55 protein-coding genes (2 of these 55 only partly in view) are annotated in these 56,667 nt (G+C 71.3%); 26 read left to right on the top strand and 29 right to left on the bottom strand.

The window, feature by feature from the left end; all coding sequences use genetic code 11:
* On the bottom strand, positions 1–660 hold the 5' portion of the coding sequence (locus tag FDA94_RS17520) for a LacI family DNA-binding transcriptional regulator (RefSeq protein WP_137248138.1). The gene continues 351 nt to the left of window position 1, outside the view; only the first 660 of its 1,011 coding nucleotides appear in the window; the start codon lies at positions 658–660; its stop codon lies off the left edge, out of view.
* 127 nt (positions 661–787) lie between these two features.
* Between FDA94_RS17520 and FDA94_RS17515 the strand changes: the two genes are divergently transcribed.
* Genes FDA94_RS17515 through FDA94_RS17500 form a run of 4 tightly spaced genes read left to right on the top strand, consistent with a single transcriptional unit; the run spans position 788 to position 5,462 of the window.
* The gene (locus FDA94_RS17515; protein ID WP_137248137.1) at positions 788–2,029 is read left to right on the top strand and encodes a sugar ABC transporter substrate-binding protein; all 1,242 of its coding nucleotides are present in this window, start codon (positions 788–790) and stop codon (positions 2,027–2,029) included.
* Between the two features lie 10 nt (positions 2,030–2,039).
* Positions 2,040–2,990 (top strand): carbohydrate ABC transporter permease, encoded by a 951-nt coding sequence (locus FDA94_RS17510; protein WP_137248136.1) that lies wholly within the window; start codon positions 2,040–2,042, stop codon positions 2,988–2,990.
* Positions 2,990–3,796 carry a carbohydrate ABC transporter permease gene (locus FDA94_RS17505; protein WP_137248149.1) on the top strand — a complete coding sequence of 269 codons (807 nt, stop codon included), beginning with the start codon at positions 2,990–2,992 and terminating at the stop codon, positions 3,794–3,796. Before FDA94_RS17510 ends, FDA94_RS17505 begins: the two co-directional genes overlap by 1 nt.
* 25 nt (positions 3,797–3,821) lie before the next feature.
* Positions 3,822–5,462, top strand: a complete 1,641-nt coding sequence (locus tag FDA94_RS17500; protein ID WP_137248135.1) for an amylo-alpha-1,6-glucosidase — start codon at positions 3,822–3,824, stop codon at positions 5,460–5,462.
* 3 nt (positions 5,463–5,465) lie between these two features.
* Here FDA94_RS17500 and larC read toward each other — a convergent pair whose 3' ends face one another.
* From larC to FDA94_RS17475, 5 genes are read right to left on the bottom strand one after another with little or no spacing between them, the layout of a single operon-like run.
* Positions 5,466–6,581 carry a nickel pincer cofactor biosynthesis protein LarC gene (larC, locus tag FDA94_RS17495; protein ID WP_137248134.1) on the bottom strand — a complete coding sequence of 372 codons (1,116 nt, stop codon included), beginning with the start codon at positions 6,579–6,581 and terminating at the stop codon, positions 5,466–5,468.
* Positions 6,578–7,231, bottom strand: a complete 654-nt coding sequence (gene larB, locus FDA94_RS17490; protein WP_137248133.1) for a nickel pincer cofactor biosynthesis protein LarB — start codon at positions 7,229–7,231, stop codon at positions 6,578–6,580. Before larB ends, larC begins: the two co-directional genes overlap by 4 nt.
* 2 nt (positions 7,232–7,233) lie before the next feature.
* Positions 7,234–8,499 (bottom strand): nickel-dependent lactate racemase, encoded by a 1,266-nt coding sequence (gene larA, locus FDA94_RS17485; protein ID WP_137248132.1) that lies wholly within the window; start codon positions 8,497–8,499, stop codon positions 7,234–7,236.
* A complete protein-coding gene (locus tag FDA94_RS17480; protein WP_137248131.1) occupies positions 8,496–9,233 on the bottom strand; it encodes an SDR family NAD(P)-dependent oxidoreductase in 738 nt (245 codons plus the stop codon). Before FDA94_RS17480 ends, larA begins: the two co-directional genes overlap by 4 nt.
* Positions 9,230–10,078 (bottom strand): fumarylacetoacetate hydrolase family protein, encoded by an 849-nt coding sequence (locus FDA94_RS17475; RefSeq protein WP_137248130.1) that lies wholly within the window; start codon positions 10,076–10,078, stop codon positions 9,230–9,232. The genes FDA94_RS17480 and FDA94_RS17475 overlap by 4 nt, the downstream gene beginning before the upstream one ends.
* 140 nt (positions 10,079–10,218) lie before the next feature.
* Between FDA94_RS17475 and FDA94_RS17470 the strand changes: the two genes are divergently transcribed.
* The 3 genes from FDA94_RS17470 to FDA94_RS17460 are packed head-to-tail and all read left to right on the top strand — an operon-like array spanning position 10,219 to position 13,120.
* On the top strand, positions 10,219–11,307 hold the full coding sequence (locus FDA94_RS17470; RefSeq protein WP_137248129.1) for an L-dopachrome tautomerase-related protein: 1,089 nt from the start codon (positions 10,219–10,221) through the stop codon (positions 11,305–11,307).
* Complete coding sequence (locus tag FDA94_RS17465) at positions 11,304–12,134, top strand: universal stress protein (RefSeq protein ID WP_137248128.1); 831 nt, start codon at positions 11,304–11,306, stop codon at positions 12,132–12,134. Before FDA94_RS17470 ends, FDA94_RS17465 begins: the two co-directional genes overlap by 4 nt.
* A gap of 53 nt (positions 12,135–12,187) precedes the next feature.
* Positions 12,188–13,120, top strand: coding sequence for a glutathione S-transferase C-terminal domain-containing protein (locus FDA94_RS17460; RefSeq protein WP_137248127.1), 933 nt, complete (start codon positions 12,188–12,190; stop codon positions 13,118–13,120).
* On the opposite strand, the gene FDA94_RS17455 is transcribed toward FDA94_RS17460, so the two are convergent.
* The 3 genes from FDA94_RS17455 to thpR all read right to left on the bottom strand — a co-directional run bounded on the left by FDA94_RS17455 (position 13,110) and on the right by thpR (position 16,860).
* Complete coding sequence (locus FDA94_RS17455; protein WP_137248148.1) at positions 13,110–13,691, bottom strand: DedA family protein; 582 nt, start codon at positions 13,689–13,691, stop codon at positions 13,110–13,112. The two genes, FDA94_RS17460 and FDA94_RS17455, sit on opposite strands and share 11 nt — an antisense overlap.
* 114 nt (positions 13,692–13,805) lie before the next feature.
* A complete protein-coding gene (locus FDA94_RS17450) occupies positions 13,806–15,320 on the bottom strand; it encodes a condensation domain-containing protein (RefSeq protein WP_137248126.1) in 1,515 nt (504 codons plus the stop codon).
* Positions 15,321–16,281: 961 nt separating this feature from the next.
* On the bottom strand, positions 16,282–16,860 hold the full coding sequence (gene thpR, locus FDA94_RS17445; RefSeq protein ID WP_137248125.1) for an RNA 2',3'-cyclic phosphodiesterase: 579 nt from the start codon (positions 16,858–16,860) through the stop codon (positions 16,282–16,284).
* Between the two features lie 299 nt (positions 16,861–17,159).
* Here thpR and FDA94_RS17440 point away from each other — a divergent pair, with 299 nt between their 5' ends.
* Positions 17,160–17,888, top strand: a complete 729-nt coding sequence (locus tag FDA94_RS17440; RefSeq protein WP_170990991.1) for a carbonic anhydrase family protein — start codon at positions 17,160–17,162, stop codon at positions 17,886–17,888.
* A gap of 65 nt (positions 17,889–17,953) precedes the next feature.
* Here the strand turns inward: FDA94_RS17440 and FDA94_RS17435 are convergent, their stop codons facing one another.
* From FDA94_RS17435 to FDA94_RS17365, 15 genes are all read right to left on the bottom strand, one after another.
* Complete coding sequence (locus FDA94_RS17435; protein ID WP_137248123.1) at positions 17,954–18,178, bottom strand: hypothetical protein; 225 nt, start codon at positions 18,176–18,178, stop codon at positions 17,954–17,956.
* Between the two features lie 104 nt (positions 18,179–18,282).
* A complete protein-coding gene (locus tag FDA94_RS17430) occupies positions 18,283–20,784 on the bottom strand; it encodes an ABC transporter permease (protein WP_137248122.1) in 2,502 nt (833 codons plus the stop codon).
* Positions 20,781–21,473, bottom strand: coding sequence for an ABC transporter ATP-binding protein (locus tag FDA94_RS17425; RefSeq protein WP_137248121.1), 693 nt, complete (start codon positions 21,471–21,473; stop codon positions 20,781–20,783). Before FDA94_RS17425 ends, FDA94_RS17430 begins: the two co-directional genes overlap by 4 nt.
* Positions 21,470–21,979: a PadR family transcriptional regulator gene (locus FDA94_RS17420; RefSeq protein WP_137248120.1), complete on the bottom strand. Its 510-nt coding sequence runs from the start codon at positions 21,977–21,979 to the stop codon at positions 21,470–21,472. The genes FDA94_RS17425 and FDA94_RS17420 overlap by 4 nt, the downstream gene beginning before the upstream one ends.
* Before the next feature lie 39 nt (positions 21,980–22,018).
* Positions 22,019–23,074, bottom strand: coding sequence for a serine hydrolase domain-containing protein (locus tag FDA94_RS17415; protein WP_137248119.1), 1,056 nt, complete (start codon positions 23,072–23,074; stop codon positions 22,019–22,021).
* Positions 23,067–23,960 carry an N-acetylmuramic acid 6-phosphate etherase gene (murQ, locus tag FDA94_RS17410; RefSeq protein ID WP_137248118.1) on the bottom strand — a complete coding sequence of 298 codons (894 nt, stop codon included), beginning with the start codon at positions 23,958–23,960 and terminating at the stop codon, positions 23,067–23,069. The genes FDA94_RS17415 and murQ overlap by 8 nt, the downstream gene beginning before the upstream one ends.
* Positions 23,957–24,736 (bottom strand): GNAT family N-acetyltransferase, encoded by a 780-nt coding sequence (locus tag FDA94_RS17405; protein WP_246059986.1) that lies wholly within the window; start codon positions 24,734–24,736, stop codon positions 23,957–23,959. Before FDA94_RS17405 ends, murQ begins: the two co-directional genes overlap by 4 nt.
* Positions 24,733–25,734, bottom strand: a complete 1,002-nt coding sequence (locus FDA94_RS17400) for an ABC transporter ATP-binding protein (protein ID WP_137248117.1) — start codon at positions 25,732–25,734, stop codon at positions 24,733–24,735. Before FDA94_RS17400 ends, FDA94_RS17405 begins: the two co-directional genes overlap by 4 nt.
* The gene (locus tag FDA94_RS17395) at positions 25,731–26,741 is read right to left on the bottom strand and encodes an ABC transporter ATP-binding protein (RefSeq protein ID WP_137248116.1); all 1,011 of its coding nucleotides are present in this window, start codon (positions 26,739–26,741) and stop codon (positions 25,731–25,733) included. The genes FDA94_RS17400 and FDA94_RS17395 overlap by 4 nt, the downstream gene beginning before the upstream one ends.
* Positions 26,742–26,748: 7 nt before the next feature.
* Complete coding sequence (locus FDA94_RS17390) at positions 26,749–27,648, bottom strand: ABC transporter permease (protein ID WP_137248115.1); 900 nt, start codon at positions 27,646–27,648, stop codon at positions 26,749–26,751.
* Positions 27,645–28,649: an ABC transporter permease gene (locus tag FDA94_RS17385; protein WP_137248114.1), complete on the bottom strand. Its 1,005-nt coding sequence runs from the start codon at positions 28,647–28,649 to the stop codon at positions 27,645–27,647. Before FDA94_RS17385 ends, FDA94_RS17390 begins: the two co-directional genes overlap by 4 nt.
* Positions 28,646–30,436, bottom strand: a complete 1,791-nt coding sequence (locus FDA94_RS17380; RefSeq protein ID WP_137248113.1) for an ABC transporter substrate-binding protein — start codon at positions 30,434–30,436, stop codon at positions 28,646–28,648. The genes FDA94_RS17385 and FDA94_RS17380 overlap by 4 nt, the downstream gene beginning before the upstream one ends.
* A gap of 109 nt (positions 30,437–30,545) precedes the next feature.
* The gene (locus tag FDA94_RS17375) at positions 30,546–31,436 is read right to left on the bottom strand and encodes a MurR/RpiR family transcriptional regulator (protein ID WP_137248112.1); all 891 of its coding nucleotides are present in this window, start codon (positions 31,434–31,436) and stop codon (positions 30,546–30,548) included.
* Positions 31,433–32,908 carry a glycoside hydrolase family 3 protein gene (locus FDA94_RS17370; protein ID WP_137248111.1) on the bottom strand — a complete coding sequence of 492 codons (1,476 nt, stop codon included), beginning with the start codon at positions 32,906–32,908 and terminating at the stop codon, positions 31,433–31,435. Before FDA94_RS17370 ends, FDA94_RS17375 begins: the two co-directional genes overlap by 4 nt.
* Complete coding sequence (locus FDA94_RS17365) at positions 32,898–33,821, bottom strand: N-acetylglucosamine kinase (RefSeq protein WP_246059984.1); 924 nt, start codon at positions 33,819–33,821, stop codon at positions 32,898–32,900. Before FDA94_RS17365 ends, FDA94_RS17370 begins: the two co-directional genes overlap by 11 nt.
* Before the next feature lie 154 nt (positions 33,822–33,975).
* Between FDA94_RS17365 and FDA94_RS17360 the strand changes: the two genes are divergently transcribed.
* The 6 genes from FDA94_RS17360 to FDA94_RS17335 all read left to right on the top strand — a co-directional run bounded on the left by FDA94_RS17360 (position 33,976) and on the right by FDA94_RS17335 (position 37,955).
* Positions 33,976–34,935, top strand: a complete 960-nt coding sequence (locus FDA94_RS17360; protein ID WP_137248110.1) for an iron-containing redox enzyme family protein — start codon at positions 33,976–33,978, stop codon at positions 34,933–34,935.
* Positions 34,925–35,125 (top strand): CDGSH iron-sulfur domain-containing protein, encoded by a 201-nt coding sequence (locus tag FDA94_RS17355; RefSeq protein ID WP_137248109.1) that lies wholly within the window; start codon positions 34,925–34,927, stop codon positions 35,123–35,125. The genes FDA94_RS17360 and FDA94_RS17355 overlap by 11 nt, the downstream gene beginning before the upstream one ends.
* A complete protein-coding gene (locus FDA94_RS17350; protein WP_137248108.1) occupies positions 35,122–35,895 on the top strand; it encodes an SDR family NAD(P)-dependent oxidoreductase in 774 nt (257 codons plus the stop codon). Before FDA94_RS17355 ends, FDA94_RS17350 begins: the two co-directional genes overlap by 4 nt.
* A gap of 95 nt (positions 35,896–35,990) precedes the next feature.
* Positions 35,991–36,650 carry a LysE family translocator gene (locus FDA94_RS17345; protein ID WP_246059982.1) on the top strand — a complete coding sequence of 220 codons (660 nt, stop codon included), beginning with the start codon at positions 35,991–35,993 and terminating at the stop codon, positions 36,648–36,650.
* Positions 36,651–36,989: 339 nt separating this feature from the next.
* On the top strand, positions 36,990–37,292 hold the full coding sequence (locus tag FDA94_RS17340) for a NucA/NucB deoxyribonuclease domain-containing protein (RefSeq protein ID WP_137248107.1): 303 nt from the start codon (positions 36,990–36,992) through the stop codon (positions 37,290–37,292).
* A 78-nt stretch (positions 37,293–37,370) separates the two neighbouring features.
* Positions 37,371–37,955 carry a hypothetical protein gene (locus FDA94_RS17335; RefSeq protein WP_137248106.1) on the top strand — a complete coding sequence of 195 codons (585 nt, stop codon included), beginning with the start codon at positions 37,371–37,373 and terminating at the stop codon, positions 37,953–37,955.
* Here the strand turns inward: FDA94_RS17335 and FDA94_RS17330 are convergent.
* Both FDA94_RS17330 and FDA94_RS17325 read right to left on the bottom strand, forming a co-directional pair.
* Positions 37,952–39,679, bottom strand: a complete 1,728-nt coding sequence (locus FDA94_RS17330; RefSeq protein WP_137248105.1) for a VanW family protein — start codon at positions 39,677–39,679, stop codon at positions 37,952–37,954. The genes FDA94_RS17335 and FDA94_RS17330 overlap by 4 nt on opposite strands.
* A 56-nt stretch (positions 39,680–39,735) precedes the next feature.
* Positions 39,736–40,209, bottom strand: a complete 474-nt coding sequence (locus FDA94_RS17325; protein ID WP_137248104.1) for a low molecular weight protein-tyrosine-phosphatase — start codon at positions 40,207–40,209, stop codon at positions 39,736–39,738.
* A gap of 229 nt (positions 40,210–40,438) precedes the next feature.
* Between FDA94_RS17325 and FDA94_RS17320 the strand changes: the two genes are divergently transcribed.
* From FDA94_RS17320 to FDA94_RS17265, 12 genes are all read left to right on the top strand, one after another.
* On the top strand, positions 40,439–42,844 hold the full coding sequence (locus FDA94_RS17320) for a M14 family zinc carboxypeptidase (protein ID WP_137248103.1): 2,406 nt from the start codon (positions 40,439–40,441) through the stop codon (positions 42,842–42,844).
* A gap of 152 nt (positions 42,845–42,996) precedes the next feature.
* Positions 42,997–44,601, top strand: a complete 1,605-nt coding sequence (locus FDA94_RS17315; protein WP_137248102.1) for an arylsulfatase — start codon at positions 42,997–42,999, stop codon at positions 44,599–44,601.
* A complete protein-coding gene (locus FDA94_RS17310) occupies positions 44,601–44,930 on the top strand; it encodes a cupin domain-containing protein (protein ID WP_137248101.1) in 330 nt (109 codons plus the stop codon). The genes FDA94_RS17315 and FDA94_RS17310 overlap by 1 nt, the downstream gene beginning before the upstream one ends.
* Before the next feature lie 134 nt (positions 44,931–45,064).
* Complete coding sequence (locus tag FDA94_RS17305) at positions 45,065–46,285, top strand: glycoside hydrolase family 16 protein (protein ID WP_137248100.1); 1,221 nt, start codon at positions 45,065–45,067, stop codon at positions 46,283–46,285.
* A gap of 195 nt (positions 46,286–46,480) precedes the next feature.
* A complete protein-coding gene (locus tag FDA94_RS17300; protein WP_137248099.1) occupies positions 46,481–47,629 on the top strand; it encodes an ROK family transcriptional regulator in 1,149 nt (382 codons plus the stop codon).
* An 86-nt stretch (positions 47,630–47,715) separates the two neighbouring features.
* A complete protein-coding gene (locus FDA94_RS41130; RefSeq protein ID WP_137248098.1) occupies positions 47,716–48,135 on the top strand; it encodes a substrate-binding domain-containing protein in 420 nt (139 codons plus the stop codon).
* Positions 48,105–48,797, top strand: coding sequence for a substrate-binding domain-containing protein (locus tag FDA94_RS17290; RefSeq protein ID WP_170990990.1), 693 nt, complete (start codon positions 48,105–48,107; stop codon positions 48,795–48,797). The genes FDA94_RS41130 and FDA94_RS17290 overlap by 31 nt, the downstream gene beginning before the upstream one ends.
* A gap of 5 nt (positions 48,798–48,802) precedes the next feature.
* Positions 48,803–50,365: a sugar ABC transporter ATP-binding protein gene (locus FDA94_RS17285; RefSeq protein ID WP_212735368.1), complete on the top strand. Its 1,563-nt coding sequence runs from the start codon at positions 48,803–48,805 to the stop codon at positions 50,363–50,365.
* 38 nt (positions 50,366–50,403) lie between these two features.
* The gene (locus FDA94_RS17280) at positions 50,404–51,330 is read left to right on the top strand and encodes an ABC transporter permease (RefSeq protein WP_137248095.1); all 927 of its coding nucleotides are present in this window, start codon (positions 50,404–50,406) and stop codon (positions 51,328–51,330) included.
* Complete coding sequence (locus tag FDA94_RS17275) at positions 51,327–52,253, top strand: ABC transporter permease (RefSeq protein WP_212735367.1); 927 nt, start codon at positions 51,327–51,329, stop codon at positions 52,251–52,253. Before FDA94_RS17280 ends, FDA94_RS17275 begins: the two co-directional genes overlap by 4 nt.
* Complete coding sequence (locus tag FDA94_RS17270) at positions 52,246–53,049, top strand: SMP-30/gluconolactonase/LRE family protein (RefSeq protein WP_137248094.1); 804 nt, start codon at positions 52,246–52,248, stop codon at positions 53,047–53,049. The genes FDA94_RS17275 and FDA94_RS17270 overlap by 8 nt, the downstream gene beginning before the upstream one ends.
* 282 nt (positions 53,050–53,331) lie before the next feature.
* Positions 53,332–53,688, top strand: coding sequence for a hypothetical protein (locus FDA94_RS17265; protein WP_137248093.1), 357 nt, complete (start codon positions 53,332–53,334; stop codon positions 53,686–53,688).
* Here FDA94_RS17265 and FDA94_RS17260 read toward each other — a convergent pair.
* The 3 genes in view from FDA94_RS17260 to FDA94_RS17250 are tightly spaced (at most 34 nt apart) and all read right to left on the bottom strand, a layout consistent with a single transcriptional unit that may run on beyond the window.
* Positions 53,606–54,556 carry a YhjD/YihY/BrkB family envelope integrity protein gene (locus tag FDA94_RS17260; RefSeq protein WP_246059981.1) on the bottom strand — a complete coding sequence of 317 codons (951 nt, stop codon included), beginning with the start codon at positions 54,554–54,556 and terminating at the stop codon, positions 53,606–53,608. The genes FDA94_RS17265 and FDA94_RS17260 overlap by 83 nt on opposite strands.
* 34 nt (positions 54,557–54,590) lie before the next feature.
* Positions 54,591–54,860, bottom strand: coding sequence for a DUF2087 domain-containing protein (locus FDA94_RS17255; RefSeq protein ID WP_137248091.1), 270 nt, complete (start codon positions 54,858–54,860; stop codon positions 54,591–54,593).
* Positions 54,861–54,885: 25 nt separating this feature from the next.
* Positions 54,886–56,667: the 3' portion of an RHS repeat-associated core domain-containing protein gene (locus FDA94_RS17250; RefSeq protein ID WP_137248090.1), read on the bottom strand. It continues 4,317 nt past the right edge of the window; 1,782 of the gene's 6,099 nt are visible here — the last part of the coding sequence; its start codon lies off the right edge, out of view — the gene reads right to left on this strand; it ends in the stop codon at positions 54,886–54,888.

Below are 56,667 nucleotides of genomic sequence, written 5' to 3'. Positions count from 1 at the left end.
GGCGCAGCAGACGGCCACGCCGCGCAGGCCGCGCTCGGCGACCGCCCGGTCGAAGCCGGCCCGCGCGCGGTGTCCCGGGCCGTATCCGGCGGCCACCAGTTCGGCGCTGCGGTTGACCAGGGCGACGTCGCGGTGGCCGAGGTCGGCGAGGTGGTGGACGCACCGGGCGATGAGCGTCTCGTAGTCGATGTCGACCCATGACATGCCCTGGGGGTCGCGGGTGCGGCCGATGCCGACGAACGGCAGGCCGCTGGCCATCAGCCGGGCGACCCGGTCGTCTTCGAGCCGTATCTCCATGACGATCACGCCGTCGACCCGCTGACCGGTGACGACGCGCTCGAAGGAGCGGTCGTGCTCGCCCCCTGAGGGCGACAGCAGCACGTCGAGGTCGGCGCGCGCGGCGGCGTCGACGACGCTGGCCACGAAGCCGAGCTGCATGTCGGTCAGGCGGGTGCTCGCGGGCGGGATGACGAGGCCGATGGTGCGGGTGCGGCCCTCCTTGAGGGCGCGCGCCGCCGCGTTGGGGCGGTATCCCAGCTCGTCGATCACCGCCTGGATGCGCTGTTTGGTCTCCGGCGAGACCGGACGCCGGCCGGTGAGCGCGTAGGACACGGTGCTGCGGGACACTCCCGCCCTCTTGGCGATCTCCCCGATGTTCACCCGAGCATCGTAGTCGAATCGTTCCACAATCCACCTGGAGGCCTCCCATTGACGTCCATGAGGAACGCGCCTATGTTCGGTCGAACCGATTCGTCGAATCGGTTCGACCGAGGGAGGTCACCCCCCGATGAGATCTGCCGCGCCCGGCCGGCTCGCCGCCGGCCTCGGACTGGCCCTGCTGGCCGCCTGCTCCACCCCCTCCGAAGTGGTCGACGCCCCGGCCACGGCCGCGTCGGCCTACACGATCTGGGATCCCTATCCGCAGTACGACGCGACCTCCGAGTGGGTGCGCCTGCTGGAGGCGTGCGGCGCCCAGGCCGGCGTCAAGGTCGAACGCACCGGCTACGACACCAGCGACCTGACCAACAAGGCGCTGCTGGCCGCGCAGCAGGGCGGCTCGCCCGACGTGCTGATCGTCGACAACCCGGTCGTCTCCACGCTGGCCGAGGCCGGCGTGCTGACGACGACCGCCGAGAACCGGCTCGACGTCTCGGCCGTCTCGCCCAACCTGCTGGGGGCCGGCCAGAGCGGCGGCGAGACGTTCGGCGTCCCGATCGGCGCCAACACCCTGGCGCTCTACTACAACAAGGACGTGCTGGACAAGGCGGGGGTCGACCCGGCCACGGTCACCGACTGGGCCGCGCTCACGGCGGCGCTGGAGAAGGTGACGAAGTCCGGCGGCAAGGGCATCACCTTCTCCGCGATCGGCACCGAGGAGGGCAGCTTCCAGTTCCTCCCCTGGTTCTGGGGCTCGGGCGCGAACCTCACCAAGCTCGACTCCCCCGAGGGCGTCGCGGCGGTCACGCTGTGGACCGACTGGCTGAAGAAGGGGTACGCCCCCAACTCCGTCATCAACAACACCCAGACCACGAGCTGGCAGGAGTTCGCCACCGGCGAGTACGCCTTCGCCGAGAACGGCACCTGGCAGCTGGCCAACGCCGAGAAGGCCGGCTTCCCCTACGGCGTCATCCCGATCCCGGCCAAGAGCGGCGGCCCGGCGCCCGCGCCCACCGGCGGGGAGTTCGTCGCCATCCCCGTCCAGGAGGACACGAGCCGGTACGCCACCTCGCAGCGGCTCGTGGCCTGCCTGACCAACGGCGAGAACTCGCTGAAGACGACCACCACGCTGTCCTACATCGCCCCGACCGAGGCCGTGCAGCAGCAGCAGGTCGCGGCCGACGCGAAGCTCGGCGTGTGGGTGGAGGCCGTCAAGGTGGCCAAGGGGCGCACCGGCGACGATCTCGGCACCAAGTACCCGAAGATCTCCGAGCCGATGTGGGGGGCCGTGCAGGCGGCGCTGAGCGGGTCCACCCCGCCGCAGGAGGCGATGACGCAGGCGCAACGCGCCGCCGCGAGCGCCACGCAGTGACGGCCGGCACATGGCCCTGACCACTCAGGCCCGGAGCCGCGGTCGCACCGGCGAGCCGACCCCGCCCCGCCGGGCGCCGCGGCTCCGCTCGGGACAGTGGGCGGCCTGGGCGTTCCTCGCCCCGGTCGGCCTCTACCTGCTGCTCTTCTACGCCTACCCGCTCTACCGCAACGTCGAGCTGAGCCTGCGCGACTACACCGTGCGGTCGTTCGTACGGGGAGACGCGCCCTTCGCCGGGTTCGACAACTACCTGAAGGTGTTCGCCGACCCGACGTTCGGCCCGGCGCTCTGGCACACCGTCGTCTTCACGGTGGTCTCGCTGGCCTTCCAGTTCACGATCGGGCTCGCCCTGGCGCTGTTCTTCGTGCAGAACTTCCCGCTGTCGGCGACGCTGCGGGCGCTGTTCCTGGTGCCCTGGCTGCTGCCGCTGATCGTGTCCGCCTCGACGTGGTCGTGGCTGCTGAACAGCGAGTCGGGCGTGGTCAACGCGGCGCTCGGCGCGCTGGGGCTGGGGCCGGTGAACTGGCTGACCTCCCCCGACTGGTCGCTCTGGTCGGTGACGATCGCCAACATCTGGATCGGCGTCCCGTTCAACCTGGTGGTGCTCTACTCCGGCCTCCAGGCGATCCCGGCCGGCGTGTACGAGGCCGCCGCGCTCGACGGGGCCAACGCCCGCCAGCGGTTCTGGCGGATCACCTTCCCGCTCCTGCGGCCGGTGTCGGCGATCACGCTGCTCCTCGGACTGGTCTACACGCTGAAGGTGTTCGACATCATCTGGATCATGACCCGGGGCGGCCCGAGCGGGGCGTCGACCACCTTCGCCACGTGGTCGTACCGGCTGGGCTTCGGCAACCTCGTCCCCTCGTTCGGGCCGGGCGCGGCGGTGGGCAACCTGCTCATCGTGGCGGCGCTGGTCTTCGGGCTGGTCTACGTCCGCACGCTGCACCGGAGGGTGCCGTGATGCGGCGGGTGAAGACGGCGATCGGGCTGGTGCTGACCGCCGTGATGCTGTTCCCGGTCTACTGGATGGTCAACGTCTCGTTCACCCGGGACGCCGACATGCGCCGCGACCCGCCGAACTGGTTCCCGGTCGACGGCACGCTGGAGGGCTACCAGGCGGTGCTCGACCGGCAGCTGCCCTACCTGGCGACCAGCCTCGTCGTCGGGCTCGGCACCGTCGCGCTGACCCTCGTCGTCGCGGCTCCGGCGGCGTACGCCCTGGCCAAGCTCCGGCCGAGGGGCGGCGGGGTGCTGAGCTTCCTGCTGCTGATCGCGCAGATGATCCCCGGGATCATCATGGCGATGGGGTTCTACGCCGTCTTCCTGTCGGCCGGCGTGCTCAACACGGTGCCGGGCCTCATCGTGGCCGACTCCACGCTGGCCGTGCCGTTCGCGGTGCTCGTCCTGACCGCGTTCATGTCCGGCCTGCCGGAGGAGCTGCTGCAGGCGGCCCGGGTCGACGGGGCCGGGACGGTGCGGACCTTCCGGTCGATCGTCCTGCCGCTCAGCCGCAACGCCCTCGTCACCGTCTCGCTGTTCGCCTTCCTGTGGGCCTGGTCGGACTTCGTCTTCGCCTCGACCCTCGACCAGGGCGGCGACCACCAGCCGATCACGCTCGGCATCTACCACTACATCGGCAACAACAACCAGGAGTGGAACGCCATCATGGCCACCGCCGTGGTCGCGTCGATCCCGGCGGCCCTCCTGCTCGTCATCGCCCAGCGTTACGTCGCCGCCGGGGTCACCGCCGGCGCCGTGAAGGACTGACCTCTAGGAGAAGGGCCTCCCCTCCGTGTTCTCCCTACGGGACATCCCGTTCAGCCATCGCGGCTCCTGGTTCGGCTTCTCCCCGGTGATCGCCGAGAAGACGTACGCCGACGAGGTGCACCTGGTCTCGCACCAGACCGGGATGCACGCCGTCCTGCGGCTCGTGGTCGACCCGGAGGCGGCCCTGACCGCCACGCCGCAGCAGCTCCTCTGGGAGCGCGGCGACGACCGGATCGAACTCGCCTACGAGAGCCCCGACACGGTGCGGATCAGGGGCCGGGGCCTGGACCTGGGCCTGCTGGCGGCCGATCCGGTGCTCACCCCGTTCAGCGGCCCCTACTTCTACCAGGAGCCGTCGGACGGGTCGTACGTCTTCACGCTCTACCAGACCGGCCGCCGCTACCGGGTCACCGTGCTGCGCGGCACGGCCGGCGCGGTGGGCGCGCAGTCGCTCGGCGGCGCGGAGCGCGGGGTCGTCCTGACGGGCGACTGGGAGATCGCCGTCGAGGAGTACGAGACCGCCCGCGCCCCCTACGCCGAGGCCGACACGTTCGAGCAGGTGGTCAAGGCGGCCCGCGCGGAGTTCGAGGCGTTCGCCGCGGCGGTCGCCCCCTGGCGCGACGACGCGACCCCGGCCGCCGAGCTCGCGGTCTACGTGCTGTGGTCGGCGACGGTCCGCCCGGCGGGGTTCGTCACGCGTCCCGGGGTGCTGATGTCCAAGCACTGGATGGACAAGGTGTGGAGCTGGGACCACTGCTTCAACGCCATCGCCCTGGGCGAGGGGCTGCCGGAACTGGCGTGGCACCAGTTCCGGCTGCCCTTCGACCACCAGGACGGCGCGGGCGCGCTGCCCGACTCCGTGACGCACTCCGAGATCCTCTACAACTTCGTCAAACCGCCCATCCACGGCTGGGCGCTGGGCCGCCTCCAATGGCGGCCCGAACCCGAGGAGACCTACCGGCTGCTGGAACGGTGGACGGACTTCTGGCTGACCGCCCGGCGGATACCCGGCCACGAACTGGCCTACTACCAGCACGGCAACGACAGCGGGTGGGACAACGCCACCACCTTCGACCCCGAACGCGTCGTCGAGACCGCCGACCTGGCCGCCTTTCTCGTGCTCCAGATGCGCGAACTGGCCCGCGAAGCCCCCGGCCCCGCCGAGGCGGCCCGCTGGAGCGCCGCCGCCGACCGCATGAAGAGCGCCCTGCTGGCCGAGCTGTGGACGGGCGACCGGTTCGTCGCCCGGGGCGCGCTCACCGGCCGGACCTGGTCGAGCGACAGCCTGCTCGACCTGATGCCCATCGTCCTGGGCGAGGAGCTGCCCGCCGAGGTGAGCGCGGTGCTCGCCGGCCGGATCGAACGGCACCTCACCGAGTTCGGACCGGCCACCGAGCTGCCCTCGTCGCCCCACTACCAGGACGACGGCTACTGGCGCGGCCCCATCTGGGCGCCCTCGACGATCCTGATCGAGGACGGGCTGCGCCGCGCCGGGCACGTCGCACTGGCCGACGAGATCAGCGACCGGTTCCGCCGCCTGTGCGAGAGGTCGGGGTTCGCGGAGAACTTCGACGCGCGGACCGGCGAAGGACTGCGCGACCGCGCGTACACGTGGACGGCGAGCGCCTACCTCATCCTCGCGGCGGCGCGGCGGAACCGTGGCTGAGCGTCACAGGGCGTCGAGGGCCTCCCTGGTCAGCGCGCCCAGCGACTTGCCGGTCGAGGCGGCCAGGCGGGCGAGGTCGTCGTATTCGGGCTTGACGCCGTACGGGCCCTGCTTCATCCGCACGGTCCGGCCGTACAGCTCGACCGTGCGGACCGTCCGGGGGACGGTGACCTTGTCGACCCAGCTGCGGCGCAGCCCGAGCGTGCCGGTCTCGGAGAACATCAGGTTCTCCAGGTGGTCGGCCAGGTCGGCGGGCGCGAGCACGTGCAGGACGTGCGCCGGCCGGCCCTTCTTCATGACCGCCGGCGTGACCCACGCGTCGGCGGCGCCGGCCCCCAGCATCCGCGTGATGACGTGCCCGAGCAGCTCCCCGGTCACGTCGTCGAGGTTGGTCGACAGGACGACCTGCCGGTCGTGCTCGGCGAGCGGGCGGCCGAGGGTGGCGACGGTGACGTTGGGGCGGTCGGGGAGCCGGCGGGTGCCCGCGCCGTACCCGGTGGCCAGCACCTCCATGGGCGGCACCCCGCCGTAGACGGTCTCGGCGGCGCGCAGCAGGGCGGCCCCGGTGGGGGTGACCGCCTCGTGCTCGCCGCCGCTCCGCACCTGGGCCCCCCGCAGCAGGGCGAGGGTGGCGGGCGCGGGCACCGGCAGCACCCCGTGGCGGGTCTCCACGCTGCCGCTGCCGAGCGGCAGCGGCGCGCAGTGAACGCGCGTCACGCCCAGGTCGGCCAGCGCCGCCGCGCAGCCGACGATGTCGACCAGCGTGTCGTGCCCGCCGAGCTCGTGCAGGTGGACGTCGCCGGGCGGCAGGCCGTGCAGCTCGGCCTCGACCTCGGCGATCGCCTTCAGCGCGCGTTCCGCGACGGTCAGGCCGGTACGGGCCGCCATCTCGATGAGCACCGAGGCGGGGCGCTCGGTCGCGTCGTCGTCGACCTCGACGCGGACGCGGACCGCCATGAGCGCGCCGGTGCGGACGTTCTCGGCCTCCAGCCGCCAGCCGGTCAGGCCGGTCCGGGCGACGGCCTGCCGGACGACGTCCACGGAGGCCCCCGCGGAGAGCAGGGCCCCGAGCAGCATGTCACCGGCCAGGCCGGTGAACGGGTTGAGGTGGAGGATCACGGCCGCCGCCTCGTCAGCCGGTAGGCGGCCAGCGCGGCGCCGAACCCCGAGTCGATGTTGACCACCGTGATGCCCGCGGCGCACGAGGTCATCATGGCCAGCAGCGCCGTCACGCCCTCCAGGGCGGCGCCGTAGCCGACGGAGGTGGGCACGGCGATCACCGGCGTCTCCACCAGCCCGCCGACCACGCTCGCCAGCGCGCCCTCCATGCCCGCGACGACGATCACGCTGTCGGCCTCGCGGAGCTCGTCGGTGACCGCCAGGACCCGGTGGATCCCCGCCACCCCCACGTCCCTGATCACCGCGGTCTCCAGGCCGAGCGCCGTCGCCACCGCCGCCGCCTCGGCCGCGACCGGCCCGTCGGCGGTGCCGGCCGTGACCACGGCCACCCGGTACCCGAGCGGCAGCGCCGGCCGCCACACCAGCAGCCGGGCCGCGTCTTCGTATCGGCCGCCGGGAACGCGGGCGCGGACCTCGGCGGCGGTCTCGGGCCCGACCCGGGTCACCAGGACGGGACCGTCGTTCCGGTCGAGCAGCACCTCCAGGATCCCGGCGATCTCATGGGCCTGCTTGCCCGGCCCGTAGACGATCTCGGGCAGGCCCTGGCGTCTCTCCCGGTCGAGGTCGACCCGCGCGTACCCGATGTCCATCGCTACCTTCCCTCCAGGTAGGGGATCGTCATCGGCCCCTCCGGCAGCACGCACACGCTCCCGGGAAGGCCCCGGACGGTGGCCGCGATGTCGTGGGTCTGCTCCAGATGGGCGGCGGCCAGGTCGGCGTCGCTCAGATGGGAGGTGTGCACGATGACGCGCGCGTGCCGCTGGATGCGCGCCTGGATCTGCACCTGCCACTGGTCGGGAACCGTCCGCGTACGGGCGGAGATCTCCTCGAACAGGGCGTCGGGCGAGGCCGCACCGGTCAGCGTCTCGCGGTAGGAGCCGTGGTCGGGGAAGCCGTCGCGGCACTCGGCCGCGCAGATGACCACGCCGCCCGGCCGCACGATCTGCGCGGCCGCGCTCATGCCCTTCACCGCCTGGTAGAGGTTCTGGTCGAGCGGGAACCCGGCGTTGGTGGTGACCACCACGTCGAAGGCGGCCGGCACGGGCCGCATCGCCGCCGCGCGGGCGGCGGCCATGGCGGCGGCGTGCATCGGCGCGAGGTCGCCGCCGAAGGCCTTGACGATCTTCTGCTCCCGGTTGAGCACGACGTCGAGGGCGAAGGTGACGCCGGTGGCCGCCGCGATGGCCCGGACGTCGTCGTGGACGGGGTTGCCCTCGGTGATCCCCCAGGTCGCGCGGGGGTCGCCGATGCGGGCCGCGTCGTGCAGGGTGAGCACGGTCTCCAGGGCGGCGAGCCCGGGGGCGACGAGCTTGGGGCCGCCGGAGAACCCGGCGAAGAAGTGCGGCTCGACGAACCCGGTGGTGATCCGCACGTCCGCCTCGGCCCACTCGCGGTTGAGCCAGACCGGCACGTCCTTGCCGAACCGGCCCATCCAGCGCAACGACGCGTCGTCGCGGGCGTCGTGGTTGACGATCCGCACGGAGTCGACGACGGCGTCGCCGAACATGGCGCGCAGTTCCTCGGGGGTGTTGCCGCGGTGGGTGCCGGTGGCCACCAGGATCACCACGTCGTCGAGCGGGATCAGCCCGTCGAGTTCGGCCAGGATGGCGGGGATCATCAGGTGCCGGGGCTGCGGCCGGGTGCCGTCGCAGGCCGAGATCGCCACCGTCTGGCCGCGCCGCACGCGGTCGCGCAGCGGCGGGCCCGCGACGGGTTCGCGCAGCGCTCTGAGCACCTCCGCCGCCTCGTCGGCCACCGCCGGCCGAGCGACGGGCGTGATCACGGTGGTCCGCTCGGCGGGCAGGTCCACCAGGAGCCCGTCGGCGCCGTAGGCGAGGTCGACGACCAGCCCGGTCATGACGTCGCCGGCCGCAGGCGGAGCCCGGCCATCCCGCCGTCGACGGGCAGTTCGATGCCGACCGTCGAACCGGACGCCGGTCCGGCCAGATAGGCGACGGCGTGCGCCACCTCCTCGGCGGCGACCAGGCGACCGTGCGGCTGCCTGGCGCACAGTGCGGCCCGCTCCGCCTCGGGGTCGGGGGCGGCGTCCAGCAGCCGGCCGATCCAGGGGGTGTCGACGGTGCCGGGCGTGACGCAGTTGACCCGGACGCCCTCGCGCACATGGTCGGCCGCCATCGCCCGGGTCAGCGCGAGCACCGCGCCCTTGGAGGCCGAGTAGAGGGCGCGCTGGGGCAGCCCGGCCGTCGCCGCGATCGAGCAGACGTTCACGATGGCGGCGCTCGGGGACACGCGCAGATGGGGCAGCGCGGCCCGGCTCAGCCGGACGATGCCCAGCACGTTGAGGTCCAGCACCCGCAGCCACTCGGCGTCGTCGTTGTCGGCGACCGTGCCCTGCGCGCCGATGCCGGCGTTGTTGACCAGCACGTCGATCCGCCCGAAGCGGTCGGCGACCGCGGCGACCGCGCGCCGGACGGCCGCGTCGTCGGTCACGTCGCAGACGAACTCGGTGCCGGCCAGGTCCAGGACGGCCACCTGCGCGCCCCGGGCCGTCAGTTCCTCGGCGACCGCCCGTCCGATGCCGGAGGCGCCGCCGGTGACGATCGCGACGAGGCCGTCGAAGTCGCCGCTCATGCCTGCCCCATCCGCTGACGCTGGCGGCCCAGGCCGTCGATCTCGACCTCGACCACGTCTCCGGCGCGCAGGTAGGCGCCGTCCCCCCGGCCCAGGGCCACGCCCGCCGGGGTGCCGGTGTTCACCACGTCACCCGGTTCGAGGACCATGAACTGGCTGAGGTACCAGACGACGTGATGGACGCCGAAGATCTGGTTCTTGGTGCTGCCGTTCTGGCGCAGTTCGCCGTTGACCCACAGGCGCAGGCCGAGCGCCTGCGGGTCGCCGACCTCGTCCGGCGTGACCAGCCACGGCCCCATCGGGTTGAAGGTCTCGCACGACTTGCCCTTGTCCCACTGGCCGCCGCGCTCAAGCTGGAACTCCCGCTCGGAGACGTCGTTGACGACCGCGTAACCGGCGATGACGCCGGCCGCCTCGTCCGGAGAGGCCAGGTAGCGGGCCGTCGCCCCGATGACGATCGCCAGTTCGACCTCGTAGTCGGTCTTGACGCTGCCGCGCGGCACCAGCACCTCGTCGTCGGGGCCGACCACCGTGTTCGGCGCCTTCATGAATACGACCGGCTCGGCCGGGACGGCCGCCTTCGTCTCCTCGGCGTGGTCGGAGTAGTTCAGCCCGATGCACACGATCTTCCCCGGCCGCGCGACCGGGGCGCCGATCCGCCGGCCGGCTTCCGCGCGCGGGAGGTCCCCCGCCGCGAGGGCGGCCCGAACCCGCTCCACTCCCCCGCCGGCGAGGAACGCGCCGTCGATGTCCGTCGTCAGCGACGACAGGTCGAAGACGTTCCCCTCGGCGTCGACGACACAGGGCCGTTCATCGCCCGGACTCCCCAACCGGCACAACTTCACGCTTCTACCTTCTTCCACTCAGGGTCAGGGGGAAGCTAATTCGTATGACGTCTGACGTCAAGACGGGGGGCGACCTGGCCCGGGGCCTCGAAACGGCCCTTGAGATACTGGAAGGGCTTTCGGCAACGAAGGGGATGACCATGTCTTCCAGGACTTCTGCCGCCGCCTCCCCACTCGGCAGCTGGGTGGGAACCGACTACGAGATCGTCGCCGAATTCGGCGACCTGATGCCGACCGGCGTGACCGTGACCGACGACGGGCGCCTGTTCGTCTCCTTCCCGAGGTGGGGCGACGACGTGCCCTTCACCGTCGCGGAGGTCGTCAAGGGCGAGCCGGTCCCCTACCCCGACCGCGAGTTCAACGCGTGGAGCCCGGGGGCCACCGCGGACACCCTGGTGTCGGTGCAGAGCGTGATCACCGACCCGGCCGGGCATGTGTGGCTGCTCGACACGGGCAGCCTGGCCTTCGAGCCGTGGCTGGAGAACGGGCCGAAGCTGGTCGGGGTCGATCCGGCCACCGACCGGGTGGTCCGGGTCATTCCGCTCGACCCGGCCGCGGCCATCCCGGTGACCTACCTCAACGACGTGCGCTTCGACCTCTCGCGGGGGGCGGGAGGGTACGCGTACGTGACCGACTGCGCCCCCGAGGGCGCGTTGATCGTGGTCGACCTCGCCTCCGGCGAGAGCTGGGCCCGGCTCCGCGGGCACGTGAGCACCTCGGCCGTGCCGGGGTTCCGCGCGATCGTGCAGGGGGTCGTCCGGGAGAACTACCGGGTCGGCGTCGACGGCATCGCGCTCAGCGCCGACGGCTCCCGCCTGTTCTACTGCCCGCTGTCCAGCCGGCGTCTGTACAGCGTGGCGACCGACGCCCTGCTCGACCGGTCGCTCGACGACGCGCAGGTGGCGGCCACGGTCGTCGACCTGGGCGACAAGGGCGCGTCCGACGGCCTGGAGTCCGACGCGGGCGGCGCCGTCTACGCCACCGCCTACGAGCACAGCGCCGTCGTCCGGCGGGACCCGGACGGCCACTGGTCGACGCTCCTGCACGGGCCCGACCTGCTGTGGCCCGACACCCTGGCCCTGGCGGGCGACGGCCACCTGTACGTCAGCGTGAACCAGCTGCCGCGCAGCCCGCTGTTCAACGACGGGACCGACACCCGGGTGCCGCCCTACCAGGTCATCCGGGTCCAGACCGATGCCCGCCCGATCCGTCTGACGGAGGAACGATGATCGTCGCCGGAGTCGACGGATCCCCGTCCGCGCTGGCCGCCGTCGAGTACGCGGCGGCCGACGCCGTCCGCAGAGGCGCGACGCTGCGGCTCGTGCACGTGCGCGAACCCTGGACCGGGATCCGGCTCAGCCAGCTCAACGAGGTCGAGAACACCTACGGCGAGGAGGTCCTGGCCACCGCCGAACGCCGGGCCCGCGCCCGCGCGCCGGGCCTCGGGGTGACCACCGCCCTGGCGACGGGCGGCGTCGTCGCCCGGTTGAAGGAGGAGGCGGCCAAGGCCGACGCGGTCGTGATCGGCAGCCGGGGCACCGGCGGGTTCGCGGGCATGATCCTCGGCTCGGTCGGCCTGGGGCTGGCGGGGCACGCGCCCGGACCGGTGATCGTGGTGCGCGAGCCGTCGTCGTCGGCGTACGGGCGGCTGGTGGCGGGCTACGACGGCGGCGAGGAGGCCGACGTCGCGCTGGAGTACGCCTTCGCCGAGGCGCAGCGGCGCGGGGCCGGGCTCAGGGCGGTCTTCTCCTGGCAGCCGCCGCCGTTCTCGTCGGTGGGCACCATGTACGACAACCTGATCCACTGCGTGTACGAGGAGCGCACCACCTTCGTCGAGGAGCGGTTCGCCGCCTGGCGCGACCGGCACCCCGGCGTGCCGGTGGAGTACGCGAGCGTCTACGGCCACCCGGTGAACGTGCTGGCCGAGGAGTCCCGCGCGGCCGACCTGGTGATCGCCGGCTCGCGGGGGCTCGGCGCCGTCGGCGCGGCCGTGCTCGGCTCGGTCGGCCACGGCCTGCTCCACCACGCCCACTGCCCGGTCGCGATCGTCAGCTGACGGAAACCTACATATTTGGTAGGTTTAGTGGAAATGCTTCGCGAGGAGACGCCATGACCACGCACGCACCCGCCTACGCCGGTCCCGTCGACGTCGCCGCCCACGGCCCCTACGGGCCGGGCCGCCTCGACCGGGTGAGCGATCGCCCCGTCTACCCGTTCCAGGGCCGGATCACCGCCGACGGCTCCAGCGGCTTCCCCGCCGAACCGGGCCGCTACCACCTCTATCTCGCGTACGTCTGCCCGTGGGCCCAGCGCGTGGCGATCATCCGCGACCTGGCCGGGCTGCAGGACGTGGTGTCGCTCTCGTACGTCGACGACGCCCGCGACTCCCGGGGCTGGGCGTTCCGCGAGAACCGCGGCCCCGACCCCGTCAACGGGTTCCGCTTCCTGTCGGAGGCCTACGAGGCCACCGAGCCCGGCTACCCCGGCCACATCTCGGTCCCGACGCTCTGGGACCGGCAGACGGGCACGGTCGTGAGCAACGACTACCCGGAGATCCCGATCGACCTCGGCACCCAGTTCGCCGGCGACGGACTCGACCTCTACCCGGAGGACCGGCGTACCGAGATCATCGCCCTGGACGAGGAGATCGCCCGCGACCTCAGCCATGCCGCCCACGGGGTCGGCCGGGCCACCACCCAGGACGACTACGAGGCACGGCGGGCCGCCGTGGTCGCCGCCCTCGACCGCTTCGACGCCCGCCTGGCCGACCGCCGCTTCCTCTTCGGCGACGACCTCACGGCCTCGGACGTGCAGCTCTTCGTGGCGCTGGTCAGGTACGACCTGCTGACCAACCCCCGCAACGGCATCAGCGAACGCCGTGTGGCCGACTTCCCGAACCTGTGGCGATACACCCGCGACCTCTACGAGATCCCGGCCTTCCGCGAGACGACCGACTTCGCGGCGTTTCGCCCCGCCGGCCCGATCGAGCACCCCGACGACGGCGTGACCCGCCTCGCCGTCGAGCCCCGCCCTATCTGGTGACCTTGTCGCGCCGCCTGATCCGGGAGACGACGAACCAGCCGACGGCCACGACGACCAGCACGATGACCACGTTGGACAGGACGCCCGCGTAGTCTTCGACGATTGTCCAGTTCTCGCCCAGGTAGTAGCCGGCGAGCACGAAGACCGTGTTCCAGATGGCGCTGCCCAGCGTCGTGAACAGCAGGAACGTGGCCACCGGCATGCGGGTGACCCCGGCCGGGATCGAGATGAGGCTACGGAAGATCGGGATCATGCGCCCGAAGAACACGGTCTTGCGGCCATGGCGGGCGAACCAGGCCTGCGTCTTCTCGATGTCCGACAGCTTGATCAGCGGCAGCTTGGCGGCCAGCCGCATCATCCGCTCCTCGCCGAGCATCGCGCCGATGGCGTAGAGGGCGATCGCGCCCACGACCGAGCCGATGGTCGTCCAGATCAGGACGGCCATCAGCGACAGGTCACCCCGCGCGGCGGTGAACCCGGCGAGGGGCAGGATCGCCTCGCTGGGCAGCGGCGGGAAGAGGTTCTCCAGGGCGATGGCGAGCCCGGCGCCGGGCGCCCCGAGCGTCTCCATCAGTCCGATGACCCACCCGGCGATGCCGCCGAGGTCGCTGCTCACGTGATTCCCCCTGGAATTCGGCTCCGTCCACGCTATGGCCGCGAAGATCAGCGCCGGATGAGCGAGGCGTTAACCGTGCGCTAACCAAGAGCCGGGGGCGACCACGCCGTGGCGGGTCTGGCGCACGATCTCGGCCAGCACCTTCTCGGCCGCCACCGACGCGTCGAGTCCGGGCTCGACCCGGGCCACGAGCCGCCCGTCCAGGACCTCGGCCCGGGCCACCCCGTCGCCGAGCGCGAGGTCGGCGACGGCCTGCACCCCGGGAACGTCGACCCAGCACCCCCCGGCCCGCGCCCAGCCCGCTCCCCGCTCCACCGGTTCGACCCCGAAGCCGCCCAGGTCGACCTCACCGTCGGCGGCGGCGATCACGAGCCGTTCGACCCCGCCGAGCAGCGCGGCGGTCTCGTCGGCCGTGGCCAGCCGGGCGTCGAGCCCGAGCCCGCAGCCGAGCTTCCCGTCGAGGCGGTAGACGTCGAACTCGACGGGCGCGTCGAAACTCCGGTCGCCCGCGCCGGGCTCCAGCCCCGACGCGGGGAGGATCGCGCGCGAGTGCCCGGTCGTGTTGTTGACGACGACGTCGCGGTGACAGGGCATGCCCCGGGCCCGTTCGGCGGCGCGCATGGCGGCGTTCAGCCTGGCCGAGTCGTAGCGTCCGTATTTGTACGCGGCCAGCGCCGCCGCGTTCATCCGCGCCACCGCCTCGGGGAACGACGGCGTCGCGGTGAACGGGATCCAGGTCTCCTGCGAGATCGTGCCGACGTAGTCGCGCAGCTCCGGCGAGAACCGGTTGCTGCACAGGCAGTTGAGCAGGCAGCCCGGCTCCCCCGTCCAGCGGGTCAGCAGCGCCGCGAACGCGGCCATCACGACGGCCAGCGGCCGCACCCCCGACGCCCCGGCGATCTCGGCCACCGCCTCGGCCCCCGCCCGCGACCCGAGGAGGACCTGATGGTGCCCCTTCTGGCCGGGGAACCGGTAGGGCAGCCCGAGCGAGCAGAGCGGCCGCTCCTCCAGGAGCCGTCCCCAGTACCGGATCGACCCGTCGAACTGCCGCCGCCCCGCCGTGCTCTGCTCGAAGACGGCCCGGTCGGCCGGATGGTAGTCGGCGGGGGCCACCTCGCGCCCCGCCAGCAGAGCGGTCAGCTCGCCCCGCAGCACGGTGATCGCCGACAGATCGGCCGCGACGTGCGAGACGTGCAGCACGACCAGGAAGGGCACCCCGCCGCGCGTGACCACCCGCACCCTGAGCGGCAGATCGGCGGCGGGATCGAAGGCCCTCGAGTGGGCCCAGTCACGCTCGGTCCCCGTCGCCTCGACGACCTCGGCGACCAACGTCCCCTCGGCCTGGACGACCTGCTCACCGTCGCGCAGCAGCGTCCGCAGCGCCTCGTGCCGGCCGATGAGCTCCGCGAGGGCCGCGCCGACGGTGTCGATCGTGCTCGCCTTTGGGGCGCGCACGACCGCCGACAGGATGTCGGCCGGGCCGGGGACGTCGGGCCTGATCCACTCCAGGACGTTCTTCTGCCCAACCGTCAGGGGCCATCGGCCGGAGCGCCGGCCGGAGAACCGGATCTTGAGGTCGTGCATGGACGACCCCCTCTAGAGGTGACGGATCGGAAGAGGCTGCCCTGATCGGCACTGCTCACTGTGACCGGACGGCTCGCTCAAGCCCACTCCTTCGCACCCGCCGAGAATTCCCCTCGACATCGGTGGGAGAAGGCTAAATAGCGTTTATGGGGGCGTCAAGACGGCGTGTAACTTTCATATTCTTCAGCTTGGCGCAGAATTCTTGACACGCGGTTGTGGCGAATTGTTACAGAACTCTTCACTTAGGACGGGACGTCGCGGGGGAGTTTTCCGGCGTTTGTTCGCCCGGAACGACAATGGCCTTTTCGGACGGCCACTGTTCGAAATACGCAGACCTCCTCGCCGAGCGCGGCCGCAGCCTTCCGGGCACTGCAGCTGCCACCCACTTGATGGCGGGCGTCCCGACCGAGGGGCCCTACCGGCCGGCACCCAGACCAGCTTCCCGCAACCGCACCGCCACCAGCCCATCCGAGAGCGAGGCCGGCGAGCAAGGCAACCGGGGCGCGCCAGAGAAGGGCGACCGGAAGCGAATACCGGAGAACAGGACGCTCGGTCCGACCTTCCTGACCCAACGGATATATCCCATCCATCCTGCGGCGAAGCGGCGGTCACATAGACCCGGTCTGCGCAGAAATCAGCCGACCACCAGTCGAAAAATACAGACGGATTCAGACCGCAGTCGGACCTGAGGAACGGCCGACTCCCTGCCGACGAGTGCGGAGACCGGGGTCCCATACGACGAGCTGTGAATCCGCTCCGGCAAACGGGAACCGCGTCTGTCACCAGGGGAACCAGTCACCACCAGTGACCGAGGGACCCGATTGCCCGGGGAACCAGTCATCCGGAGAACGACTCTTGCACATGGGCGTCTCGGGCTTCGGCGGCCTCTGCCGAGAGGTCTAAGTTCCGAGTCTCTGAGACGGCCTGCTCCATCGGAGCACTCCACGAGGCGCGGCCCTACTCACCTTGCAGAGTCACTCTCGTCTTGGAGCTTTCCCAGCGGGTAGGTCTCGACCGCCTCGTACCGCAACGGCGGCCCGAGGTGACTCACGAACAGCGTGGCGGCGTCGGCCGTCCAGAAGGCCGACTCGAAGGTGCTCAAGGCGTCGGCCAGCGGCCTCAGGTCGGCCCCTTTACGGCTTCTGACCAAGGTGAAGTGCGCCCGATAAGGCCGCCCTTCGGGCATCCCGGCCCCCGCGCGCCGGGCGCCGGCCGCAATCGATCCCGCCAGTCGTGCCAACCGGCCGGGTTCCCGCACACCCAGCCACAACACGCCCACCCCGCCCCGCCCGGTGAACGTCCCGGCCTCGCCCAGGGCCAGCGGCAGGGGTTCGTGACGGCCTGCCGCGCGCGCCAGCCGGGTGCTCAGGTCGGGCCGCACGCGGTCGGGCACCTCGCCGAGGAACGCCAGGGTGATGTGCCAGTTGGCGGGCTCGATCCACGTCGGGCCGGGCCACGCCTCCCGCAGCGGCGTCACGGCCCGGGAGACCTCTTCCAGCACGCCGGCGGGCGGGACCAGCGCGACGAACATCCTGCTCATTCCCGCAGTATCCACCGGGCCCGTCTCCGAACCCCGGCCGTTCGAAGCCCGGGAATTCCCCGCCGAGACACCTCGCCGGCGATGTTCTGCTTTTGGTCATTTTGAACACCACCCCGCAAGGTGCCGGTTCACCTCATTGAGCTATCCTCGCCAATGCCTTTATGTCGTCCCAAATGCGGACATTGCCCCCTTGGCGGTCCGACAGACGGCGTATTCCGGCATTCCCTCCGTCCGAAAGGCGACTGGTGCGTTACCGTCTTGCGCCGCTTGCGGCTGCCGCTGTTCTGTCCCTCCCGTTAATGTGGGTCTCGGCCCCGGCTCAGGCCCAGGTCAAGCCGTGCGTCGGCCACGGCACCGACGCCGCGGTGCAGAGCCCGATCGAGATCGACCGGTCGAAGTCGTGCCCCGGGCACGGCCCCGCGATCGCGATCCACTACCCGAACTCCGTCGACGGCACGCTCCTCTTCCAGGACAAGGCTCCCCTGGGTGAGATCAGCGAGCACGACGACGTCCGCTTCGTCATCGGCACCGGTGGCACGCAGCCGTACATCACCTACGGCGGCGAGCGCTACAACCTGAACAACGTGCACTTCCACGGCCACGCCGAGCACAAGTTCGCCGGTCAGGCGACCGCTCCCCTCGAGGCGCACTTCGTGCACACCAAGGCGACCGGCACCGGCTACGTGGTCTTCGGCGTGATGATCGACGCCAAGACCTTCCTCGGCCAGACCCAGCACGACCGCCTGATCAAGTCTCCGCCCGCCCTCGGCGCGTCGAAGCCCATCACGGGCATCCACCTCAACGACATGCTCCCGGCGGACCGCGCGACCTACCGGTACACCGGCTCCCTCACGACGCCGGACGAGGTGGGCAACTACTTCCAGCCGGTGAACTGGGTCGTCTTCGACAAGCACTCGAAGGCCCACCGCCTGAACGTCCTGGGCTACCGCGCCCTGTGGGGCGCCGAGGGCAACTTCCGCGAACTGCAGGAGAACCACCCCGCGGCGAACATCTACTCGTACCACTGACCTCAGCGGTCCGACCCCACGCCGGCCAGGCTCACCCTTGGCCGGCGTGGCCTTTTCCGCGCGGGTCACTCCGGTTCGTCAGACCTGCCGGAGAACCTGATCACCATCACCAGCAGAAAGATCCACCATCCCCCGAACAGGATGATGCGAGGCAGGAGATACTCCCGGCTGGCGACCCTCTGAGCCCCGTCGGTGACGTAGTCGGCGACACCGATGCCGATGGCGGGAAGCATCGCCATGCCGGTCACCATGAAGAGCAGCTTCCAGAGGGCCCGATCCCACTTCTTCACGCGATCTCCCAGCACGGCGCGATCTTGCCGACAACACAGCCTCGCGCGGGCACGGGCCTGCCGCAAGGCCACGGCCCGCACCGGTGACAGCGCCGTCCCTCAGGTCAGGAGAGCCTTCTGGTCAGCGGTGCTCTGGCTCTGGTGATCAGGGCCATCGCGCTGGCCAGCAACGGCAGTCCCACCACCAGCGCCGCCAGGAACATCCACGGGAAGGCGATCGTGGCCGGGTCGCCGGTGCCCTGTGAGGTCATCGGACGGCTCAGAGCCACGCCGGTCACCGTGCCCGCCGCCAACCCGACGACGGCGCCCAGACCCGCGATGAACAGGGCCTGGCCCGCGACGGCCCACCGCAACGTCCACGGCGGGGCGCCGATGGCCAGCATGGTCGCGCGGTCGGGGCGCATGTCGGCCGCCGCCAGGCGGGTGGCGGCCAGGGTGCCGCCGACGACCAGGAGCACGGCCGCGCCGAGCCAGATCCACAGCCACACCGCGCCGCTCGGGTTCTGGGGGCCGGTCTCGGTGGCGATCGAGACGCGTGGGATCACCTTGGTGAGATCGCTCCACAGCGTGGAGTCTCTCGGGAGGTCGTGGATGGCGTAGAGCTGACGCGGGGTGGCGGTGAATCCCTCCCGCTCCGCGAAGCTGAGGGGCAGCAGGGTGCCGCCCTGGAACTCGTCGGCGGGGGTGGCGACGACCGCGGGCACCTCGATCCGGCGGTCTGGATGGTTGGCGACGCTGGCCCGCAACGTGATCTTCCCGTCGCGCACATTGGACGCGTCGAACACCACCGCCTTCCCGCTCGCCAGCGCGGCGGCGGCCGCCGGGTCGTCGCGGCCCTGCAGGAGGCGGAGCAGGTCGCGGTCGCCGACGGCGGCGGTGCGCGGGACGCGGGCGCCGTTCCAGCGGGTGGTGTAGCGCATGGCGTGGCGGCGGCCCTCGGCGTCGTGGAGGTGGTAGCCGAGGGCCAGCGGCACGCCGGGCAGCAGGCGGCCCGCCTCGGCGCGCAGTTTCGTCCACGTCGAGTCGCGCATCGTGCCGCCCCAGATGGCCAGCATCCCCACCGGACGGGCCGAGGTGAAGGAGTCTTGATAGTCCTGCCGCTGGCTCTCGACCGCGATGCCGACCTCGACGGCCGCGGCGGTCACGGCGATGACGGCGGCCACGGCGCTGACCGTGCGCGAGCGGTTTCGGACGGCGTCGCGGACCGCGATCCGCAGCGGGAGCCGCAACCGCGACGCGATCCGCCCGCAGAACCAGACGAGGAACGGCGTCAGGGCGACCAGACCGAACAGCACCGGCAGTGAGGAGACGAACGGCCACACGAGTTCTTGCTGCCGTCGCGCCGCCACGCTCGCGGCCACGCCGCCGAGCACCAGCGCCACGCCGATCAGCGACCAGGCCAGGGGCCAGGGCCGCCGGGGCGTGGCGGGGGCCCGGCCGGCCAAAACGGTCGTGGTGTGCTGACGCCCGGCCTGCAGCGCCGGGACGAGCGCCGCCACCAGCCCGGTGAACAGCCCGATCGCCGCGACGTAGAGGACCTCCCGCCACGGAATCTCGGGAGGACCGATCTGGCCGCCCAGCCGGGCGATGACCGGCGCGAGCCCCAGGCCCGCCCCGATGCCCAGCCCGGTGGCCGTCAGAGTGGCGAAACCGCCGAGGACCAGCCCGTCGGCCAGCACGATCAGCCGCAGGTGCGCCGCCGAGCCGCCCTGGGCGGCGATGTCGGCCAGTTCCCGGCGGCGCCTGCGGAGGCCGACCGCGAAGGCCGGGCCGGCGAGCAGGACGGGCACCAGAACCACCATGATCACGATGGCGGCGATCCCGATCGGGAGGGGAGTGTCCCAGAGGCCCGCCGGGCGGCCGGTCTGGTCGGGGAGCAGGTCGCGGGCGACGACCGACAGGCCGAGCTTGTTGAGCGCCGCCACGTCGTTCCAGGTGACGGGCCTCGGGGCGGCGGCGAGCCAGCCGGGGCCCGCGTCGAGCGAGAGATCGACCCGGGCCGGCTGCGCCAGTGGCAGGTCGGGCCCCGCCACCTGCCGGATCGTCGGCTGATGAGGATGGTCGACGATGCCCGTCACCTTCAGCGGCGGCGCGTCGGCCGGGCGCAGCAGGTCGCCGGGCCGCAGCCCCAGGGCGGGCGTCACCACGACCTCACCGGCCTTGGGCAGCCGGCCCTCGTCGAGCGTCAGCAGCCCCTTGGTGAGAGGTTCGTTCAGGTCGACCTCGAGCGCGGTGACCGGACCGGACGGCAGCCGGATGGTTCCGGTGCCGAACGGGATCACCCGGGTGCCCGGCCCGAGGACCGCGATGATCTCGGCGGCCTGGGCCGGTGGACGCTCGTCGCCTCCGTCGGTCGTCCAGGAGATGTCGTTGAGACTCTGCTCGATCGTCGCGCCCGGCGGGAGCTGGACCAGCCCTGCGTCGGCGGCCCCGATCCGGGAGCCGATCCCCTCGTTCAGGTTGACGGTGCCGGTCGCGTAGAGGACGAGCAGGCCGGTGATCAGCAGCACGGGCAGGCCGATCATCAGAACGATGAGCGCGCTGCGCCCCCGCGCCCGCCACGCGCTCCGCCGCGAGATCCGCAGCGCCGCGACGAGGGCGCTCATCGGGCGCTCGCCATCGGCACGTCGGTGGCGTCGGCGACAAGACCGTCGCGTAAGAAGACGACCCGGTCGGCCCAGGCGGCGTATCGGGGTTCGTGGGTCACGAGCAGCACCGACGCGCCCGCCGCGCAGCGGGCGGCCAGGAGGCGGAGGATCTCGTCGCCCGCGAGGGTGTCGAGGGCGCCGGTCGGCTCGTCGGCCAGCAGCAGGCGGCGTTCGCCCACCAGGGCGCGGGCGATGGCGACCTGCTGGCGCTGGCCGCCGGACAGTTCGTCGGGGAAGCGGTCGGCGAGGGACTCGGCGCCGATCTCGGTCAGCACGGCCATGGCCTCGGCGCGGGCCCGCCGGGACCGTACGCCGTCGAGTTCGCGGGGCAGCATCACGTTCTCGGCCGCCGTCAGGGACGTGATCAGGTTGAGGTCCTGGAAGACGAAGCCGACGCTGCGGCGGCGTAAGGCGGCCAGGTCGCGCACGGTGGCCAGGTCGCGGCCGTCGATGTGGACGGTGCCCGACGTCGGCCGGTCGAGCGCGCCCGCGATGTTGAGCAGGGTCGACTTGCCCGACCCCGACGGGCCCATGACCGCGACCAGTTCCCCTTCGCCGACCTGGAGGCTCACCCCTTTCAGGGCGTGGACGGCCGTCTCGCCGTCTCCATGCACTCTGGTCACCCCGGCCAGCGCTACGACGGTCATCGTGCCTCCTTGAGAACGGCCTCGCAGTGGTCGAGCCACCGTTGCTCGGCCTCGGCCTGAAAGATCATGGAATCGAGGACGAGCAGCTGGGCCCGCCCCTCGGTGCTGTCGCGTTTGGCCCTGGTCAGCTGCTGGAGCGTGCGCATCGTGGCCGTGCGCTGACGCCGGATGACCTCGGCGACGTCGACCTCTTTCGCGGCGACGGCCATGGCCAGCTTGATGACGAGCTCGTCGCGGGGCCGGTCGGACGGGACGACCGGCGTGGTGAACCACCGCTCCATCTCCGCCCGGCCGGCCTCCGTGAGGGCGTAGACGACCCGGCCCTGGTCGTCGGTCTCCCCCGGCTCGACCAGGCCGTCACGCTCCATGCGGGCCAGCGTCGTGTAGACCTGGCCGACGTTCAGCGGCCAGGTCGCCCCTGTGGACGCCTCGAAGTCAACCCGCAGCTGATAGCCATGGCGAGGTCCTCTGCTGAGCAGAGCCAGCAACCCGTGCCTGATCGACATGGTTACTCAGTATGCATACCGAGTATGCACCCGGCAAGTTCAGACCAGCGAACCGCCGAAGGCGGCGACTCCGTTCCGCAGGTCGCGGATCCCGGCCCGGCCGCGGAGCGGATGCACGTTGTTGGTCAGCAAAACCACGGTCAGCCCGCGTTCGACGTCGACGACCAGCGACGTCCCGGTGAACCCCGAGTGCCCGTGGGCGTCGGCGAGCGGCCCGACGATCGCCGGATCCCCGATCCGGAACCCCAGCGCCTGCCGGAACGACGCCCCCGCCACCCCGTGGTCGCGCGTCATCTCGGCGACCGACTCCGCCGACAGGACCCCGGCCCCGCCCGTCCGGAGGATCTCGGCGAACCGCAGCAGATCGGCCGCCGTCGAGAACAGTCCGGCGTGCCCGGCCACTCCCCCGAGCGCGTGGGCGGTCTCGTCGTGCACCTCGCCCCGCACCACGCGTCCGGCGGGCGCGGAAGTCCCTCGTCCCGAGCGTTCCGGTTTGTACTCCGTCGCCGCGATCCTCGGCAGCGACGACGCGCCCGGACGGTACGCCGCGTCCGCCAGCCCCAGCGGCCGAGCGATGATCGTGTCCACGAGCCGGTCGAGCGACATCCCGGAGGCGGCCTCGCACACCCGCCCCACCGTGATCAACCCGACGTCCGAATACACGTAGGGTCCGGGCGGCCCCGTCACCCCCGCCGACAGCACGAAGTCCCACCGCGACTCCGGCGCGACCCCGTCGGGCCGCCGCCCAGGTGGCAGCCCCGACGTGTGCGTCAGCAGGTGCCGGAGGGTGATCGACGGCCGGTCGCCGTAGTGGGCGGGCAGCCAGGTCGCCACCGGCTCGTCCAGGGCCAGCGCGCCGGTCTCGGCCAGCGACACCGCCACCACCGTCGTGAACAGCTTGGTCAGGGAGGCCAGGTCGAAGACCGAGTCGGCGGCGACGGCAGGACGATCGAGAGCGAGGGTCCCGGCCGCGTCCGCGTACCGGACCAGTTCCCCGTGAGCCGCCACGGCCACCGGGACCCCGTCGACCGCCACCAGGGCCACCGCCGCCGACGCCACCTCCGGGACGGCCGAGGCCAGGAGGCGGTCAAGCATGGAGGGCGGCGTCCAGGCGGTTCCCTGAGTCGGCGAGGATGGCGCGGGCCCGGTCGGCCGGGACGGCGCGTTCGATCATGACGACCGCCGTCTTGAGCTCCAGGTCGGCGGCCTCAAGCACGGTGCGGGCCTCGTTGAGGCCGGTCCCGGTGATGTCGCTGACGATGCGGGCGGCGCGGTCGGCGAGCTTGGAGTTGGTCGGGGACATCTCGACCATGTGGTTCCCATACGTCCGGCCGCTCCGGATCATCGTGATGGTCGACATCATGTTGAGCACGAGCTTCTGCGCCGTCCCGGCCTTGAGCCGGGTCGAGCCGGTGATCACCTCGGGGCCGACGACGACCTCGACGGCGTGGTCGGCGGCGGCCGACAGCGGTCCGCCGGTGTTGCACGACAGCCCCACGGTCAGCGCGCCGCGACGGGCCGCCTCGCGCACCGCGCCGACCACGTAGGGGGCCCGGCCGCTGGCCGAGATGCCCACGACCGAGTCGAGCGGGCCCACGCTTGCGACCGCGAGCGCGCCCGCCTCGGCGTCGTCCTCGGCACCCTCCACCGACCTGACCAGCGCCGCCTCGCCCCCGGCGATGATGCCGCACACCTGGTCGGGCGAGGTGCCGAAGGTGGGCGGGCACTCCGAGGCGTCCAGAACGGCCAGGCGGCCGGAGGTGCCGGCGCCGACGTAGATCAGCCGTCCGCCACGGGACATCCGCGCCGCGATCGCGTCGACGGCGGCGGCGATCTCGGGGATCGCCCTGGCCACCGCACCGGGCACGGTCGCGTCGGCCGCGTTCATGCGGCGGACGATCTCCTCGGTGGGGAGCTCGTCGATGCGGCGGTGCCGGGGATCACTCTGCTCGGTGACCAGGCCGCCGAGAGACTGTGTCATGAGAACTCCTTGCGATAGAGCCAGAAGACCCGCTCGACCCGGGCGCCGACGGCCTTGGCGTAGAAACCGATGGGCCCGACCCAGGCGATCTCCGCGGCCGGCAGCCCGGCGGCGGCCATGTCGGCGAGGCAGCGCCGCAGCAGCGCCGTCCCGACGCCGAGCCCGCGGGCCGACCGGGTGGTCCCCATGGGGCCGAACCAGGCGGGACGTGCCCCCCAGGCGGCGAACCCCACGATCTCCCCGTCGACCTTCGCGTGGTAGCAGCGTTCGGCCTCCACGGCCTCCCAGGCCCAGGCCTCGTTCCAGTTGTCCCGGACGAACTCGGCGACCCCCGCCCGATCGTCGGAGATCGTGAAGTCGCCCGGGATCTCGGAGAAGTCGGCGCCGAGGTCGACCGTCATGTTGCAGGCGGCCCGGTAGCGCTCGTACCCGAGGCTGTCGGCCAGGCACAGCGCCGGCGTGTAGCGGACGTCGATGCCGGGCCAGACGTAGCAGGGCGGATTGCCCGCGAACCGCATCTCCTTGGCGCCGTGCGACCGCGCCCACTCCTCGGCCGCGAGCACCAGGGCACGCCCGGTGCCGCGCCGCCGGGCGGCCGGATCGACGGCCAGCAGGTCGACATGCCCGATATCTCCCCCGTGGGACATCGAGGCGAACACGACGCCGTCCTGCTTGGCGAAGGACGTCCAGATGCGGCCGTCCGGCGGCGTGACCAGGCGGTCCACGAGCGCCTCGGCGACGTCCGCGTCCCAGGTCAGAGCGTCTGCGAGGTTCACGCGACCGCTTCCACGGGGATCACGTTCCGCCGCTGCGGGTGGAGACAGGCGTGCGCCTGCTCTCCGTCGGAGACCAGCGCGGGCAGTTCGGCCTCGCACCGGTCGGTGCGGAACGGGCAGCGGCGGGCGAACAGGCAGCCGGTGTCGGAGTGGGCCTCGTTCAGGGCCTCGGTCGGCACGACCCGCTCGGGGCCGGGCCGCTCAACGCCGTGCAGGACGGGGATGGCCGACAGCAGCGACTGCGTGTAGGGGTGGACCGGGCCCGAGATCACCCGCTCGGTCGGGCCGCTCTCCACGACCTGCCCCCGGTAGATCACGTAGAGCTCGCCGTCGCCGCCGATGTAGCGGGCGGTGGCGATGTCGTGGGTGATGAACAGGACGCTCACGTCCAGCCGTTCCCGCAGGTCCTTGAGCAGGGCCAGGACGCCGAGCCGCAGCGACACGTCGATCATCGAGACCGACTCGTCGGCGACCAGCACCTCCGGGTCTACGGTCAGCGCCCGCGCGATCACGACGCGCTGGCGCATGCCGCCCGACAGCTGGTGCGGGTAGCGCGGCAGCACGTAGCCCGGGTCGATCCCGACGAGGGCCAGCAGCTCACGGGCCCGCTCCTCCATCCACGCCTTGCCCCGGCCGGTCTGCTTGGCGCGCAGGGCCAGCGGCGCGGCGAGGGTCTGGTGGATGGTCCGGGTCGGGTTGAGCGCCGAGTAGGGATCCTGGTGGATCAGCTGGATCCGGCGGAAGAACGGCTGGCGGTGCCGGGGCTTCAGCGACGACATCGGCGTGCCGTCGATGACGATGTCGCCCGAGTCGTAGGTCTCCAGCCCGGCGACGATCCGGCCGAGGGTGGTCTTCCCGCAGCCCGACTCGCCGATGAAGGTGACCGCGCCGCCCTTCTCGATGGTGAAGTCGACCCCGCGCAGGGCCGGCACCGCGCGGGCGCCGAGCATGTTCCCGCGCTGCTTGTACGTCTTGGTGATGCCGCTCGCGGTGATCACACATACTCCTTGGGGACGATCGGCGTGGCCGGCCGCCCGACCGCGTGACAGGCGACGGTGCGGGCGTCACGGGTGACCGGCTCGGGGTCGACGGTGTCGCAGACGGCGATGCGCATCGGGCAGCGCTCCCGGAACACGCACCCCTGCTTGGGGATGGTGCCCAGCGTGGGCGGCCGTCCGGGCAGGGCCCGCGCCTCGTCGATGTCGCCCGACAGCCGGGGGATCGCCCGGATCAGGCCCTTGGTGTACGGATGCCGGGGCGAGCCCAGCACCTCGGTGGTCGGGCCGTGCTCGACGACGCGGCCGCCGTACATGACCGCGAGGCTGTCGGTGACCTCGGCCGCGACCCCCATGTCGTGGGTGATGATCAGCGTGGTCAGGCCGCGCTCGTGGTGGACGTCCCGGACGATCTTCAGGATCGCCGCCTGAGTGATCATGTCGAGGGCGGTCGTGGGTTCGTCCAGGACCACCAGATGGGCGTTGAGGACCAGCGCGAACATGATCCCGACCCGCTGCCGCATCCCGCCGGACAGCTCGTGCTGGTAGGAGTCGAGCACCCGGCCGCCGTCGAGGCCCATCCGGCCGAGCAGCGCCCGTGCGTCCTTCAGCAGGGCGGGCAGGTCGTCGAAGTCGTGGGAGCGCCCCAGGTCGAGGAGCTGCTTGCCGACCGTCTTCAACGGGTTCAGGGAGTTCTGGGCGGCCTGGAAGACGTACCCGACCTGACGGCCGCGCGCCCGCCGCAGCTCCTCGCCGGTCAGTTCGACGACGTTCCCGAGCCCGTCGATCTCGACGCTGCCCTCTTTGATGCGGCCGGGCGGCTGCACCGCGTTGAGCAGCGACAGCGCCAGGGTCGACTTGCCGGAACCCGACTCGCCGACGATCCCGGTGATGGTGCCGGGCGCCAGCGACAGCGACACGCCCCCGAGCGCGGGGAGTTCCCCGGCGGGGGTCTTGTAGACGACGGTGAGGTCCTTGACGCGCACGCCGGGCGCGGAAGTCCTGGTCATATTCGGCCTACTCCTCACGCAGACGTGGGTTGAAGATCTCGTCCATCGCGTCGACGACCAGCACGATCCCCAGCGTCAGCAGCAGGATCGCCAGCAGCGGCGCCAGCAGGTAGGGCAGCGCGGCCGTGCTCGACAGCGCGCCGCCGCCGAAGACCGACAGGTTGAGCATCACGCCCCAGTTGTTGGCGTCGAACGGCAGCACGCCCAGGAAGAACAGGCCGACCTGCGCGTAGATCGCGCCGGTCACCGCGATCAGCATGTTCATCGCGATGTACGGCGCCATCGAGGGCAGCAGCTCGCGCACCACGATGTGGCGGGTCGGCAGGCCCAGGCCCTTGGCCGCCTCGATGAAGCCGCGCTCCCGCAGGGAGAGCGACTGCGACCGGACCGCGCGGGCGATGCCGCCCCAGCCGAGCAGGCCGAGCACCACGCCCATCTCGATCGGGCTGGTGAACTTCCACACCGTGGACAGCACCAGCAGCAGCGGCAGCCCCGGGATGGTGAGCTGGAGGTCGGTGAGCCGCATGAGCACGGTGTCCCAGCGTCCCCGGTGGAACCCGGCCAGCAGCCCGATGAGCGTGCCCAGGGCGACCGTGATCACGGCCGTGGCCAGGCCCGCGAGCAGCACGTAGCGGGTGCCGGTGACGACCAGGGCGAGCACGTCGGTGCCCTCGAAGTCGGTGCCGAAGGGGTGGGCCCAGCTCGGCGAGGCGTAGAGCGCGTTGTCGTCGCGCGGCAGCGGGTTCGGGTAGAGCAGCGGCCCGAAGATCCCCATGAACACGAACAGGACGACGATGGCGACGCCGACCATGCGGCTGGGCTTGCGCCGCAGCACCCGCCCGACGCCGCGCCAGAAGTTGCGGCGCAGCGAGATCGGCGCGGGCGCCACCGGGGACGTGACGGTCATGCCTCGGCTCCCTTGCGGACTCGGGGGTCGATGACGGCGTACAGGAGGTCGGCCGCGATGTTGGCGACGACGATGGCGACGGTGAGCACCAGGAAGGTGCCGCCCATCAGCGCGTAGTCGCGGGCGCCGATGCTGTTGACGAGCAGCAGGCCCAGACCCGGGTAGTTGAAGATCGACTCGATGAAGATCGCGCCGCCGAAGAGCAGGCCCAGCGACAGGGCCAGGATCGTGAACAGCGGCAGGATCGCGTTGCGGGCGATGTAGCGGAACAGGATGCCCCGGCTCATGCCGCGCAGTTCGGCGGCCATGATGAAGTCGTCGCCGAGCACGGTCGCCACGCTCGACTTCATCGCCAGGATCCACCCGCCGTAGCTGGCCAGCGCGTAGGTCAGCACCGGCAGCGTGGCGTGCTGGATCAGCGAGGCGATGTAGGGCCCGTTGAACCCAGGGGCGAAGTCGATGTCGACCGGGCCGCCCGCGGGCAGGATCGGCCACAGCGTGGAGAAGACCGCCACGACCAGCAGGCCGATGACGTACTGCGGGATGCCGTGCAGCAGCGAGCCGGAGATCGCCAGGGCGTCGCCGAGCTTGCCCGACCGCTTGATCGCCGCGTAGACGCCCAGGGTCACGCCGAGCAGGAAGCTCAGCAGCGTGCCGCCGAGCACCGGCAGGATGGTCCATTTGGCCGCCGACCCGATGATGGTCGCGACGCCGGTGCCCGGGGTGCTGAGCGACTGGCCCAGGTTGCCGTGGAGCAGGCCGTTCAGGTAGTCGACGTACTGGCTCCACAGGCTGCCCTTCGGCAGGAAGCCGTAGAGCGCCGCCGTGGCGCGTTCGGCCGCGTCGGGTGACATGCCCTGTTCGATGAGCTTCTCGTACTGGCCCCTGACGGGGTCACCCGGGATGTTGCGGATGATCACGAAGCTGAGCGTGGTGACCACCCAGATCATGGCCAGGCCGCGGGCCAGGTGGCCGGAGAGCCGCCGGACGACGGTTTTCATCGGGTCCCCTGTTCCTTGATCAGGCCGAGCTGCATCCACACGCCGGCCGGCAGGCGCAGCACGTCGCTGTCGTTCGGCGGCCATCCGGTGAAGCGGCTGTCGTTGACGAACTGGGTGTTGACGTAGTCGTACAGCTGGATCATCGGCAGGTTCTGGTTGGTCAGCCGGGCCAGGGTGCCGACGATCTGCTTCTGCCGGGCCGGGTCGGCGGCGTTGAGCTGGTTGGTGAGCGCGCCCGGGTTGACCCCGTCGAGGGTCTCGGGGCCGCCCATCCAGTTGCCCTCCTTGCCCGGGGGCACGTGGGTGAGGTTCCCGGCGAGCAGCTGCCAGCCGTTGGCCGAGCCGTAGATCCGCTGGTAGATGTTGTACGGCGCGGGCCCGAGGGCCATCAGCCACAGCCCGATGTCATACTTCCCGGCCGCCAGCTCGTCGAGGTAGAGCGTGTAGTCGGCCGAGGTCAGCACCGACGCCTGGATGCCGTGGTCGGTGAGCTGGCTGGTGATCGCCTTGGCCGCGGCGACCCAGTCGGAGAACGAGGCGGGCACGTGCAGCTCCACGACCCAGGGCGACCCGTCGGGCATCGCCCACTTGCCGTTGACCTGCTTCATCCCGGCGGCCTTGAGCTCCTGCGCGGCCTTGGCGGGGTCGAGCTTGTACTGGTCGAGACCGTTGATCGAGTCGCCGAGCCACGACTTGGCCGACTCGGCGTGGATGCCGGTCGTGGTCTGCGACGGGGTGCCGCCCTCGGGCGAGGCGACCTTGGTGACCTGCGAGCGGTCGATCAGGTAGGCCAGCGCCTTGCGGACGTGCACGTTGTCGTAGGGCGCCTTGGTCTGGTTGAACGCCATCGACACGGCGACCGGCGAGAAGCCCTTGACGACCTCGTTGCCGTCGGTCTGCCGGATGCGGTTCAGCACGCCGCTCGGCACCGCCGTGAAGGGCGCGCTGTCGAGGCGTCCGGCGATCAGGTAGTTCCAGATCTGCTGGTTGCCGGTGTAGTTCAGCACCTTCACCCGGTTGGGCGCGATCTTGTCGCTGGCCCAGAAGTGCTTGTTCTTGACCAGCAGCGCCTCGCCCGGGTTCACCCGCTCCAGCACGAACGGCCCGGCCGACACGTCCTTGGCCGGGGCGAAGGTGATGACCTTCTGCGCCAGCCCGGTGATCGAGGCCTTGGCCTTCTCGGCCGCGGGGCCGCTCCCCCTGGCCAGCTTGAGCTGGGTCCAGAAGTCGGCCGGCAGCAGCGAGCCGAAGACGTGGGCCGGGACGACCACGGTCGACAGGACGTTCCGCAGGAACGTGTTGCTCTTGTTGGCGCCCTGGGTGACCTTCACCGTGTGGGGGTCGACGACGATCACGTCGGCCGCCGCTCCGGCGGCCTTCGGGTCGACCGCGTAGGCGGTGCCGCCCTGGGTGTAGGCCAGGCCGATCGAGGTCTTGACGTCCTGGCTGGTCACGGGCTTGCCGTCGGACCACTTGGCGTTGGGCTGGAGATGCACCACGACCTCGCTCTGATCGGGCGTGGTGGTCCAGCTCTGGGCGATCCCCGGGTAGAACTGGTTGGGGTCGACCGGGTCGTTCTTGGGCCATGCCAGTGACATGGCGTCGTAGCCGAGGAACGTGTTGCCCTGCGGGTTGAACGGGTTGATCGGCGCGGTGGCGTCGATCTGCTTGGCTCCGTCGATCGTGGTGTAGACGCCCGCTTCTCCGGACCCCCCCACGCCGCTGCACGCGGTGCCCGTGGCGGTAGCGATCACCGCCACGGCTGCGATCGCCGCGAGTCGTCTCATGAACTGCTCCTGGTTGCCGGTTTCCCTGGACGATACGGGCGGCTCCCGGAGAGGTCAATTTTTTTCACCCGTGGCGACGGATGTGGAGTAAATTTTTACCAATAGGCATCTAGCTGCGAAGACGTCTTTCCGCATAGCGATCGAGAGCGTCTTTGGTGACCCGAAGGGCGGTGTCGGCGGTGGTGAAGGTGCGCTGGGCGACGCCCACGAAGACGCAGTCGACGATGAGCAGCTGGCTGATCCGGGAGGCGAGCGCGCCCGGCCGGAACTCGGTCTCCCGGCCCGCCGAGACCAGGACGTGGCCGGCCAGCCCCGCCAGCGTGGAGCGCGGGTTGTTGGTGATCGCGACGACGGTCGCGCCGGCGTCGCGGGCGGCCCTGATCGGCTCCACGACGTCGGCCGTCTCGCCGGTGCAGCTGACCGCCACCCAGACGTCGCCGGGCGCGGCCAGCGCCGCGGCCGTCAGGGCGAGGTGGACGTCGGTGAACGGGTGCCCGGCCCGGCCGATGCGCATCAGCTTCTGCGCCATGTCGGCCGCGACCAGCCCGGACGCCCCCACGCCGAGCATGCTGACCCGGTTGGCGTCGGTGACGGCGTCCACGACCTTGCCGAGCCGCTCGGGGTCGAGCTGGGCTGCGGTGTCGGCGATGGCGTCCGACTCGGCGCGGGTGACCTTGGCGATCAGGTCGGCGAGCGGGTCGGAGGGGGCCAGGTCGCCCGGCACCAGCCGGTCGGCCGCCCGCTGCGACTGGCTCTGCGCCGAGGCCGCCGCGAGCGCCAGGCGCAGCTCGGAGTAGCCCGAGAAGCCCAGCGCGCGGGCGGTCCGCACGATCGTGGCCTGGCTGGCGCCGGAGGCGGCGCTGAGCTCGGTGATCGTGCTGCGGGCGACCATCGCGGGATCGTCGAGGATCAGCCGCGCGATCGACCGCACCGAGGGGGTGAGCGAGGGCAGCACGGCCCGCACGCTCGCCACCAGGTTCGCGGCTGTCGGTCCGCTCATGGGGGGCTCTCCTTCTCCGGAGTGGGGGGTCGATGGGCCAGCCGGCGCGCGGCGGCCCTGGCCGAGGCACGGGAGTTGCCGTTCGTGGCGACGTAGCCCGCCCCGGCCGGCGGGCCGGGCAGGCCGGTCTCCACGACGATCGCGTCGGGCCGGGTCTCCAGGGCCCTGCCCAGCACCTCCCTTATCCAGCCGTGCCGGGCGGCGTCCTGGACGACCACCACGAGGGGGCGGTCGGCGCTGAGGTCGGGGAGGGGGTCGCCGACGGTGACGGAGACCGCCTGGGTGCCGGGGAGGAGTTCGGCCAGCGCTCGGGCGACGCCGGGCGGGGTGCCGCTGTCGGCGGCCTGGTTCGGGCGGGCGGTGACCTCCACGACCAGCGGGGCCCGGTCGAGGCGGGGCTCGCCCACCACGTGCAGGGCCGCGGTCGCGGCCGTCAGGCCCAGGTCGTCGTCGGGCTCGGCCACGGCGGCGGCCCTGGCGGCGGCCTGGCCCGCGTGCCAGCCGACGAGCTCGCCGACCCGCCGGGAGGCCTCGGCCAGGCGTTCCTCGGGGAGCCGTCCCTGCCGGACCGCGGCCACGATGGCGTCGCGGAGGGCGTACACGGACGAACCGTCGGAGGAGGAGATCCCGGCGCAGACCGCGTCGGCCCCGACGGACAGGGCCCGGACGGCGATCTCCTCCGGCGGCCAGTGGGCGGCGACCGCCCGCATCTCGATCGCGTCGGTGACCACGAGCCCCCGGAAGCCGAGGGTCTCGCGGAGCAGCCCGGTCATGACGGCATGGCTGAGCGTGGCGGGGACGTCGTCGAGGGCGGGCACGAGGAGGTGCCCGACCATGATCGCCCGCACGCCGGCGTCGATCGCGGCCCGGAAGGGGCGCAGGTCGCGTTCGGCGAGGGTCTCGGGAGAGGCGTGGACGGTCGGGAGCTCGATGTGGGAGTCGGCGATCGTGTCGCCGTGGCCGGGGAAGTGCTTGGCGCAGGCCGCCACACCCGAGCCCTGCAGGCCGTCGACCCAGGCGGCGGTGTGCCGGGCGACCAGCCCGGGGTCGGCGCCGAACGAGCGCACGCCGATGACGGGGTTGTCGGGGTTGGCGTTCACGTCGGCGACGGGGGCGTAGTCGAGGCTGATCCCGGTCGTGCCGAGGAGCCGGCCGATCCGGCGGGCGACGTGCTCGGTGACCTGGACGTCGTCGGCGACGCCGAGGGCCCGGTTGCCCGGCCACGAACTGCCGGTCCGCGCCTCCAGGCGGGTGACCGACCCGCCCTCCTCGTCGACCGCGACCACGACGTCGGGGCTCTCGGCCCGGATCTCGGCCACCAGGTCGGCGGTCAGCGTCCGGTCGGAGAGGTTGCGGGCGAACAGGACGACCCCGCCGAGGCCGTCGCCGAGCGCCCGCCGCAGCCAGTCGGGCGGCTCGGTGCCGTCGAACCCCGGCTGGAGCACGCTCATCGCCATCCGCTCAAGCCGCATGCGCGTCCCCGATCACCCGGCGGTGCGCGTCGGCCGACGGGAAGGCCACCCGCAGTCCCAGCGCGGCGGCCCCGGCCGCGTTGTCGCGGGCCGGAATGGTCTCGACGTCGCCGAGTTCGGCCCTGACCAGCCGGGCCAGCTCGGTCGGCTGGGTGAGCAGGGAGCCGGCCAGGACCATCGGGCCGGCGCCGGGCCCGAGCGCGCGGGCCGTGGCGGTGAGCCGGCGGGCGGCGTCGATCAGAATGGCGATGGCGGCCTCGTCGCCGTAGCGGGCGGCCTCGTCGGCGATCGGCGCGAACCGGCCGAGGGAGGCGGGGCCCTGGTCGGCGACCTGGGCGTACACGCGGGAGACGATCTCGTCGGGCGACCGGCCGAGGTCGAGCCGGTCGACCAGGTCGGTGCGCACGCCGCGGCCGTCGAGCGACTTCAGGGCCGCCGTCACGGCCTGGCGGCCGATCCAGACGCCGGAGCCCTCGTCGCCGACCAGCCAGCCGTGGCCGTCGGCGACCCTGACCACGTCCCACCCGGCGATGCGGGCCGCGACCGCGCCCGTCCCGGCGAGCAGGACCGTGCCGTCGGGCTCGGCGGTCGCCCCGGCGAAGGCCACGAGCACGTCGGCCACGACGAACGGGCGCCCGGGAAGCCCGGCCGCCCGCCAGGCCTCCGCCGCGAGCCTTCCGGCCCGTCCGGCGCCCGAACCCGCCAGGCCGAACACACCGCCGACGACCCGTGCGGGGTCGAGCCCGCGCATGGCCTCGCGGAGCGCGGCCAGCAGATTGGCGGCCGGGTCGGCGGCCGAGACCACGTTCGCGCCCCCGGCGTGGCCGCGCCCGGCGACCCGGCCGTCCTCGCCGACGACCACGCATCGGGTGCTGGTGCCCCCGCCGTCCACTCCGATGATCAACGCTGTCACAGCTCATCCCCCTGGAAATACCTTCCAAGAAGGTACAAGAGGATGAAGATTTCCTACAACGACCACGCTGTTAGCCTCGTCACTTCCCGGGGTGCGGTGCCCTTATAGATCACTTCGGGGCGGTTAGCGCTCGTCAGCCGGGTATGGGGAGCGCATGGGACACCTGCCCCGGCCCCGAGGGCCGCTCTCCGAAGGGATCGTCTCCGCGCTCTCCGGCGGACCCCTGCCGCCCGCCGGAGACCCCGACCCGTTCGGGGATGATCTCCACCTGTCCCTGTACGCCTGCTACGAACTCCACTACCAGGGCTTCGACGGCGTCGATCCCGAACTGGAGTGGGACCCGGGGTTGCTGGGCCTGCGCCGCGACCTCGAACGGGTCTTCCTGACCGCGCTGCGCGACGGCGTCGAGGGCGGGACGGACGTCGAGGCGGCCGTCGACGCGACGATGGTCGACTCCCCCGGGGGCGTCTCCCACTTCCTGGAGGACAAGGGCGAACTCTGGCACCTGCGCGAGTACGTCACCCACCGGTCGGTCTACCACCACAAGGAGGCCGACCCCCATGCGTGGGCGATCCCCCGGCTGACCGGCCAGGCCAAGGCCTCGCTGGTCGCGGTCGAGTTCGACGAGTACGGCGGCGGCCGGTACGCCCGCATGCACTCGAAGCTGTACGGCGACCTGATGCGCGCCCTCGGCCTCGACGACTCCTACCTGGCCCGGCTCGACGACGTCCCGGCGCCGATGCTGGCCGTGGTGAACATGATGTCGCTGTTCGGCCTCCACCGGTCGCTCCGGGGCGCCCTGGTCGGCCACTTCGCGGCGGCCGAGATCACCACCTCCCCGGCCGCGGCCCGGATGGCACGGGCGCTCGACCGCCTCGGGGTCGCCGAGACGGTGTTCTTCACCGAGCACGTGGAGGCGGACGCCGTCCACGAACAGGTGCTGCGCCGCGACGTCGTCGGCGACCTGCTGCGGCGGGAACCGGAGCTGACCGGAGACGTCGTCTTCGGCTTCCAGGCCACCGACCTGGTCGAGGGCCGCTTCGCCGCGCACCTGCTGGACGCCTGGGACGACGGCCGCACCTCACTGCGGGAGGCGGCCGCCGATGGCCGATGAGACGACCCGGATCACGATGGTGACCGGCGGCCCGATCCTGGTGGAGGGCCCGGTGGAGATCACCTTCGACGACGGCCGGGTGGTCCGCTCCGACCGCTTCGTGGTCGCCTTGTGCGCCTGCAAGCGCAGCCGGACCTACCCCTTCTGCGACACCAGCCACCGACCCAAGCACCGACGGGGAGAGTCATGAACATCGATCTCACGGGGAAGACCGCGCTGGTCACCGGCTCGACGCAGGGCATCGGCCTGGCCATCGCGACCGGCCTGGCCCGCGCCGGCGCCAGAGTCGGCGTGAACGGCCGCAACCCCGAGCGCGTCGAGAAGGCCGCCGCCGAGGTGGGCGGCGACGTGATCCCGGTCGTCGCCGACGTGGTGGAGAGCGCCGACCAGGTGCTGCGGGCCCTCCCGGACGTCGACATCCTGGTCAACAATTTCGGGATCTTCGAGTCGCGCCCCGCCATGGAGATCAGCGACGAGGAGTGGCGCCGCTACTTCGACGCCAACGTCCTGTCGGCGGTCCGGCTGACCCGCGCCTACCTGCCCGGCATGAAGAAGCGGGGCTGGGGCCGGATCCAGTACATCGCCAGCGACTCGGCCGTGGTGACACCCGAGGAGATGATCCACTACGGCATGTCGAAGACGGCCCTGCTGGCCGTCTCGCGCGGCTTCGCCAAGGAGGCCGCCGGAACGGGCGTGACGGTCAACAGCGTCATCGCCGGCCCGACCCACACGGGCGGCGTCGAGGACTTCGTGTACGGCCTGGTCAGCCGCGACCTGCCGTGGGAGGAGGCCCAGCGCGAGTTCATGCGCCGCCACCGGCCCCACTCGCTGATCCAGCGGCTGATCGAACCGGAGGAGATCGCCAACATGGTGACCTACCTGGCCTCTCCGCTGGCCTCGGCGACGACGGGCGGGGCGCTGAGGGTGGACGGCGGTTACGTGGACGCGATCCTGCCCTAGACCAGAGACGGGCCGGGGAGCGGCCGTCATCGGTTTCCCTGACGCGCCACCGGAGTGTCCGGAAAAGGCATTGAAGGGACGAGATGTGCACGATCATGATGAAGGTTGTGGATATCGTCTCTTCCCTCCCTGCCTTCGCTCTCGCCGTGGTGTTGATCTCCGCGTCGCCGGGCCCGGCGATGGCGCTGATCCTGCGCCGCGCGGCTCTGCGCGGCTTCTCCGGTGCGGTGCCCACTGTGCTCGGACTGGAGGCGGGCCTGTATGTGTGGGCGTTGCTCGCCTCCGCCGGGATCGCCTCGCTGGTGGCGGCGTCTGAGGTGGCGTATCTGGTCCTGCGGGTGTTGGGCGGGGTCTTCCTGCTGTATCTCGGGATCAAGGCTTGGCGTTCGGCGTGGTCGAGCCGGCGGAGCGAGGAACCGGTGGAGGTCCCCCTGTCGGGCGCCGGTTCGGGGCTGTCGTGGTGGAAGGCGTTCGGGGAGGGGGCGGTGGTGATGCTCGCCAATCCCAAGATCGCCGCCTTCATGATCGCGTTCTATCCGCAGTTCGTCTCCGCCGATCGCCCGCTGTTCGCCACGACCGCGTTGCTGGCCGCGTTCCAGGTGGCCATCGAGATCGTGCTGTATCTGGGGCTGGCGGCTGTGGTCGGCCGGGCGGGCGCGTGGTTCCGGCGCCCGGCGATCCGGCGGCGGCTCGACGCGGTCAGCGGTACGGTCCTGCTGGCCTTGGGAGTGCGCATGGTGGCGGAAAGCCGTTGAGGTTCGGAGGGCGGCGCCGGCGGCTGGAGTCCGTAGCAGCGGTCTCGTCGCTCCAGCTCAGCCCCTCTGAAGGGGCCGGGGGAACGGTGGTGTCCACCACCCGGACGCCCCACTGCGGGCGGAGTTCGAACTCGAACACGAAGCGCCGACGTGAACGACAACACCGTGATCCAGGTCAACGAGCGTTGGCGGGGTCCATGAACGGCGCGTCGTGCAATCTCGTCAGCAGCAAGTCGGTGAGCCCGAACGATATTTTTCCGGAGGAGACCACAGACAACCCACGTAAGCCGATCACGTCAGAAGATCCCCGGCCATCGGCCCGGCGACCCCCTGCACTTCTTGGGCAAGTACGTCAAGACGTCGGACGACGTCTACGCCCGTGGCCGCAACAAGTCGATGAAGGACAGGATTTGCGAACGCGACTTCACCGCGGCCGAGCGGATGGGCGAGGAGTGCGACGAGTACCCGTTCAGCACTGCGCAGGAGGGGCGGGCCGGCGAAGAGACGATGGCGATCCGCGCACCCAGGTCTGGAATTTCTCCATCTTCCCGATCGACATCGCGCACAACAAGAACGCGGGGAGCAACAAACGGGTCTTCGAACAACGGAACCGGCTTCTGCGCGGTGACGCTTTCTGGGTGAGCATCTTCTGATCCGTCTCATGCTGCTCTCTCCTCCCGCAAGGAGGGGGCAGCACTGGTCTCACGAATGAAGGGAAACGTGGAAGAGCATCTGCACGAGTTGTTCATGTCCCAGTGGGAGAACTTCGACGACCACTTCGTCATGGTCTGGGCCGAAGGCCTGACGGTAAAGGAGACCGCACGGCGGCTGGGCGCCGATCTCGACACCGCGACGGAGTGCGCGCTGGCGGACCTGCCTCCGTTCGAAACCGGCTTGCACGACATCGTGACCCTCATCGGAGAGTTCGGCGGCTGGACACTGACGCTCCAGGTCCTCATGGGCGACGCGAACCGCAGAGAGAAGATGGCGGCGCTCTCCGCCGGCGGCGGGCGCGCGGTCGGGATCGGGTGGATCAACGGAGACAACCACGGCGTGAGTGTCGCCGCCGACGGCGAAAGGGTGTTCTCGGAGTCGATCGGCGAGGCTTTGCGGTCCGGCGGCTTACTGGCCCGCCACGCCGACGGTCTCAGCATCCCCCACGTCGACGACATCCCCGACGACGAGGACTACCCCGAGGCGGCGGTGGTCACCACCGTCCTGACGGCCATCGGCCGTCTCGTCGGCCGGCAGGTCGACGAGGAGTGGCTGACCGCGCCCCACGTCGCCTATCTGATCAGAGGCTAGTCCTCACAGGTGAGGACGGGTTCGGCGTCATAGACCGTGTGGAACTTCTGGCGCCGGACCTCCTTGCCGTCCTTCTTGAACACCCGGGTCACGTCGATCGAGAACCCCTGCGCCCCGCCCATCGGCAGGCAGTCGGGCCCCGAGTCGGTGATCGGGGCGGCCGAGTTCACGTTGTAGGGCCCGGAGCTCTCCGCCTCGATCTCCCACCGTTTGGTGCTCCAGAACGTCACCGTCACCGACGTCGAGGTGTACGACGTCGTCACCAGCACCCCGTACTTGGAGTCGTTCTTCCAGCGGAAGTCCGGCTGCGGATACGACACCGTCGACTCGCGCCCGGCCGGGTAGCGGGAGATGTAGTACTGGTGCGCCATGTGCTGGACGTCCTCGAAGCCGCCGAAGAACACCGCGTTGAACATGGTCGTCACGAACTGGGAGATGCCGCCGCCGACGTCGTTGACGAACCGGCCGCTGGAGATCATCGGGGCCGAGACGAAGCCGCGGGCGGTGTCGCGCTTGCCGACGGTGCCGTTCAGGCTGAACGTCTCCCCCGGCATGACCAGGTGGTTGTCGAGGATGTCGGCGATGGTGTGGATGTTGGTGACGCGGGGGGCGCAGCACGGGTGGTGGGTGGTGTACGTCGACACCTTCTCCTTGATGCCGAGCGCCTTCGCCTTCTCCGTGGTCAGTTCCGGTTCGCTGGTGGTGAAGGACACCTCGACGGTACGGCCGCCGCCCCCGGTCACCGCCTCCTCGACCGAGGCCTTCAGCGCCGCCGCGTCGACCCCCTGGCCGGTCTGCGACGGCACGACCACCGGCTTGCCCTTGACGATCTTGAACCGGGCGTCCTTGGGGGCCTTGGCCGCGTCGACCAGGCGCTCCTCGACCCCGGCCAGCGCCTTGCGGGCGTTGAAGGCGGGGCGTAACTCGCCCTGCTCGTCGGGCAGGAAGCGCAGGTTGGCCGCCACGACGGCGGCCGACAGCTCGGCCGAGCGGCCGCCGTTGGTCAGCGTGATCGGCGCGACCGCCTCCTTGGCGGTGGAGGCCGCGAAGCGGCGCATCGCGTCGGCCGTCGCGTACGGCTCGACGACGCCGAGCGGGAGCGAGACGGTCCGGGTGCCGTCGAGGTAGGCCTGCCGCAGCTTCCCGGCGGCGTCGGCCTGGTCGACGGCCCGCCCGGCGGCGGGGGCGACGACCCGGGGCGTGAGACCCCGGTAGAGGACGCCGCCCTGCCGGGCCGGCCGGTCGGCGGCCTCGGCGATGGCGGCGACGGAGGCCTTCAACCGCTCCTCGTCGACCTTGAGCCGCAGCGGGACGTCCCGGCGCCCGAACAGCGCCGAGAGCGAGTCGACCACGCCGCCCTGCGCGGCGGCCACGGTGCCCGGGAGGTCGAAGGCCAGTCCGGCGTCCTCGGGCGCGACCTCGGTCTCCTTGCCGCCGGCGGTGACGGTGATCGGCCGCTCGGCGCGGCCGGCGAGTTCGGCGGCCAGTCGCGCCTGGGCGTCGGCGGGGTCGAGCCCGCCGATGTCGATCCCGGCGACGAAGGTGTTGCGGGGTAACTCCCCGGCGAACGCCACGGCGGGCCCGCCGACGGCCGCGACCAGCGCCAGGACCACCAGGCCCGCGATGAGCAGCGGCGTCCGCGATCGGCGTTTCGGCGCGGGTGGCGGCGTTGGCGTTGGCGCGCTCCAGCCGACCCCATTGGTCCCGTCGGTCACGTACGTCACAGCCGCCTCCCACCCATTTCGGGCATTTTATGGGGCTGAGCGACCTTTCCGGCGGACTACGAGGTCAGCCGGGTTTTTATCTCCGCGACGAGACCGGGCGCCGCCGCCTCGATGTGGTCGCGGCATTTCTCGAAGTCGGCCCGGCCGCCGTAATAAGGGTCGGCGACGTCCGGGGAATCGGCGTCGGGGTCGAATTCGCGGAGCAGCCGGACTTTCTCCCGGTCGGCCTCGCTCGGGGCCATCGAGCGCAGGTCGCGCAGGTGTCCGCCGTCGAGGGCGATGATCAGGTCGTACCGGCCGAACCACAGGGCGCGGAACTGGCGGGCGCTGTGGGCGCTGGTGTATCCGGCCCGGCGCAGGGCCGCGATCGTGCGGTGGTCGGCGGGTTTGCCGATGTGCCAGCCCTGGGTGCCGGAGCTGTCGACCTCGACGTCGAGGCCCGCGTCTTCGAGGCGGCGGCGGAGGATGTGCTCGGCCATCGGGGAGCGGCAGATGTTGCCGGTGCAGACGAACGTCACGCGAAAGACCACGACGCGAAGCCTATACCTGAGCGTTTTGTCACTCAATGTCCGTATAGACCATTTAGTTATCGAAACTTCCCAAATCGGTTGTTTCGACACCTTGACGGTGATCATCTTATGGGCGAAGACTTCAAAAATACTTTGCGTGCCCTCTCCCGCCCGGTAGAACCTCGCCTGGCAGGCACGCTCACCTGGAGGAACTTCAGTGAGGATCGTTCCCCGAAGGAGGAGCCGCCAATTGGCGGTCGGCCTCGCCATCCCCATCGCCCTGGTGCTCAGCCCGCTGCCGAGCCTCGCCGACCCGGTGCCACCGGTCAGCGCGGTTCCCGCGGACCGGCAGCCGTCCGGCACCCAGAACGGTGTCGCGCTGATTCGCATCATCGTTCCCGACCAGGCGGCCGTCGACCGCCTGAACGACATGGGCGTCGACCTCGCCGAGTACAAGAAGCCCACCGAAGAGGGCCTCGAGGTCCACGCGGTGCTCAGCCCGGAGGAGGCCCAGGCGCTCCGCGACCAGGGCTTCGACCTGCGTGGCACCATCTCCGACCAGAGCGACGTCGCCGAGAACCAGGCGCAGCGGCGCCAGGCGCTCGCGCGGATCGCCGCGGCCGAGGCGGCCGACAGCGACAAGCTGACCGTGCTGCGCTCGGAGTGGTTCACCAACACCGGCAACCAGCGCTTCCTGTCGGTCGAGGTCAAGTCGAGCGCCGTGGACGCCGAGACCGTGCTCACCGTGAGCTGGGACAACGGGCCGGGCACCGAGCCCGGTTCGGGCGGCACCGCCACGATGAGCCGCTTCACCGACGCCGGTCAGTACATGTACCACCGCTTCAACTCGCCGCTGCCGATCAACACCGCTCCCTCGAAGGTGACGATCTCCAGCAACCGCGGCGGCACCGTCACGGTCGACGTGAAGGAGTGGCTCGGCGCGCCGCAGAAGGCGCCCAGCCCCCACTACGTCTCGGACTTCATCGACCACTACATGGACCCGACGGAGATCACCGACCGCATCGTCGGCCTCGCCGCCGAGTTCCCGAAGATCTCCGAGATCGTCGACCTGCCCAACAAGACCAACGGCTACCGCCGGCTGGCCCAGGCGCAGTTCGGCGGCACCGGCGCGTCCGCGTTCTACGTGAGCTCCAAGGTGTACGGCCACGAGGGCGGCAACGACATCACGTTCGCGCTGACCAACCCCGGCAGCGCGAACAGCCCGCTCTCCGTCGCGGTGAACGCCAAGGCGATCTCGGTCAGCCTCGGCACCGACGCCGCCGGCGCGGTGAACAGCACCACCAAGCAGGTCGTGGACGCCGTCAACGCCAGCGCGCCCGCCGCGACCCTGGTGAAGGCCAGCCTCTACCGCACCAACACCGGCGCCGCCGTGGCGCCCACCGCCGCGGTGACGGCGCTGACCGACGGCCTCAAGGCCCCGGCGAACATCTCGCGCGAGCCCTTCCAGACGAAGGCGATCCGGATCGGCCGCGACCGCGACGGCTCGAAGACCGGTGTCTTCCTGTACTGCCAGGAGCACGCCCGCGAGTGGGTGACCCCGATCACCTGCCTGGAGACCGCCGAGCGGCTGCTGCGCAACTACGCGCACGACCGCGCCACCAAGGACCTGGTCGACGACCTCGACATCTTCGTCCTGCCGGTCACCAACCCCGACGGCGCGCACTACAGCTTCTACGACTTCAACTCGATGCGCCGCAACATGACCAACCACTGCCCCGAGAACAACGGCGACCCCGGCCGCCGCAACTCGTGGGGTGTGGACCTCAACCGCAACTTCTCCGTCGGTTCGCTCACCGACGGCTACAGCGGCGCCTCGTCCTCCTGCACCAGCGACACCTACGCCGGCCCGGCGGAGCTGTCGGAGCCGGAGGCCAAGAACGAGGTCTGGCTGACCCACCAGTTCCCGAACATCAAGTTCGCGATGAACACCCACTCGTACGGCGGCTACTTCATGTGGCCTCCGGGCGCCTACAAGGCGGCCGGCCGTGAGCTGCTGCCGCGCGTCGACTTCGGCACCGAGAACTACTTCTGGGACGCCTCGTCCGAGATCCTGTCGGCCGTCCAGGCCTGGCGTGGCACGGGCATCTGGCCGGGCCGCACCGGCCCCGTCCCGGACGTGCTCTACTCGGCCGCCGGCAACAGCGCCGACGAGCACTGGTACAACCGCGGCATCATCGGCTGGGACTTCGAGGTCGGCGCCGACCTCTGGAACCCGACGACCAAGCGCTTCGAGCCCGTCGGCTTCCAGCCGCCGTTCGCCGAAGGGCACCAGGAGGCCATGGAGTTCGCCAACGGCCAGATCGCCATCCTGAAGGTCGCGAGCGAGTTCGCCGACGACGGCAAGCGGCCCACCTCCAGCCTGGTCAAGGTGTCGAGCGGTCCGGGCACCGCGACCTTCACCTTCTCGGTGAACGAGGCGGCCAACCTCTACTACACCCTCGACGGCAGCAAGCCGAACCTGAACAGCACCAAGCTGGAGCAGGCCGGCATGCGCGAGGGCGCGCAGCACATCACGGTCGACAAGAACACCACCGTGAACTGGTTCTCGGTCGACATCGCCGGGAACGTGGAGCGCAACTACGACCCGGCCACCGGCACGGGCAACTACAGCTCCAAGGTCGTCAAGGTCGGCTGACCTGGACACCAGACGGCCGCCGGGCCCGCCCGGCGGCCGTCGCCGTTCATGAGAGTTTTCCGACAGCTGGCGTGAAAAGATCAGATCCGGTACGTTCCAGCACGGCGGGCCGCATTCCGGCCGCCCCTGCCCTCACCAGAAGCCAAGGATCAATGCTGTCCACTACCAGGCGAGGATTCCTCGCGGGCACCGGCGGGATGTTCGCCGCGGGTCTGGCCTCCGCGAGCATGGCCCAGACGGCGGAGGCACGTGCCCGCGCTCCGCGCAACATCGTCCTGATCCTCGCCGACGACCTGGGCGTGAGCGAGATCGGTCCCTACGGCCAGCGCATCATCGCGACGCCGAACCTCGACCGCATGGCGGCCCAGGGCGTGCGCTTCCGCAACGCCTTCGCGGGCTCCTCGCTCTGCGCGCCCTCCCGCTGCTCCCTGCTCACCGGCCTGCACACCGGGCACGGAACGGTCCGCGAGAACCCCGAGGGGGGCCCGCAGCGCGCGCTGAACCCGGGCGACCTGACCTTCGCCGAGGTCGCGCGGCTGGCCGGATACCGCACCGCGCTCATCGGCAAGTGGGGCTTCGGGCCCGAGCAGCCCGACCAGGACTCCCACCCCAACGTGCGCGGCTACGACGAGTTCTACGGCTACATCACACACATCCACGCCCACCAGTACTGGCCGACGTACCTGTGGCACAACCGCGAGATGGTCGCCTTCGACGGGGCGACGTACAGCCCCGACTTCCTCCGCGACCGCGCGGTCAAATTCATCAAGGAGTCGGCGAAGGACGGAAAGCCGTTCCTGCTCCAGTTCGCCACGATCCTGCCCCACTCGCCGAGCGAGATCCCGGGCGACGCGGGCCAGTACGCCGACATGCCGTGGACCAAGGCCAACCGCCGCCACGCCGCCCAGGTGACCCGGCTCGACGCCCACGTGGGCGACATCCTGCAGGCCCTCCGCCAGGCGGGCGTGGCCGACGACACCATCGTGATCTTCACGGCCGACAACGGCCCGCATCACGAGAAGGGCGTCGACCCGAACATCTTCAACTCCAACGGCCCCTACCGGGGCGTCAAACGTCAGCTGTACGACGGCGGCATCCGCGTCCCGATGATCGCCTACAGCCCGTCGTTCACCCCGAAGGTCGTCGAAGACCCGGTGGCGTTGTGGGACATCCTGCCGACCGTGGCCGACGTCGCCGGTCTCCCCGCCCCGGCCCATCTCGACGGCCGCTCGTTCCTCGGCGTCCTGACCGGTGGCCGTTACGCCGGCCACCCGTACCTGATCTGGAACCGGCCGCGCAAGATGCAGGCGATCCGGCGCGGTCACTGGAAGCTGATCCGCTTCGACCCGAACATCGCGGGCGCCGGCCCGGAGGGCCGCGACGAGCTCTACGACCTGCGCGGCGATCGGGGCGAACGCCACAACGTGGCCGACCGCCACCCGAAGCTGGTCGAGGAGCTCAACGCCCTGCTCGACGAGTCCATCGGCGCCGACCCCCGCATCCCCTACGGCCTGTCGGCCCGCGAGGAGGCCGGCGGCGTGGTGGTCTCGCTGGCCAACGGCTCGGCGGGCCCCTGGACCAAGGTCCGCCTCTACCTCGACGACGACGACGCCAAGAGCGTCGGCCAGGAGCGCCTGATCAAGGCCGAGTCGTTCGTGGCGACGTTCCCGAAGAAGGGCAAGGTCGCGCACGCCCGCTTCATCGCGGCCGGCGAGGAGATCCACTTCCGGACCAAGGTCCAGAAGGCCCCCCACTGATGCGGATCATCGAGGGCGCCGGCGTGTGGGCCGGCGCGGACGGCGACTGGACCGAGCAGCTCCGCACCCCCGACCTGTCGGTGGGCACCTACTGCATCCCGGCGGGCGGCGTCGACGACCAGAGCCCCCACACCGAAGACGAGATCTACGTGGTGACGACGGGCCGCGCCCGCATCGTGACCCCGACGGGCGACGCGGAGGTCGGACCGGGCGCGGTCATCTTCGTCCCGGCTGGCGAAGACCACCGCTTCGTCGACGTGACGGAGGACCTGACGCTGCTCGTGGTCTTCGGCCCCGCCTACGGATCGCGCGGCCCCCAGAGCGAGTGACCCGGCCGCCCGTCACCGGGCCGCCCGCTCTGGACCCTACCTAGATCAATTAGGAAACTTTCCTATTGACAACCCAAGTGACAGGGGTGTTACATCCTCTTAATTTAAGCCATGAAGCACGACCGGAGGACTCCATGCGCCGACCCCGGCTGCTCCTAGCCGTCTTAACCGCGGCCGCCACTCTCCTCAGCGGGCTGGTGGCCATGCCGCAGGCCCATGCCGCCATCGGCCCCGTGACCTGGTCTGACGAGTTCAACGCCGCGGCGGGCACGTCGATCGACGGGTCCAAGTGGAAGTTCGACATCGGCGGCGGCGGCTGGGGCAACAACGAGCAGCAGTACTACACGAACTCGACGCGCAACGTTTACCACGACGGTGCGGGCAACCTCGCGATCACGGCCCGGCGGGAGAACCCGTCGAACCTCCAGTGCCACTACGGGACCTGCCAGTACACCTCCGGCCGCATCCTCACGGCCGACCGGTTCACGCAGGCGTACGGCCGGTTCGAGGCGCGGATCAAGATCCCGAGGGGGCAGGGCATCTGGCCGGCGTTCTGGATGCTGGGCGGCGGCACCTGGCCCAACGGCGGTGAGATCGACATCCTGGAGAACGTCGGCAACCAGCCCAACACGGTCTACGGCACCGTCCACGGACCGGGCTACTTCGGCGGCACGGCGGTCGGCGGGAACCGGACGATCGGCGCCCCGCTCGCCGACGCCTTCCACACCTACCGCGTCGACTGGTCGCCCAACCTGATCATCTGGTACCTCGACGGCTCGGAGTACTTCCGCGTCACCCCCTCCAGCCTGCGCGGCAACGCCTGGGTGTTCGACCACCCGTTCTTCATGATCCTGAACGTGGCGGTCGGCGGCTACTGGCCCGGCTACCCCGACGGCACCACCCAGTTCCCGCAGACCATGCTGATCGACTACGTCCGCGTCTCGGCCTGGCAGCCCGACGGCGGAGGCGGCACGGGCAGCAACCTCCGCTCCGCCCTGAACAGCAAGTGCGTCGACATCCCCGCCGCCAACCCGGTCGACGCCGCCAGACTGCAGATGTACGACTGCAACGGCACCGCCGCCCAGCAGTGGTCGATCAACTCCGACGGCACCGTCCGCGCGATGGGCAAGTGCATGGACGCCGCCGCGGCCGGCACCGCGAACGGCACCCCGATCCAGCTCTACACGTGCAACGGCACCGCCGCCCAGCGGTTCACCCTGTCGGGCGCGGGTGACCTGGTGAACGTCGCCGCCAACAGGTGCGTCGACATCGTCGGCCGCAACACCGCCAACGGAGCACAGCTCCAGCTGTGGGACTGCACGGGCGCCTCCAACCAGAAGTGGTCGCGCTCGTAACGTCCACGCATGAAAGAAGAGAGGGCATCCGCGACCCGGATGTCCTCTCTTCTTGTGTTCGGAACCCGGATTATGCGTTTTTCAGGCGTAATTCAGTCGTGATGGCCGCTGTAGCCGGGTGAGTATTGACGGTTTTCGGCACCGGTCTGATACTCGGTTCACTCCGAGAGAGCGTTCTCTGTGAGGGGGTGAACCATGTCCCGGCGGACCGCCAACCGCACCCGCGTCATCCGCGCGCTGCGTGAGCGCGGTCCGTTGTCGCGCCGGGAACTGGCCGGCATCGGGCTCTCACGGTCGACCGTCACCGCGGTCGTCGACGAGCTCGTCGGCGCGGGGCTGGTCACCGAGGCCGGCGGGCCGGCCAGGGGCGCCGGGCGGCCGGCGCAGCTCATCTCGCTCTCCCCCGCCCTCGGGGTCGCGGTGGGGGTCGAGATCGCCAACGGGGTGGTCCGGGCGGCGGTCTGCGATCTGTCGCGGCGGCTGCTCGCCCATGACGCGGTCGCGGTCGACGAGCGTACCGGCCCGGAAGAGACGCTGGTCGTGGTGGCCGAGCTGGTCGACCGGCTGCTCGGCGGGCGGTCGCGCGACGACGTGCTCGGAGTCGGGATCGCTATCCCGGGGCCGATCCAGCGCGGCACCGGGCGCAACGGGCGGGCCACCACGCTCAAACCGTGGGTGGACGTCAACCCCTACGTCACCGCCGCCGAGGCGCTGAAGCTGCCGATCGCCGTCGACAACGACGCCAACCTCGCCGCCGTCGCGGAGGCGACCTGGGGCGCGGCGCGCGGGCTGCGGGACGTCGCCTACGTCTACTCCGCCGCCGGCATCGGCGTCGGCTTCATCCTCAACGGATCCCTGTACGCCGGGGCCAACGGCACCGCCGGGGAGCTCGGCCACACCACGATCGACGAGAACGGCGAGATCTGCGAGTGCGGCGGCCGTGGCTGCCTCAACACGCTGGCCAACGCCGCGTCGATCTCCCTCAACCTGCGCCGGAGCCATGGACGCGAACTGTCCATCGCCGAGGTCATCACGCTCGCGCGCGGTGGGGATCTCGGTTGCCGCCGGGTCATCGCCGACGCGGGCCGGCACATCGGGCTGGCCGCGGCCAACCTCTACAACCTGCTCGACCCCGAGCTGATCGTCCTGGGCGGGAACCTCGCGCCCGCCGGGGAGATCCTGCTGGGGCCGCTGCGGGAGTCCATGGCCCGCCGGGCCATCCACGCCGGGGAGGTGCTGCCGCCCTTCATCGTCGGCGAGCTCGATCAGGACGTGGTGGTCGTCTTGGGCGCCGCCGCCGTCGTGCTGCGGGACGACGAGAGGTTCCCGCTGCCCGACAGGTGACGGCCCGGCTCACGGTTGCCGCCGGGAGCCGGGCCTTTCACGCCACGGGGTGGGCCCGTGGCGGCGACACAAAAAGTGGAGCAGTCATGAATTTACCTCGCCTCGGCATGCTCATCGTGCTGGTGCTGGCGACGGCCTGCGGGACGGCGGCCGAGCCGCCCGCGTCGGCCCCCGGAGGGAAGCTGAAGATCGCCCTGTCCAACTCGTTCATCGGGAACCAGTGGCGGGTCGAGATGGAGAACGTGTTCAAGGCGGCGTGCGCGATGCCGCCGTACAAGGACCAGGTCGAGTGCAGCGTCTTCAACGCCGGCAACGACGTGTCGACGCAGTCGCGGCAGATCTCCAACCTGATCTCGCAGGGCGTCGACGGCATCGTGATCAACGCGGCCTCGACGAGCGGGCTCAACGGGGTCGTGCAGCAGGCCTGCGACCGGGGGATCACGGTGGTGTCCTTCGACAACACGGTCGATCACCCGTGCGGCGTCACGGTCACACCGACCAGGTGAAGTTCGGCCGGCAGCTGGCGCAGTTCATCGTCGACCAGCTCGGCGGCGCCGGCAACGTGGTCATGGTCACCGGCGTGGCCGGGACCGGCGCCGACAGCGACCGCAACAAGGGCGCCAAGGAGGTGTTCGCGGCCAATCCCGGGATCAAGGTGGTGGCCGAGTACAGCGGCATGTGGGACTCGGCGACCGCCCAGCGGGTCACGGCCGCGCAACTCCCGAGCCTGCCGGAGGTCGACGGCGTGTGGGTGTCGGGCGGCACCGACGGCGTCATCAAGGCGTTCGCCGACGCCAAGCGCGAGATGCCGGTGTTCGGCGGGGAGGCCGAGAACGGCTTCCGCAAGTACATGGCCGGGACCCTCACTCCGCAGGTGACCGGCATGTCGATCGGCCAGCCGCCCTACCTGTCGGTGGTCGCGCTGGAGCTGGCGCGGGCGGTCATCAAGAAGGAGCGCGAGAAGGCGAACCTGACGATCCCGTTCCCGGTCGTGACCGGCTCGGCGCTGACCCCGGGTGAGACGGTCTTCCCCGACCTGCCCGACAGCTTCTTCGCCGACTTCACCGACTCGGGCCCGAACGCGATCCTGGTCCTGTGCCAGCAGGCCGCGACCGACGGCACCCCCTGCCCCGGCGCGACCCTCTCCGTCAAGCTCGGCACCCCATGACCGTCATGGCCACGGGGGTCGGCCGCGCGTTCGGCGGCGTCCAGGCCCTCCGGGACGCGTCCTTCGCGGCGCGTCCCGGGGAGATCCACGCCCTGGCCGGGGAGAACGGCGCCGGCAAGAGCACCCTCATCAAGGTGCTCTGCGGCGCCATCCGCGCCGACACCGGCACCGTCGCGGTCGACGGACGGATCGCGACCGCCTTCCAGGAGCTCTCCCTGCTCCCCGACCTGACCGTCGCGGAGAACCTGCTGCTCGCCGCCCCGCCCCGGGGGCGGCTCGGCCTGGTCCGCCGCGGCCGCCTCCGCCACGAGGCGGGCCTGGTGCTCTCCCGGTACGGGGCCACCGGCATCGACCCCGGCTCCCCCGCCCGCGACCTGCCCGTCTCGCAGAGACAGATGGTCGAACTCGTGCGGGTGCTGGCCTCCGAACCCGACGTGGTCTTCCTCGACGAACCGACGGCGGCCCTGGCGGAACGGGAGGTCGACTGGCTCGCCGGGCACATGCGCCGCCTGCGGGACGCCGGGGCGTGCGTCATCTTCACCTCACACCGCTGGCGCGAGATCGAACGCCTGGCCGACCGCGTAACCGTCTTCCGCAACGGGACGAACGTGGCGACCCGCGACCGGATGACGGAAGAGGAGGCGATCACCTTGATGACGGGACGGACGCTGGGAGCGACCTATCCCGAAATTTCGGCAATCGTGCCGGGAGAGAGCGCCCTGACCGTGACCGGCCTGACCAGCGGACGACTGCGCGACGTGTCGTTCGACCTGAGAAAGGGCGAGATCCTGGGCATCGGCGGCCTGGCGGGCCAGGGCCAGCGCGACCTCTTCCTGACCCTGTTCGGCGCGGGGAAACCCACGGCGGGCCGCCTGTCGGTCACCCGGAACACCCACGCCGGCCGAGAGCCGGGCACGACAGCCGGACCGGACAGCCCATCCGTGAACCCGGAGTCCGCTCCCGCAACGGCGGGGCCGGGGCGTTCGTCCCACAGGTTCGCTGCCCGCATGGAGCGCTGGTCGGCGCGGCAGCCCAAGGACGCGATCCGGGCCGGGATCGCCTATGTGCCCGAAGACCGGAAGGCCGAAGGGCTGCTGCTGCACCTGTCGATCCGGGACAACATCGCGCTCGCCACGCTGGCCCGGCGTTCCCGCGCCGGGTTCATCCGGCACCAGGCGGAGAAGGCCGCGATCTCCGGCATCGCGGCGACACTGGCCATCGGCGCCGGGCGCTCGACCTCCCAGGCGGCCGGCACGCTGTCCGGCGGCAACCAGCAGAAGACCGTGATGGCCCGCTGGCTGCTCACCGACGCCGACGTCTTCCTCCTGTACGACGTCACCAGGGGCGTCGACGCCGCCACCAAGCACGACATCTACCACCTCATCGCCGACCTGGCCCGCGACGGCAAGGCGGTCCTCTTCTACTCCAGCGAGACGGAGGAGATCGCCGGCCTGTGCCACCGCGTCCTGGTCCTCCGCGAGGGCCGCGTCGTGACCGAACTCCCCGGCCCCGTCGGCGACGCGGAGACCATCGTGGCCGCCTCGATCAGGGAGCCCGCCGATGCCTGAGCGAGGACTCCGCCGATCCCGGAGACGAGGTGCCCGCCGTGCGTGACCTCCAGGACCGCCTCGGCTACGTCGTGCTGGCCGCCACCGCGCTCGCCTACTTCGCCGTCTACACCACCAGCCTGGGCCGCCCGCCCGGTTCGTTCGACTACCTGGCCATCCTCAACACCACGATGCCCCTGGTCCTGGTCGCCCTCGGGCAGAGTCTCGTCGTGCTCACCGGCGGCATCGACCTGTCGGTCGGCGGGGTGGTAAGCCTCTGCGTCGCGATCACCGCCGCCACCGGGGGAACCCCCGGGTGGATCCTGGCGGTCCTGCTCCTGGGCACCCTCTGCGGTCTGGTCAACGGGCTGGTCGTGGCGTACGGGCGGATCGCGCCCATCCTCACCACCCTGGCCACGCTCTCCGTCTACACCGGGGCCGCCCTCTGGGTGCTCCCCGTCCCGGGCGGGTCGATCGCGCCGGAGGTCAGGGCGGTCCTGTCCAACCCGAACGCCCCCACCGGCCTCGGCTGGCTGGCGCTGGCCGTCGCGGGATGGTGGGTGCTGCGCCGGACCAGGTTCGGGATGCGCGTCTACGCCGTCGGCAGTGACGAGACCGCCGCCCGCGCGGTCGGCGTCCCGGTCGAGCGGGTGAAAGCGAAGGTCTACGCGCTCTCGGGCCTGTGCTCGGCCGCGGCGGCCGTGTTCTACGTCGCCACGACGACGGCCGGGGACGCCAACGCCGGGGCGCCGTTCATCCTCACGTCCATCGCCTCCGTCGTCGTCGGCGGGGTCGCGTTCACCGGAGGGAAGGGCAGCGCCATGGGCGCGGTGGCGGGGGCGGTCGCGCTCACGCTCGTCATCGACGTGCTGTTCTTCGCCGGGATCGACCCCCTCTACCAGTCGCTCTTCCAGGGATTGTTCCTGGTCGTCGCGGTGCTGCTCGGGACCGGGGCCGCGCTGCTCGCCCGCCGGAGGTCCGCGTGAACCGCCGCGTCGGATACGCCGCCGCCGTCGCGGCGGTCGTGCTGCTGCTGGGGGCCGTGCTGTCTCCCGGCTTCGCCTCCTGGCCGGGCCTGCGCGCCGTCCTGGTCGTCGCGAGCTTCACCGGGTTCGTCGCGGCGGGACAGATGCTGGTCGTCCTGGTCGGCGGCATCGACCTGTCGATCCCGTGGGTGCTCAACGCGGCGGCGATCGTGCTGACCACGACCGGGCTAGGCATGGCGGACCGACTGCCCCTCGCGCTGGCGCTGGCGATCGGCGCGGGGCTCCTGGCCGGGCTGGTCAACGGGCTGGGCGTCGCCTGGCTCGGGGTCCCGGCGGTCGTCATGACGCTGGGCATGAACGGCGTCATGCAGGGACTGACACTGGGCGTGTCCCAGGGCCTGACCTGCGGCGAGTGCGGGCACTACGCCCCGCAGCCGCTCCGGGACCTGTTCGCCGGCACCGTCCCGGCCGCGCTGCTGGTCTGGCTGGGCGCCGCACTGTTCGTGACGGTCCTGCTGACCCTGACCACCTTCGGGCGGCGGGTGTACGCCACCGGCGCCAACCCCCGGGCCGCCTACCTCTCCGGGGTCGGGGTGAAGGGGGTGACGGTCGCCCTCTACACGCTGTCGGGCGGGTTCGCCGCCCTGGCGGGCATCATGCTGGTCGGCTACGGCGGGCAGGCGTCGCTGGGCCTCGGGGATCCCTACCTGTTCGAGTCGATCGCCGCCGTCGTCGTCGGCGGGGTGTCGATCCTCGGCGGGCGGGGCCACTACCTGGGCGTCGTCGCCGGGTCGCTGACCCTGGTGGCCGTCACGACGGTGCTGCGGGCCCAGCAGGTGCCCGAACACGGCCGCCTCATGATCTACGGCCTGGTCATCCTGGCCATCCTGTTCGCCTACGGCCGGGAGAGGGCCCATGATTGACGTCTTCAGCGACATCCCCTGCGCGCTGGGCGAGAGCGCCCTCTGGGACGGCGAACGCCTCTACTGGGTCGACATCCTCGGCCACCGCATCTACGCCAAACCCTGGACCGGCGGCGACACGGCCGTCCTCGACACCCCGGGCCCGGTCGGCGCGGTCGCACTGCGCGGCAAAGGCCTGGTGGCCACACTCCGCCACACCATCGCCTTCGCCGACATCGACGAGGGCACCGTCGAAAGCGTCGCCGAGGTCGAGAACGCCGAGGAGAACCGGCTGAACGACGGTGCCGTCGACGCTCAGGGCAGGTTCTGGTTCGGTTCGATGAACCTGGCCGAGAAGGACCCGACCGGCGCCTTCTACCGCCTGAACCCCGACCTCACCGTAGAGAAGATCTTCGGCGGAGTCACCTGCAGCAACGGCCCCGCCTTCAGCCCGGACGGCAGCACCCTCTACCACGTCGACTCCACCGCCAGGCGGATCACGGCGTACACGGAGAACGGGAGCCGGATCTTCGCCACCGACGACGACTGCTTCCCCGACGGCCTGGCCGTCGACGCCGAGGGCGGCGTCTGGAACTGCAAGTGGGACGGCTCCCGGGTCGTCCGGTACGCCCCCGACGGCACGATCGACCGGATCGTCAAGGTGCCGGTCGAGCGGCCGACGAGATGCGCCTTCGCGGGGCCCGACCTCGACGTTCTGGCGATCACCACGGCGAAAGTAGACCGCCCCCTCTCCGGCCAGGTGCTGCTGGCCGACCCCGGCACGAGGGGGCTCGCGGCTCATTCCTTCCTGGGCTGACCGCACGGCCCCACGACCTGAAGGTGAGCAGTGGCCGGGCCGGCCGGTCCGACCACCACGCGCCGTTTCGAGCGAGGCGAGCAACCTGACGAGCGAAGCGAGACCGAACCGAGCGGAGCGAGGCCTGTCCAGGGAGCCCTTCGCACGGGAGCGGCAGCGACCCCGGAGCGGAGCGACGTCGGGACCGCGAAGCGGGCCGGGGGGAGCGTGAGGGGGCGGAGCCCCTGACAGCGGGGGGTTCGGGGGGCGTCCCCCCGGTTGACCTGGGTATATGTTCGGATTATGTACGACGACGGACTGGTGACCTGCACGGACACCGAGCTGATCATCAGGACGTATTACCTCTGGGGCGGCGATAAGAGCATCGCCCTGAGGGCCATCAGGGCGGTCAACGCGGTCCCGCTGCCCCATGGGAGCTGGCGGCTGTGGGGCACCGGTGACTTCGTGCACTGGTACAACCTCGACCGTGATCGTCCCCGCCGCCGGATGGCCCTCTGGATCGACGTGGGCGCCCGGATCGTCCCGTCGGTCACGCCCCGGGATCCCCGGCGGCTGATCACTGAGCTGGCGTCGAGAGGGATCCGGACGAATCGGGCCGGATGGGTGCAGCGTGGTCCGGGCTGGATGCGGCTGGCCTGACGTGCAGGCCCGTCGCGAGGTCGACCACGGTGCCGTGGCCGCTGGTGGCGGCGTGGGCGGCGGCGTACAGGATCAGGACGTTCAGGAGTTTCAGGAACAGCAGCATGCCGACCGCGCCGGCCACCACTGTGTACGCCGGGTTCGACGAGCTCAGGTTGAAGTAGAGCTGCCCCGCCGACTTCAGCACCTCGAGCCCGACCGTGATGATCAGGGCGGGGCCGATCACCCGGCGCGGCGACAGGCGCAGCCTCGGCGCCAGTGTCAGCAGCGCGGCCGACAGCAGCAGGTTGACCGCGAAGCCCAGGCCGAACGCGGCTGCCTGGAGGGCGAAGCGGGCCGCCGGGGCGTCGGGGCCGACGGTGTGGCCGGTCACCCACAGCAGTGCCGACTGCGCGCCGAACGACAGCGCCAGCGACGCCGCGAGCAGCAGGCCCAGTGCCGCCAGCACGCCCAGGTCGATGAGCCAGCGGGTGAGGAACCGGCCCGGATATTCGTTCAGGCCCCACACGGCCCGGCTGGACGACCGCATCGAGTCGACCCAGAACAGGCCGGTCAGCGGGAGACCGAACAGGGCGATCCAGCCCGCCGTGTCGCGGGCGTCGCGCAGGGCCGCGACGTCGAGGCGGGGGAAGGTGTCGGCCAGGTAGTCGGCGACCTGGGTCAGCGCGCCCGGGGTGTCCCAGACGTGACCCATGATCACGAAGGCGAGCAGGGCCAGGGCGAAGATCGCGAAGAAGGCGTAGTAGGTCATGCCCGCCGACAGGCGGCCGCCGTCGGCCTGGTCGAACCGCAGGACCGCGCGGACGTGGTGGTCGAGCCAGGGACGGCGCCGGAGATCAGACAGGCGGAGGCCATTCCATCGACTCACCCGCATGGCCCCTTATTACCCGTGAAGCGGTGTTTCAGACGGTGCCGCCACTGCGCCAGTAGACCCCGTCCTCCCTGGACAACAGGTCATTATCGATGAGGTAGCGGCGCAGGGCGGCGTAGTCGTCGAAGAAACCGGCGAGGACCTCGTTGACCTCCTTCTCGGAGTAGCGCACGCCGATCTCGAACGACTGGGCGACGCGGTCGAGGACCGCCAGGCGCACCGCGTGTTTCGCGGGCATCTGCACCAGGCGGCCCCCGACCAGGAACCTTTCGATGACTTCTCGGCTGATCTCGGCACTCATGCCTCGATCGTAGGGCGGCTCCCGGTTACCAGAGGAACTGCGGCGGAATGCGGAACCGCCGGGGCGGGCTCGTCACCGTCTTGACGACCGCCGGGACGAAGACCTCCCGCTCGTGGCAGATGCGGTAGCCCTTGCAGACCTCGTTGTAGCCGTTCTCGACGTTCATCGCGGTGCCCCAGGTGTCCCACGACCGGTCCCGGGCGCGGGCCCTGGCCTGCGCCGCGAGCGCCCGTTCGCGGTCCTTCTGGGCCTGGATCATCTTGAGGCGGTTCTGGTAGAGCCGCTCGGCCTCGACGTCGACGTTCATGCCGGGTTTGGCGTGCCCCATGACGGCCTCGTCGATGGTGACGTCCTGTCTTCTGGCCTGGATCTTTGCGTCCGCCTCTCTGATCGCCTTCTTGGCGGCGTTCTTGGCGGGGCCGTTGGCGAGCGCCTTGCCGACGACCGGCACGAGCCCGGCCGCGCCCACGGCGCAGTCGACCTTCTTGCCCTCCTTGCACGACTTCACCGTGTCGATGATGCCGGTCACGGTGGAGACCGCCCCGAGCACCGCCGCGAACGGCTGGCCGCCGGGGATCATCGCGGCGGCCATCGCCGCGTACCCGGTGACCGCGGAGATCTTGCCGGAGTGCTCCCAGAGGAACTTCCCGGTGCCCTTGGCCGCGCTGACGACGGGGCTGGCCACGGTGGTGGCGACCGCCTTCGCCACGTTGGTGACCTTGTTCATCCACTCCGGCTTCTTGATCCCGAACAGCAGGCCGTCGGGGTCGGTGAAGGTCAGCGGGTTGCCGTTGGAGTAGCTGTAGCCGTGCATCTGCTGCGGGTCGAGCGGGTCGATGACCGGGTCGACGCTGATGAAGGCGCCGAGCAGCGGGTCGTAGTCGCGGGCCCCGATGTTGACCAGGCCCGTGGGGTCGTTCGTACCGCCGACGAAGCCCTTCTCCCCCGCCCAGAAGGCCGGGTTGGCGCCGCGCTGGGCGCCGAAGGGAAGGCTGCGCTTGCGGGTGGCCGACAGGTCCGCGGCCTTGATCATCGCCTCGGCCGTGTTGTGGTGGTCCTGGGTCAGCCACAGCAGGCCGGTGAGGCCGGTCCCGGTCCGCACCGCGACGGTGTCGTCGCCCTGCATGTAGTAGCGGGTGCCGGTCACCGCGGTGCCGACCGCCTTCACCTCCTGGCCGTGCGGCAGGTAGGCGGTGATGGAGCCGGGCTCCTTGCGGATCAGGCGGGCGCCCTCGGTGTCGTACAGGTAGGAGGTGGACTGGCCGTTCTGGACGGTGGTGGCCAGATCACCTTCCGCGTCCCAGGTGAGGGTGGTGGCGGCGCCGTTGACGGTCCGGCTGTTCATGTTGCCGGCCTCGTCGTAGGCGTAGGTGTCCGAGCCGCCGGTGGACTTGTCGACCCGGGTCACGGCGTGCGGCTTGCTGCCGGCCGCGCCGCCCTGGGCGGGCTGGACGAAGTCGCGGATCGTCGTGGTGGTGGCGGTGCGCCAGGTCTCGGTGTCCCGGCTGCCGGTGGTCGTGTACGCGTAGCTGTGCCAATAGGGCGCCGGGCCGCCGAGCGTGGTGGCCGAACGGGCGGCCGGGTCGCAGTTCCCGCCGGCGGGGGTCCAGGCCTCGGTCATGCGGCGCAGGTGGTCGGTGGTGAAGCACTGGTGGTCGGCCTGCTGGCCGCCGTTCGGCCGGTCGCTGACCTTGATGACCGAGCCCATCTGGTCGTACTCGTAGTTGAAGTTGGCCGTCTGGTTCTTCAGCTCCGGGGTCGTCGAGCTGGTCACCAGGCGGCCGGTGGGCTCGTCCCAGGTGTCGGT

The sequence above is a fragment of the Herbidospora galbida genome, assembly GCF_005233835.1.
GTDB lineage: Bacteria > Actinomycetota > Actinomycetes > Streptosporangiales > Streptosporangiaceae > Herbidospora > Herbidospora galbida.
Note: the sequence above shows the minus strand (reverse complement) of the source record. Positions and strands in the feature narration are given on the sequence as shown.

Coding starts and splice junctions, on each gene's coding strand:
- FDA94_RS17515 (WP_137248137.1), top strand. CDS start 788: ATGAGATCTGCCGCGCCCGGCCGGCTCGCCGCCGGCCTCGGACTGGCC.
- FDA94_RS17510 (WP_137248136.1), top strand. CDS start 2,040: ATGGCCCTGACCACTCAGGCCCGGAGCCGCGGTCGCACCGGCGAGCCG.
- FDA94_RS17505 (WP_137248149.1), top strand. CDS start 2,990: ATGCGGCGGGTGAAGACGGCGATCGGGCTGGTGCTGACCGCCGTGATG.
- larB (WP_137248133.1), bottom strand. CDS start 7,231: ATGGACATCGGGTACGCGCGGGTCGACCTCGACCGGGAGAGACGCCAG.
- larA (WP_137248132.1), bottom strand. CDS start 8,499: ATGACCGGGCTGGTCGTCGACCTCGCCTACGGCGCCGACGGGCTCCTG.
- FDA94_RS17480 (WP_137248131.1), bottom strand. CDS start 9,233: ATGAGCGGCGACTTCGACGGCCTCGTCGCGATCGTCACCGGCGGCGCC.
- FDA94_RS17470 (WP_137248129.1), top strand. CDS start 10,219: ATGTCTTCCAGGACTTCTGCCGCCGCCTCCCCACTCGGCAGCTGGGTG.
- FDA94_RS17465 (WP_137248128.1), top strand. CDS start 11,304: ATGATCGTCGCCGGAGTCGACGGATCCCCGTCCGCGCTGGCCGCCGTC.
- FDA94_RS17460 (WP_137248127.1), top strand. CDS start 12,188: ATGACCACGCACGCACCCGCCTACGCCGGTCCCGTCGACGTCGCCGCC.
- FDA94_RS17455 (WP_137248148.1), bottom strand. CDS start 13,691: ATGGAGACGCTCGGGGCGCCCGGCGCCGGGCTCGCCATCGCCCTGGAG.
- FDA94_RS17450 (WP_137248126.1), bottom strand. CDS start 15,320: ATGCACGACCTCAAGATCCGGTTCTCCGGCCGGCGCTCCGGCCGATGG.
- thpR (WP_137248125.1), bottom strand. CDS start 16,860: ATGAGCAGGATGTTCGTCGCGCTGGTCCCGCCCGCCGGCGTGCTGGAA.
- FDA94_RS17440 (WP_170990991.1), top strand. CDS start 17,160: ATGTGGGTCTCGGCCCCGGCTCAGGCCCAGGTCAAGCCGTGCGTCGGC.
- FDA94_RS17430 (WP_137248122.1), bottom strand. CDS start 20,784: ATGAGCGCCCTCGTCGCGGCGCTGCGGATCTCGCGGCGGAGCGCGTGG.
- FDA94_RS17425 (WP_137248121.1), bottom strand. CDS start 21,473: ATGACCGTCGTAGCGCTGGCCGGGGTGACCAGAGTGCATGGAGACGGC.
- FDA94_RS17420 (WP_137248120.1), bottom strand. CDS start 21,979: ATGTCGATCAGGCACGGGTTGCTGGCTCTGCTCAGCAGAGGACCTCGC.
- FDA94_RS17415 (WP_137248119.1), bottom strand. CDS start 23,074: ATGCTTGACCGCCTCCTGGCCTCGGCCGTCCCGGAGGTGGCGTCGGCG.
- murQ (WP_137248118.1), bottom strand. CDS start 23,960: ATGACACAGTCTCTCGGCGGCCTGGTCACCGAGCAGAGTGATCCCCGG.
- FDA94_RS17395 (WP_137248116.1), bottom strand. CDS start 26,741: ATGACCAGGACTTCCGCGCCCGGCGTGCGCGTCAAGGACCTCACCGTC.
- FDA94_RS17390 (WP_137248115.1), bottom strand. CDS start 27,648: ATGACCGTCACGTCCCCGGTGGCGCCCGCGCCGATCTCGCTGCGCCGC.
- FDA94_RS17385 (WP_137248114.1), bottom strand. CDS start 28,649: ATGAAAACCGTCGTCCGGCGGCTCTCCGGCCACCTGGCCCGCGGCCTG.
- FDA94_RS17380 (WP_137248113.1), bottom strand. CDS start 30,436: ATGAGACGACTCGCGGCGATCGCAGCCGTGGCGGTGATCGCTACCGCC.
- FDA94_RS17375 (WP_137248112.1), bottom strand. CDS start 31,436: ATGAGCGGACCGACAGCCGCGAACCTGGTGGCGAGCGTGCGGGCCGTG.
- FDA94_RS17370 (WP_137248111.1), bottom strand. CDS start 32,908: ATGCGGCTTGAGCGGATGGCGATGAGCGTGCTCCAGCCGGGGTTCGAC.
- FDA94_RS17360 (WP_137248110.1), top strand. CDS start 33,976: ATGGGACACCTGCCCCGGCCCCGAGGGCCGCTCTCCGAAGGGATCGTC.
- FDA94_RS17355 (WP_137248109.1), top strand. CDS start 34,925: ATGGCCGATGAGACGACCCGGATCACGATGGTGACCGGCGGCCCGATC.
- FDA94_RS17350 (WP_137248108.1), top strand. CDS start 35,122: ATGAACATCGATCTCACGGGGAAGACCGCGCTGGTCACCGGCTCGACG.
- FDA94_RS17345 (WP_246059982.1), top strand. CDS start 35,991: ATGATGAAGGTTGTGGATATCGTCTCTTCCCTCCCTGCCTTCGCTCTC.
- FDA94_RS17315 (WP_137248102.1), top strand. CDS start 42,997: ATGCTGTCCACTACCAGGCGAGGATTCCTCGCGGGCACCGGCGGGATG.
- FDA94_RS17310 (WP_137248101.1), top strand. CDS start 44,601: ATGCGGATCATCGAGGGCGCCGGCGTGTGGGCCGGCGCGGACGGCGAC.
- FDA94_RS17305 (WP_137248100.1), top strand. CDS start 45,065: ATGCGCCGACCCCGGCTGCTCCTAGCCGTCTTAACCGCGGCCGCCACT.
- FDA94_RS17300 (WP_137248099.1), top strand. CDS start 46,481: ATGTCCCGGCGGACCGCCAACCGCACCCGCGTCATCCGCGCGCTGCGT.
- FDA94_RS41130 (WP_137248098.1), top strand. CDS start 47,716: ATGAATTTACCTCGCCTCGGCATGCTCATCGTGCTGGTGCTGGCGACG.
- FDA94_RS17285 (WP_212735368.1), top strand. CDS start 48,803: ATGGCCACGGGGGTCGGCCGCGCGTTCGGCGGCGTCCAGGCCCTCCGG.
- FDA94_RS17270 (WP_137248094.1), top strand. CDS start 52,246: ATGATTGACGTCTTCAGCGACATCCCCTGCGCGCTGGGCGAGAGCGCC.
- FDA94_RS17265 (WP_137248093.1), top strand. CDS start 53,332: ATGTACGACGACGGACTGGTGACCTGCACGGACACCGAGCTGATCATC.
- FDA94_RS17255 (WP_137248091.1), bottom strand. CDS start 54,860: ATGAGTGCCGAGATCAGCCGAGAAGTCATCGAAAGGTTCCTGGTCGGG.